This is a genomic window from Rhodobacter capsulatus (assembly GCF_052363175.1).
GTDB lineage: Bacteria > Pseudomonadota > Alphaproteobacteria > Rhodobacterales > Rhodobacteraceae > Rhodobacter > Rhodobacter capsulatus_D.
The window spans coordinates 3334382-3390562 of the sequence record NZ_CP198946.1; the positions used below are offsets into that span (position 1 = coordinate 3334382).

Annotated in this window: 53 protein-coding genes and 2 pseudogenes (1 of these 55 running past the window's edge); 16 read left to right on the top strand and 39 right to left on the bottom strand. The window is 64.9% G+C overall.

Translation table 11 applies throughout. The features are described from left to right. From pheS to pyk, 5 genes are all read right to left on the bottom strand, one after another. Nucleotides 1-456, bottom strand: partial view of a phenylalanine--tRNA ligase subunit alpha gene (gene pheS, locus ACTTAI_RS17295; protein WP_444452742.1) — the beginning only. It extends 627 nt beyond the left edge of the window; only the first 456 of its 1083 coding nucleotides appear in the window; the start codon lies at nt 454-456; its stop codon lies beyond the left edge, outside the window. A 124-nt stretch (nt 457-580) separates the two neighbouring features. After that, a complete protein-coding gene (gene rplT / locus ACTTAI_RS17300) occupies nt 581-946 on the bottom strand; it encodes a 50S ribosomal protein L20 (protein WP_444452743.1) in 366 nt (121 codons plus the stop codon). Nucleotides 947-962: 16 nt separating this feature from the next. Further along, nucleotides 963-1163, bottom strand: a complete 201-nt coding sequence (gene rpmI, locus ACTTAI_RS17305) for a 50S ribosomal protein L35 (RefSeq protein ID WP_444452744.1) — start codon at nt 1161-1163, stop codon at nt 963-965. Nucleotides 1164-1278: 115 nt separating this feature from the next. Next, nucleotides 1279-1509 carry a hypothetical protein gene (locus ACTTAI_RS17310; protein ID WP_110806101.1) on the bottom strand — a complete coding sequence of 77 codons (231 nt, stop codon included), beginning with the start codon at nt 1507-1509 and terminating at the stop codon, nt 1279-1281. A 30-nt stretch (nt 1510-1539) separates the two neighbouring features. Then, nucleotides 1540-2985 carry a pyruvate kinase gene (gene pyk, locus ACTTAI_RS17315; RefSeq protein WP_444452745.1) on the bottom strand — a complete coding sequence of 482 codons (1446 nt, stop codon included), beginning with the start codon at nt 2983-2985 and terminating at the stop codon, nt 1540-1542. 133 nt (nt 2986-3118) lie between these two features. Between pyk and ACTTAI_RS17320 the strand changes: the two genes are divergently transcribed. The 3 genes from ACTTAI_RS17320 (at nt 3119) to ACTTAI_RS17330 (ending at nt 6708) form a co-directional block, all read left to right on the top strand. Continuing rightward, complete coding sequence (locus ACTTAI_RS17320) at nt 3119-3868, top strand: N-formylglutamate amidohydrolase (RefSeq protein WP_444452746.1); 750 nt, start codon at nt 3119-3121, stop codon at nt 3866-3868. A gap of 110 nt (nt 3869-3978) precedes the next feature. After that, nucleotides 3979-6042 (top strand): calcium-binding protein, encoded by a 2064-nt coding sequence (locus tag ACTTAI_RS17325; RefSeq protein WP_444452747.1) that lies wholly within the window; start codon nt 3979-3981, stop codon nt 6040-6042. 198 nt (nt 6043-6240) lie between these two features. Then, nucleotides 6241-6708, top strand: a complete 468-nt coding sequence (locus tag ACTTAI_RS17330; protein ID WP_444452748.1) for a hypothetical protein — start codon at nt 6241-6243, stop codon at nt 6706-6708. Nucleotides 6709-6780: 72 nt separating this feature from the next. Here the strand turns inward: ACTTAI_RS17330 and ACTTAI_RS17335 are convergent, their stop codons facing one another. The 3 genes from ACTTAI_RS17335 to dgcN all read right to left on the bottom strand — a co-directional run bounded on the left by ACTTAI_RS17335 (nt 6781) and on the right by dgcN (nt 9688). After that, nucleotides 6781-7641: a D-amino-acid transaminase gene (locus ACTTAI_RS17335; RefSeq protein WP_444452749.1), complete on the bottom strand. Its 861-nt coding sequence runs from the start codon at nt 7639-7641 to the stop codon at nt 6781-6783. A gap of 12 nt (nt 7642-7653) precedes the next feature. After that, complete coding sequence (gene dgcA, locus ACTTAI_RS17340; RefSeq protein WP_444452750.1) at nt 7654-8619, bottom strand: N-acetyl-D-Glu racemase DgcA; 966 nt, start codon at nt 8617-8619, stop codon at nt 7654-7656. A gap of 67 nt (nt 8620-8686) precedes the next feature. Then, nucleotides 8687-9688 carry an N-acetyltransferase DgcN gene (gene dgcN / locus ACTTAI_RS17345; RefSeq protein WP_444455795.1) on the bottom strand — a complete coding sequence of 334 codons (1002 nt, stop codon included), beginning with the start codon at nt 9686-9688 and terminating at the stop codon, nt 8687-8689. 278 nt (nt 9689-9966) lie between these two features. Between dgcN and ACTTAI_RS17350 the strand changes: the two genes are divergently transcribed. Both ACTTAI_RS17350 and ACTTAI_RS17355 read left to right on the top strand, forming a co-directional pair. Further along, complete coding sequence (locus ACTTAI_RS17350) at nt 9967-10923, top strand: L-malyl-CoA/beta-methylmalyl-CoA lyase (RefSeq protein WP_444452751.1); 957 nt, start codon at nt 9967-9969, stop codon at nt 10921-10923. A gap of 222 nt (nt 10924-11145) precedes the next feature. Continuing rightward, nucleotides 11146-12109 (top strand): annotated as a pseudogene (locus ACTTAI_RS17355) (acetyl-CoA carboxylase carboxyltransferase subunit alpha). A gap of 71 nt (nt 12110-12180) precedes the next feature. Here the strand turns inward: ACTTAI_RS17355 and ACTTAI_RS17360 are convergent. Genes ACTTAI_RS17360 through ACTTAI_RS17370 form a run of 3 tightly spaced genes read right to left on the bottom strand, consistent with a single transcriptional unit; the run spans nt 12181 to nt 14473 of the window. Beyond that, complete coding sequence (locus ACTTAI_RS17360) at nt 12181-12912, bottom strand: lysophospholipid acyltransferase family protein (RefSeq protein ID WP_444452752.1); 732 nt, start codon at nt 12910-12912, stop codon at nt 12181-12183. After that, on the bottom strand, nt 12912-13802 hold the full coding sequence (locus tag ACTTAI_RS17365) for a cell division protein FtsX (RefSeq protein WP_444452753.1): 891 nt from the start codon (nt 13800-13802) through the stop codon (nt 12912-12914). Before ACTTAI_RS17365 ends, ACTTAI_RS17360 begins: the two co-directional genes overlap by 1 nt. After that, a complete protein-coding gene (locus tag ACTTAI_RS17370; protein ID WP_444452754.1) occupies nt 13802-14473 on the bottom strand; it encodes a cell division ATP-binding protein FtsE in 672 nt (223 codons plus the stop codon). The genes ACTTAI_RS17365 and ACTTAI_RS17370 overlap by 1 nt, the downstream gene beginning before the upstream one ends. 180 nt (nt 14474-14653) lie before the next feature. Here ACTTAI_RS17370 and ACTTAI_RS17375 point away from each other — a divergent pair, with 180 nt between their 5' ends. After that, nucleotides 14654-15940 carry a hypothetical protein gene (locus ACTTAI_RS17375; protein WP_444452755.1) on the top strand — a complete coding sequence of 429 codons (1287 nt, stop codon included), beginning with the start codon at nt 14654-14656 and terminating at the stop codon, nt 15938-15940. Between the two features lie 8 nt (nt 15941-15948). On the opposite strand, the gene ACTTAI_RS17380 is transcribed toward ACTTAI_RS17375, so the two are convergent. From ACTTAI_RS17380 to argH, 5 genes are read right to left on the bottom strand one after another with little or no spacing between them, the layout of a single operon-like run. Beyond that, nucleotides 15949-18528 carry a DUF4175 domain-containing protein gene (locus ACTTAI_RS17380; RefSeq protein ID WP_444452756.1) on the bottom strand — a complete coding sequence of 860 codons (2580 nt, stop codon included), beginning with the start codon at nt 18526-18528 and terminating at the stop codon, nt 15949-15951. 27 nt (nt 18529-18555) lie between these two features. Continuing rightward, nucleotides 18556-19824, bottom strand: a complete 1269-nt coding sequence (gene lysA, locus ACTTAI_RS17385; protein ID WP_444452757.1) for a diaminopimelate decarboxylase — start codon at nt 19822-19824, stop codon at nt 18556-18558. 58 nt (nt 19825-19882) lie between these two features. Then, nucleotides 19883-20071 (bottom strand): hypothetical protein, encoded by a 189-nt coding sequence (locus ACTTAI_RS17390; RefSeq protein WP_444452758.1) that lies wholly within the window; start codon nt 20069-20071, stop codon nt 19883-19885. An 8-nt stretch (nt 20072-20079) separates the two neighbouring features. Beyond that, nucleotides 20080-20223 (bottom strand): hypothetical protein, encoded by a 144-nt coding sequence (locus ACTTAI_RS17395; RefSeq protein ID WP_444452759.1) that lies wholly within the window; start codon nt 20221-20223, stop codon nt 20080-20082. Nucleotides 20224-20236: 13 nt separating this feature from the next. After that, nucleotides 20237-21634 carry an argininosuccinate lyase gene (gene argH / locus ACTTAI_RS17400; RefSeq protein ID WP_444452760.1) on the bottom strand — a complete coding sequence of 466 codons (1398 nt, stop codon included), beginning with the start codon at nt 21632-21634 and terminating at the stop codon, nt 20237-20239. A 25-nt stretch (nt 21635-21659) separates the two neighbouring features. On the opposite strand from argH, the gene ACTTAI_RS17405 reads away from it, so the two are divergent. Then, nucleotides 21660-22205, top strand: a complete 546-nt coding sequence (locus tag ACTTAI_RS17405) for a TlpA family protein disulfide reductase (protein ID WP_444452761.1) — start codon at nt 21660-21662, stop codon at nt 22203-22205. Here ACTTAI_RS17405 and ACTTAI_RS17410 read toward each other — a convergent pair whose 3' ends face one another. Beyond that, the gene (locus ACTTAI_RS17410) at nt 22206-23441 is read right to left on the bottom strand and encodes a PAS domain-containing protein (RefSeq protein ID WP_444452762.1); all 1236 of its coding nucleotides are present in this window, start codon (nt 23439-23441) and stop codon (nt 22206-22208) included. Nucleotides 23442-23624: 183 nt separating this feature from the next. Here ACTTAI_RS17410 and ACTTAI_RS17415 point away from each other — a divergent pair, with 183 nt between their 5' ends. From ACTTAI_RS17415 to yddG, 4 genes are all read left to right on the top strand, one after another. Next, entirely contained in the window at nt 23625-24467 is an 843-nt protein-coding gene (locus ACTTAI_RS17415) for an EAL domain-containing protein (protein WP_444452763.1), read from the top strand. A 153-nt stretch (nt 24468-24620) separates the two neighbouring features. Further along, on the top strand, nt 24621-25796 hold the full coding sequence (locus tag ACTTAI_RS17420; RefSeq protein ID WP_444452764.1) for an acetyl-CoA C-acetyltransferase: 1176 nt from the start codon (nt 24621-24623) through the stop codon (nt 25794-25796). A 116-nt stretch (nt 25797-25912) separates the two neighbouring features. Next, nucleotides 25913-26635, top strand: coding sequence for an acetoacetyl-CoA reductase (phbB, locus tag ACTTAI_RS17425; RefSeq protein WP_444452765.1), 723 nt, complete (start codon nt 25913-25915; stop codon nt 26633-26635). 64 nt (nt 26636-26699) lie between these two features. Beyond that, a complete protein-coding gene (gene yddG, locus ACTTAI_RS17430; protein ID WP_444452766.1) occupies nt 26700-27563 on the top strand; it encodes an aromatic amino acid exporter YddG in 864 nt (287 codons plus the stop codon). Between the two features lie 30 nt (nt 27564-27593). On the opposite strand, the gene ACTTAI_RS17435 is transcribed toward yddG, so the two are convergent. The 3 genes from ACTTAI_RS17435 to ACTTAI_RS17445 all read right to left on the bottom strand — a co-directional run bounded on the left by ACTTAI_RS17435 (nt 27594) and on the right by ACTTAI_RS17445 (nt 28865). Next, nucleotides 27594-27767 carry a YdcH family protein gene (locus tag ACTTAI_RS17435; RefSeq protein WP_444452767.1) on the bottom strand — a complete coding sequence of 58 codons (174 nt, stop codon included), beginning with the start codon at nt 27765-27767 and terminating at the stop codon, nt 27594-27596. Nucleotides 27768-27891: 124 nt separating this feature from the next. Further along, nucleotides 27892-28653 (bottom strand): tRNA1(Val) (adenine(37)-N6)-methyltransferase, encoded by a 762-nt coding sequence (locus ACTTAI_RS17440; protein ID WP_444452768.1) that lies wholly within the window; start codon nt 28651-28653, stop codon nt 27892-27894. Continuing rightward, entirely contained in the window at nt 28653-28865 is a 213-nt protein-coding gene (locus tag ACTTAI_RS17445) for a putative signal transducing protein (RefSeq protein ID WP_013068880.1), read from the bottom strand. Before ACTTAI_RS17445 ends, ACTTAI_RS17440 begins: the two co-directional genes overlap by 1 nt. A gap of 72 nt (nt 28866-28937) precedes the next feature. Here ACTTAI_RS17445 and ACTTAI_RS17450 point away from each other — a divergent pair, with 72 nt between their 5' ends. After that, a complete protein-coding gene (locus tag ACTTAI_RS17450; RefSeq protein ID WP_444452769.1) occupies nt 28938-29939 on the top strand; it encodes a polyprenyl synthetase family protein in 1002 nt (333 codons plus the stop codon). 196 nt (nt 29940-30135) lie between these two features. Here ACTTAI_RS17450 and ACTTAI_RS17455 read toward each other — a convergent pair whose 3' ends face one another. Then, entirely contained in the window at nt 30136-31785 is a 1650-nt protein-coding gene (locus tag ACTTAI_RS17455; protein ID WP_444452770.1) for a hypothetical protein, read from the bottom strand. A gap of 105 nt (nt 31786-31890) precedes the next feature. Between ACTTAI_RS17455 and ACTTAI_RS17460 the strand changes: the two genes are divergently transcribed. Then, a complete protein-coding gene (locus ACTTAI_RS17460) occupies nt 31891-33201 on the top strand; it encodes an ATPase (RefSeq protein ID WP_444452771.1) in 1311 nt (436 codons plus the stop codon). A gap of 12 nt (nt 33202-33213) precedes the next feature. Here the strand turns inward: ACTTAI_RS17460 and ACTTAI_RS17465 are convergent, their stop codons facing one another. The 4 genes from ACTTAI_RS17465 to ACTTAI_RS17480 all read right to left on the bottom strand — a co-directional run bounded on the left by ACTTAI_RS17465 (nt 33214) and on the right by ACTTAI_RS17480 (nt 37145). After that, nucleotides 33214-34035, bottom strand: coding sequence for a LytTR family DNA-binding domain-containing protein (locus ACTTAI_RS17465; protein ID WP_444452772.1), 822 nt, complete (start codon nt 34033-34035; stop codon nt 33214-33216). 179 nt (nt 34036-34214) lie between these two features. Then, complete coding sequence (folD, locus tag ACTTAI_RS17470) at nt 34215-35105, bottom strand: bifunctional methylenetetrahydrofolate dehydrogenase/methenyltetrahydrofolate cyclohydrolase FolD (protein ID WP_110806127.1); 891 nt, start codon at nt 35103-35105, stop codon at nt 34215-34217. Beyond that, nucleotides 35102-35407, bottom strand: a complete 306-nt coding sequence (locus tag ACTTAI_RS17475) for a chorismate mutase (RefSeq protein ID WP_444452773.1) — start codon at nt 35405-35407, stop codon at nt 35102-35104. The genes folD and ACTTAI_RS17475 overlap by 4 nt, the downstream gene beginning before the upstream one ends. A gap of 64 nt (nt 35408-35471) precedes the next feature. Beyond that, nucleotides 35472-37145: a formate--tetrahydrofolate ligase gene (locus ACTTAI_RS17480; protein WP_444452774.1), complete on the bottom strand. Its 1674-nt coding sequence runs from the start codon at nt 37143-37145 to the stop codon at nt 35472-35474. Between the two features lie 237 nt (nt 37146-37382). On the opposite strand from ACTTAI_RS17480, the gene ACTTAI_RS17485 reads away from it, so the two are divergent. Next, nucleotides 37383-38732, top strand: coding sequence for a calcium-binding protein (locus ACTTAI_RS17485; RefSeq protein ID WP_444452775.1), 1350 nt, complete (start codon nt 37383-37385; stop codon nt 38730-38732). 78 nt (nt 38733-38810) lie between these two features. On the opposite strand, the gene ftsH is transcribed toward ACTTAI_RS17485, so the two are convergent. The 10 genes from ftsH to ACTTAI_RS17535 all read right to left on the bottom strand — a co-directional run bounded on the left by ftsH (nt 38811) and on the right by ACTTAI_RS17535 (nt 48598). Then, a complete protein-coding gene (gene ftsH / locus ACTTAI_RS17490) occupies nt 38811-40706 on the bottom strand; it encodes an ATP-dependent zinc metalloprotease FtsH (RefSeq protein ID WP_444452776.1) in 1896 nt (631 codons plus the stop codon). Between the two features lie 79 nt (nt 40707-40785). Next, entirely contained in the window at nt 40786-42078 is a 1293-nt protein-coding gene (tilS, locus tag ACTTAI_RS17495; protein WP_444452777.1) for a tRNA lysidine(34) synthetase TilS, read from the bottom strand. Between the two features lie 5 nt (nt 42079-42083). Beyond that, nucleotides 42084-42911: a tol-pal system protein YbgF gene (gene ybgF, locus ACTTAI_RS17500; protein ID WP_444455797.1), complete on the bottom strand. Its 828-nt coding sequence runs from the start codon at nt 42909-42911 to the stop codon at nt 42084-42086. A gap of 5 nt (nt 42912-42916) precedes the next feature. After that, entirely contained in the window at nt 42917-43438 is a 522-nt protein-coding gene (pal, locus tag ACTTAI_RS17505) for a peptidoglycan-associated lipoprotein Pal (protein WP_444452778.1), read from the bottom strand. 80 nt (nt 43439-43518) lie between these two features. Continuing rightward, complete coding sequence (gene tolB, locus ACTTAI_RS17510) at nt 43519-44832, bottom strand: Tol-Pal system beta propeller repeat protein TolB (RefSeq protein ID WP_444452779.1); 1314 nt, start codon at nt 44830-44832, stop codon at nt 43519-43521. A gap of 90 nt (nt 44833-44922) precedes the next feature. Then, nucleotides 44923-46215, bottom strand: a complete 1293-nt coding sequence (locus ACTTAI_RS17515; RefSeq protein ID WP_444452780.1) for a hypothetical protein — start codon at nt 46213-46215, stop codon at nt 44923-44925. A gap of 8 nt (nt 46216-46223) precedes the next feature. Continuing rightward, the gene (locus ACTTAI_RS17520) at nt 46224-46730 is read right to left on the bottom strand and encodes an ExbD/TolR family protein (protein WP_444452781.1); all 507 of its coding nucleotides are present in this window, start codon (nt 46728-46730) and stop codon (nt 46224-46226) included. A 3-nt stretch (nt 46731-46733) separates the two neighbouring features. Further along, nucleotides 46734-47429 (bottom strand): protein TolQ, encoded by a 696-nt coding sequence (gene tolQ / locus ACTTAI_RS17525; RefSeq protein ID WP_444452782.1) that lies wholly within the window; start codon nt 47427-47429, stop codon nt 46734-46736. A 123-nt stretch (nt 47430-47552) separates the two neighbouring features. Then, nucleotides 47553-47954: a tol-pal system-associated acyl-CoA thioesterase gene (ybgC, locus tag ACTTAI_RS17530; RefSeq protein WP_444452783.1), complete on the bottom strand. Its 402-nt coding sequence runs from the start codon at nt 47952-47954 to the stop codon at nt 47553-47555. Then, nucleotides 47951-48598 (bottom strand): hypothetical protein, encoded by a 648-nt coding sequence (locus ACTTAI_RS17535; protein WP_444452784.1) that lies wholly within the window; start codon nt 48596-48598, stop codon nt 47951-47953. The genes ybgC and ACTTAI_RS17535 overlap by 4 nt, the downstream gene beginning before the upstream one ends. Nucleotides 48599-48874: 276 nt before the next feature. Here ACTTAI_RS17535 and ileS point away from each other — a divergent pair, with 276 nt between their 5' ends. Further along, nucleotides 48875-51844 carry an isoleucine--tRNA ligase gene (gene ileS / locus ACTTAI_RS17540; RefSeq protein ID WP_444452785.1) on the top strand — a complete coding sequence of 990 codons (2970 nt, stop codon included), beginning with the start codon at nt 48875-48877 and terminating at the stop codon, nt 51842-51844. A gap of 214 nt (nt 51845-52058) precedes the next feature. Continuing rightward, nucleotides 52059-52898: an EamA family transporter gene (locus ACTTAI_RS17545; protein ID WP_444452786.1), complete on the top strand. Its 840-nt coding sequence runs from the start codon at nt 52059-52061 to the stop codon at nt 52896-52898. Here the strand turns inward: ACTTAI_RS17545 and ACTTAI_RS17550 are convergent. The 4 genes and pseudogenes from ACTTAI_RS17550 to ACTTAI_RS17565 all read right to left on the bottom strand — a co-directional run bounded on the left by ACTTAI_RS17550 (nt 52895) and on the right by ACTTAI_RS17565 (nt 56084). Continuing rightward, nucleotides 52895-53593: a CDP-alcohol phosphatidyltransferase family protein gene (locus tag ACTTAI_RS17550; protein WP_444452787.1), complete on the bottom strand. Its 699-nt coding sequence runs from the start codon at nt 53591-53593 to the stop codon at nt 52895-52897. The genes ACTTAI_RS17545 and ACTTAI_RS17550 overlap by 4 nt on opposite strands. Nucleotides 53594-53676: 83 nt before the next feature. Then, complete coding sequence (locus ACTTAI_RS17555) at nt 53677-54318, bottom strand: hypothetical protein (RefSeq protein ID WP_444452788.1); 642 nt, start codon at nt 54316-54318, stop codon at nt 53677-53679. A 137-nt stretch (nt 54319-54455) separates the two neighbouring features. Next, on the bottom strand, nt 54456-55379 hold the full coding sequence (locus ACTTAI_RS17560; protein ID WP_444452789.1) for a tyrosine recombinase XerC: 924 nt from the start codon (nt 55377-55379) through the stop codon (nt 54456-54458). Then, nucleotides 55379-56084 (bottom strand): annotated as a pseudogene (locus ACTTAI_RS17565) (DUF484 family protein). Before ACTTAI_RS17565 ends, ACTTAI_RS17560 begins: the two are co-directional and overlap by 1 nt. Between the last annotated feature and the right edge of the window lie 97 nt (nt 56085-56181).

Genomic DNA, 56181 nt, shown 5'->3' on the forward strand with positions numbered 1-56181 from the left:
CCGCGCGGGGTGTTCAGGCGCGATGTTGAGCGCGTCGAAATTGTACCAGTCGGATTCCACCTGCGGGCCTTCGGCGACGGCAAAACCCATGTCGGCGAAGATCGCGGTGACTTCGTCCATCACCTGGGAAACCGGGTGGATCGTGCCAGCCCGGCGCGGACGGCCGGGCAGCGTGACGTCGAGCCATTCCGACTTCAGCCGCGCATCAAGGGCGGCATCGGCCAGCGCCTCTTTCTTGGCACGCAGGGCGGCGTCGATCTCGTCCTTCAGACGGTTCAGCGCCGCGCCGGTGGTGGTGCGTTCCTCGGGCGTCATCTGACCGAGTTCGCGCATCTTCAGCGAAATCTCGCCCTTCTTGCCAAGGGCGGCCAGACGGATCTCCTCAAGGCTCGCCTCATCCGCGGCTGCCGCGATGCCTTCGAGATATTTCGCCTTGAGCACATCGAGCGTGGTCATGAGGTCTCTCCTGCAAGTGGGTGCGTCTTGCTAGCCGCCCCCCGGGGTGATTTCAAGCGCCCGAACGCAAAACCCCCGCGACGGCGGCTGCCGCGCGGGGGTTGTGTTTCCCGATTGGGGGAAATTACGCAGCCACGGCGGCCTTGGCCTGAGCGACGATCGCCGCAAAGGCTTCGGGTTCGTGGATGGCGAGATCGGCCAGAACCTTGCGGTCCACTTCGATCCCGGCCAGAGCCAGACCGTTGATGAAGCGCGAGTAGGTCATTTCCAGATCAATCGCGCGCACGGCGGCGTTGATACGCTGGATCCACAGCGCGCGGAAGTTGCGCTTGCGCTGCTGGCGGTCGCGCGTGGCGTATTGCATCGCCTTGTCGACAGCCTGGGTGGCGGTGCGGAAGTTGCGCGAACGGGCCGAGTAGTAGCCTTTCGCCTTCTTCAGGACTTTCTTGTGCGAGGCGTGAGTGACCTTGCCGGATTTGACGCGGGACATTGTTCAGGCCTCCAGATCAGCGGTTGTAGGGCATGTATTTTTTGACGATCTTCGCGTCCGAGTCGGACAGGATCATCGTGCCCGCGCTGTCGCGGATGAACTTGGTCGAGCGCTTGATCATGCCGTGGCGCTTGCCGGCCGGACCCGCGATGACCTTGCCGGTCGCGGTGAATTTGAACCGCTTTTTCGCAGCGGATTTGGTCTTCATCTTGGGCATTTTCATCTCCTTTTCGAGAGTGAACGCACGACTCGGCATGCCACTGTTGGCCGGCCGTGCGGGATAGATGCGGGCAGATAGACGCGCAGGCCGGGAATGGCAAGCGAAAACAGGCCTATCGGTTGAGGAATCGCGCGATGATGCGGGCGAAGACCTCGGGGATCTGGCCGGGCGTGTAACCGCCCGGTTTCGTATACATCGCCAAAAGGATCAGACCGCCCCCCACCAGCACCGCCATCGTCGCGGCGCGCGGCGGGCGGCTGTCGGCAAAGGCCGAGAGCACCCCGGGGATTGCAAAGGCCGAAACGAGGATACCAAGCACGAGGAACAGATCGCTGTCGAGCATGGCACCCTCCGGCCCTGTGTGCCGGGAAGGTTACTCCGGGTCGGTGCGATAGATCAATCTTTCGTCGCAGGGCGCCACGCGCAGGATGTTCGTCGTCCCCTGCACGTTGAAGGGCACGCCAGCGATGACGATGATCTGATGGCTTTCATCGGCGAAACCGTAATCGCGCGCCGAGCGGGCGGCGTTGACGACGGCTTCCTTGAAGCGGCTCACTTCCTCGCAGCGGACGGCATGCACGCCCCAGTTCAGGCACAGCTTGCGCTGCGTCTGGGTGATCGGCGAGAGCGCGATGATCGGCACCCGCGGCCGTTCGCGGCACACAAGCGCCACGGTCTTTCCCGACTGCGTGTAGCAGCAGATCGCGGAGACATCGGTGGTTTCCGCAATCTCGCGCGCCGCGGCGACGATGCCATCGGCGACGGTCTGGCGCTTGGCCGAGCGCGAGGCCTCGATGATGTCGCGATAGGTCGGATCGCTTTCGACCGAGCGGGCAACGTTGTTCATCGTCTCGACCGCCTCGACCGGATAGCGCCCGGCGGCGGATTCGGCCGAGAGCATGATCGCATCGGCGCCCTCGTAGATCGCCGTCGCCACGTCCGAGATTTCGGCGCGCGTCGGCATCGGGCTTTCGATCATGCTTTCCAGCATCTGCGTCGCCACGATCACCGGCTTGGCGGCGGCCCGGCATTTGCGCACCAGCCGCTTCTGGATCGGCGGCACGGATTCGACCGGGAGTTCCACCCCCAGATCGCCGCGGGCGACCATGATCCCGTCCGAGACCTTGAGGATCTCGTCGAAAGCGCGTTCGGCCGAGGGTTTCTCGATCTTCGAGAGCACCTGCGCGCGACCGCGGGCCAGCGCCTTCGCCTCGATCACGTCCTCGGCGCGCTGCACGAAAGAGAGCGCGAGCCAGTCGGCCCCCAGTTCGCAGGCGAATTCCAGATCGGCGCGGTCCTTGTCGGACAGCGCGGCGAGCGGCAGCACCACATCGGGCACGTTCACGCCCTTGCGGTTGGAGATCGTGCCGCCGACGGTCACGACGCAATCGGCGAAATCCGGGCCGCAGGCGGTGACGCGCAGGCGGATCTTGCCGTCGTTCACCAGCAGTCGGGCGCCGACTTCGAGCGCGGCGAAAATTTCCGGATGCGGCAGGCAGACCCGGTGGCCATCGCCCTCGGTCGGGTCGAGATCGAAGCGGAAGGGTTCGCCTTCCTCCAGATCGGCGGCACCGAAGGCAAAGGTGCCGACGCGGAGTTTCGGGCCCTGCAGATCGGCCAGCACCGCGACCGGACGGCCGGTGTCGGCCTCGATCTGGCGGATGATGTCGTAGCGGACCTTGTGTTCGGCATGGGTGCCGTGGCTCATGTTCAGGCGGAACACGTCGGCACCGGCCTCGAACAAGGCGCGGATGGTATTGTAATCGGAAGATGCGGGGCCAAGCGTAGCCACGATCTTGACATTGCGAAGGCGTCTCATGCGTCCTCGGGCGTTGGTGTTGCAGTCATTTCGTGGGCCGATCCCAGCTATGGCGCAAATTGTCGCGCAGGGCAACTGGAACACCGGCTCCGAGTGACGTAAATCTGTTGTGAGCGACAAAGGCAAAGAAAGCATGACTGATCACGCCTTCCACATCCTTGGCGAAGACCGCCCCGGCCGCTGGCTGATCACCGTCGATCACGCGACGAACCGGGTGCCCGACTGGGTGGGCGGCGGCGATCTGGGCATCGCCCCCGAGGATATGGCGCGTCACATCGCCTATGACATCGGCGCGCTGGAAGTGGCCCGGCATCTGGCCGAAGCGCTCGACAGCCCGCTGATCTGGTCGGATTTCTCGCGACTTGTCATCGACCCCAACCGCGGCGAGGACGACCCGACGCTGGTGATGCAGCTTTATGACGGCACGATCATTCCGGCCAACCGCCACATCTCGGCCCCCGCGATCGAGGAACGTCTGGCCCGGTTGCACCGGCCCTATCACGACGCGCTGGCACGGCTGGCGGCCCGGCGGACGGATACGGTGATCTGTGCGATCCATTCCTTCACCCCCTGTCTGCGCGGACGCAGCCCGCGGCCCTGGCAGGTGGGGGTGCTGCATTCGCATCTGGATGGTCGGCTGGCCCTGCCCTTGATCGCAGGCTTGCGGGCGGCGGGGCTGTGTGTGGGCGACAACGAGCCCTATTCGGGCCATCTGCGCGGCGACAGCATCGACCGCCACGCGCTCGACACCGGGCGGCAGAACGTGCTGATCGAGCTGCGCAACGACCTGATCGAGCACGAATCGGGACAGGCGCATTGGGCCGAAGTGCTTGCCCCGATATTGCGCGACTCCCTGCGCATTTGCGAAACGATGATCGCCTGACCGCGGCATTGTTTCGCAAGATCGCTAAAAATCCTCCGCAGGTTTAACGCCGCGTTGCCCATGGTTGAGGGCACTGTTACTTTTTTCCAATCAATTTTCAGGAGTGAACTATGGAAGGTCTCATTTTGATGTCGCTTTTCCCGGCCCTTCTTGTGGGACTGGCGGTCCATGCCTCCAATGATGACGACGGTTCGGACGGCAAGAATGGTGATACGACCTACGGCACCGACAACGCCGACACGATCACCGGGACGGACAGCGACAATTACATCGACGCACGTTTTTCCAATGACACTGTAGATGGCGGCGCGGGCGACGACACTTTGCGCGGCAACCTTGGCGCCGATGTCCTGACCGATTCCGAAGGCGCGAACGAACTTTACGGCGGCTATGGCTACGATCACCTGACGGCGCTCGATGCCGATGGCGGCGATGCGGACCTGCTGAACGGCGGTGGCAACGATGATGTGTTGCTCGGCGACAGCGGCGATACGCTGCTGGGCGATATCGGCACCGACACATTCGCGGCGCAATGGACAAGCGGCAGCGCCGCCCTGACACTGAGCGACTTCGACCCGGCCTCGGGCGAGACCTTCACCATCGAGACCGACAGCGAGATCACCGACGCGACCGACTTCCATCTCGAAGAGACCGACGGCGGGGTGAACCTGATGCTGGACGGCGAGACGCTCGCCTGGTTCGAAGGCGGCGACCTCCACGCCCTTGCAGCCAATGTGACGCTTTACGGCACGAACGGCGACACCGGCATCAACCCGATCATCCCCGCCGAGACGATGACCGGCACATCGGGCGATGACGATCTTGAGGGTTCCTCCGCGTCCGAGGTCTTCACGGGGTTGGCCGGGGATGACCGGATCGCCGGTCTGGGCGGCGATGACACGATCTCGGGCGGCACAGGCGATGACTTGGCCTATGCAGGCGAGGGCAATGACATTGTGCACGGCGATGACGGCGATGATTCCCTTTCCGGCAACGATGGGGCCGATACGATCGAGGGCGATGCCGGGAACGACATTCTCGCCGGGGGGGCGGACCAGGACAGCCTGTCTGGTGGCGAGGGCAATGACAGCCTTGACGGCAATCCCGGGGTCGACACCGGCGATGCGGACACGCTTGACGGTGGCGCGGGCGATGACACGATCGAGGCCGCTTCGGGCGATCTGATCACCGGCGGCGCGGGCGATGACAGCTATCAGATCACCTGGGCCCCGGGCGATGATGCGGTGACCCTCACCGATTACGGCAACACCACGGGCGCCAATGATGGCGCGACCGAATCCGTCGTGATCGTCGATGACACCTACACCGCGGACATGGAATTCCGGCTCGACACCGTCGAGGGCGGCGTGGTCGCGATCGTCGGAAGCGACACCGTGGCGCTGTTCGAAGGCGCCGACATCGCCGATCTGCAGGCGAGCCTGACGCTTCTGGGGGCGGACGGCACCAGCTACAGCCTTGGTCAGGACATTGCCGGCACCGATGCGGACGACAGCCTTGCGGGCACTGCGGGCGATGACTCCATCAGCGCCCGTCTGGGCGACGACACGATCGATGCCGGAAGCGGTGACGATCAGGTCACGGGCGGCTATGGCGCCGACACGATTGCGGGGGGCGCGGGCGATGACACGCTCGACGGCGGGGCGCAGAACGACACGATCGACGGCGGCACCGGCTCGGATGAGGAGCTTGGTCAGGACGGCAACGACGTGCTGCGCGATACCGCGGGCTTCGATACGCTGGTGGGCGGCAACGGCAATGACTCGCTTTATGCCAACGATGGTCTGGCGGCGCAGATGCAGGGCAACGAATCCGACCTTCTTGAGGGCGGCGCCGGAAAGGACACGCTTGTCGGCGATTTCAGCGACACGATGACGGGCGGGGACGGGGCGGATGAATTTGCGACGCAGGTTCTGGTCGATCCTGACGCGCCAGAGACCACCTACAGTCAGAATGTCGTCGTCACCGATTTCGACATCACGACCGATACGCTGCGGCTTGACGAGGTGCCCCCGGACGCGGTGATCACGATCGTCGATGTCAGCGGCGCAGCCGCGGTGCAGGTGAATGGCGACACGCTGCTGATCCTGCAGGGCGTTTCCGCGAATGACGTCACCCTCGACATGATCACGGTCAATCACGCGACGGCCGCCTGATCCGGCCTTGCCATAGGACCCGAAGGGCCCCGCCTGTGCGGGGCCTTTTCGTCTCCTGATGCCAACGCGAAACCAATGCCCGCGCAGGCGAGACATGGTTATCAAAGCGTTGACAATCGCGCCTTCATCGTGACGCGAATCCCTTGCCCGACCCGCGCCCCCTCGGCATGCTTTTCTTGAAACACTGGGGGTTTTCCGATGCTTGCGCTTTTCATTGCGGTTTCTTGCGCGCTGGCTCTGGTTCTTTGGGCCGAATGGCGTGGCCAGCCCGTCCTGGCCGCGCAGGCCACCCCCGCAACCGCCGCATCTGCGGCGGTGGCTCCCACCTCCCCGGCTGACGATCCGCATGATGTGATCCTGACACGGCTTGCGCAGATGCTGGCCGAGCCCGAGGTCGTGGCCAAGCCGGTCGCGCCTCAGGCCCCCGGCCCCGTCGCGACGCCCGTCGCCGAGGACCTGCCCCGGATCAGCGGCTTCCGCCCCGGCGACGTGATCGAGCTGGAAATCGAAGGCCCCCTGCCCCGGCCCGAAGACCTGCGCTTCGAACAGGTCGGGCGCGATGCGCGGATGATCCTCGAAGGCCTGCCCACGCTGATCTTCGAAGGTGTTCCGGCCCGCCATCTGCGCCCGTCGCACATCCGTTTCCGCAGTCCGCAAGCGGCCTGATAGGCCGCACGGACGAAAAAGCCCCGGGCAGGGCTGGCCCGGGGCTTTTTATTTTACCAGCGTGCAGGCGGATCAGATCGCCGCCTTGCGCCCTTCTTCCAGATAGATCTCGCGCAGGCGCGTCGCCACCGGACCGACCTTGCCGCCGTTCAGCGCCACGCCGTCCACTTCGACAACCGGCATCACGAAGGCCGAAGCCGAGGTGAAGAACGCCTCGTCGGCGGCTTGCGCCTCGGCGATGGTGAAGGGGCGTTCCTCGATCTCCATCTGCGCCTCGGCGGCATATTTCAGCAGCGAGGCGCGGGTGATGCCGTGCAGGATGTCGTTCGACAGCTGCCGGGTGATGATCTTGCCACCCTTGACGATATAGGTGTTGTTCGACGAACCCTCGGTCACGAAACCGTCCTCGACGAACCAGGCGTCATGCTTGCCCGCGGCTTCGGCGGCCATCTTCGCCATCGACGGGTAAAGCAGCTGCACCGTCTTGATGTCGCGGCGATGCCAGCGCAGATCCGGGATCGACACCACCTTGATGCCGGTCTTCGCCTTCGGATCATCGGCCAGACCCGGCTTCGACTGGGTGTAAAGCACGATCGTCGGCGGCGTGCCCGCGGGCGGGAAGTGGAAATCGCGGTCGCCCGCATTGCCGCGGCTGACCTGCAGATAGATCATGCCATCAACCAGATTGTTGCGCGCGATCAGCTGGCGGTGGATCTCCAGCCACTCTTCGCGGCTCAGGTTGCCGGTCATCTGCAGCTCCGCCATCGAGCGGGCCAGACGGACCATGTGGCCTTCGAATTCCAGGATCTTGCCCTCAAGAACCGAGGTCACTTCGTAAACGGCATCGCCCATCACGAAGCCACGGTCAAAGATCGAGACCTTGGCCTCTTCCTCGGGCAGATAGTCGCCATTCAGGTAAACGGTGCGGCTCATGCGCGTTCCTCCTCAGCCCCAGAGCCCCGGCTCGGGGGGATAAACCATTCCGTCCGCATACTGCAGCGGGCTTTCGCGGTCTTGGGCCAGAAGCAGCGGCCCGTCAAGATCGACATAGGCCACACCCTGCGCCACAAGGGTCGCGGGCGCCATCGCAAGCGACGATCCGACCATGCAGCCGACCATCACGCCATAGCCTTCGGCCAGTGCCGCTTGCCGCAGCGCCAAGGCCTCGGTCAGACCGCCGGTCTTGTCGAGCTTGATGTTCACAAGATCGTATTTGCCCTTCAGATGCGCCAGCGACTTGCGGTCATGGCAGCTTTCATCGGCACAGACCGGCACCGGCCGGGCCATGCCGATCAGCGCCTCGTCGGCAATCGCCGGCAGGGGCTGCTCGACCATCGCCACGCCCAGACGGACCAGATGCGGGGCGAGATCGGCATAGACCTCGGCCGACCAGCCTTCGTTCGCATCGACGACGATCACCGATTTCGGCGCCCCCGCCCGCACGGCCTCAAGCCGCGGCATGTCATCGGGCGTTCCAAGCTTGATCTTCAGGATCGGCCGATGCGCATTCTTCGCGGCCGAGGCCCGCATCTGCTCAGGCTCGGCCAAGGACAGCGTGTAACAGGTGACTTCCGGCCCGGGCGCGGCCAGCCCGGCCAGCTCCCAAACCCGCTTGCCCGCGGCTTTCGCCTCCAGATCCCAGAGCGCGCAATCGACGGCATTGCGCGCAGCACCCGGCGGCAGGGCATCATAAAGCGAGGCGCGGGTGATCCCCTCGGGCAGGCCCTCGATCTGCGCCGTCACGCTTTCCAGACTTTCGCCATAGCGCGCATAGGGCACGCATTCGCCCCAGCCGGTCAGCCCGCCGCGGCTGATCCGCACCGTCAGCACCTTCGCCTCGGTCCGCGAGCCGCGCGAGATGGTGAAAACCTCGGCCAAGCGAAACACATCCGCTGTCACGGAAATCATCATCCACCCCTTTATCTTGCTTCAAATATCCCCGCCGGAGGCTCCGCCCCCGGCAGGTTGCGCCAAGCTCTCAGATCGCGGCGAGCGCGTCCACCAGCTTCTCGGCCCCGAAGCGGAAGGGATCGGTGGTGGGCAGACCCATCTCGGCCTCGACCGCGGCGATATAGGCGCGGGCCTCGGCTTCGGGCATGTTCTGGGTGTTGATCGAGATCCCAACCACCTTGCAATCGGGGTTCGCCACCTTGGCGACCTGCAGCGCCAGATCGCGCAGGGCGTCGAGCGCGGGCAGCTTGTAGCCCGGCAGGCCGCGCATATGGGCACGGGTGGGCTCGTGGCACAGAACCAGCGCATCGGGCTGACCGCCATGCACCAGCGCCATCGTCACGCCCGAGTAGCTGACGTGGAACAGGCTGCCCTGCCCTTCGATCAGATCCCAGTGATCGGCGTCATTGTCCGGCGTCAGCCATTCGACGGCGCCCGCCATGAAGTCAGCGATCACCGCATCGAGCGGCACGCCGTCGCCGGTGATCAGGATCCCGGTCTGGCCGGTGGCGCGGAACGAGGCCTTCAGCCCGCGCGCGCGCATCTCTTTTTCCATGCAGAGCGCGGTATACATCTTGCCGACCGAGCAATCGGTGCCCACGGCCAGCATCCGCTTGCCACTGCGCTTCACGCCGTTCGCGATCGGGTATTCCACCGTCGGCACGCGCACGTCATGCAGCTGACGCCCGCAGGCCTTGGCCACGGCGACCAGATCTTCCTCGTCGCGCAGCAGGTTGTGCAGCCCCGAGGCCAGATCGAAGCCCTCTTCCAGCGCCATGATCAGCACTTTCTTCCAGGCTTGCGAAATCACGCCGCCGCGGTTCGCAACACCGATCACCAGCGTCTTGCAGCCCGCGGCCTTGGCGGTGGCGAGGTTCATGTCCGGCAGACCCAGATCGGCGTTGCAGCCCTCCATCCGGTATTGGCCGACCGCATATTCCGGGCGCCAATCCTTGATGCCCTGCGCCACTTTCGCGGCCAGCTGGTCGGGCGCATCGCCAAGGAACAGCAGATAGGGGGTTTCGATCAGCGACATGGGAACCTCGGCAAGTTGGAAAGGGTTTCGCAAGGTATGACGCGGGCAGCGTCGGATTTTCTTGGAAAGTTGCGGCGAAAGCAAAGTTACTCGACACTTTTCTTGCGCATTATTGCGATTTTATCGAAGCTTCTTCCAAGTTTTCTGCACGCTGCAAAATTCATCACCGTTTTTCGCCCGAATGCTGCATCCGCAGAAACTCCTTGCGCGCCGCAGCGCAACAATATATCGCAAATGCAACACATCCCGTAACTTCCTTGCCGAGAGACAAGATGAGCTTCCGCACCCAGCCGCCCGCCCCCGCCCGTCTGAACCGCTGCCAATTGTTCGGCCCGGGCTCGCGCCCCGCGATCTTTGAAAAGATGGCGCAATCGGCGGCCGATGTGATCAACCTCGACCTCGAGGATTCGGTCGCCCCCGATGACAAGCCGCAGGCGCGGCGCAACATCATCGAGGCCAGCCATAACGTCGACTGGGGCAACAAATACCTCTCGGTGCGGATCAACGGCCTTGATACGCCGTTCTGGTATCGCGACGTGGTCGAACTGCTCGAAGAGGGTTCGGAGCGCATCGACCAGATCATGATCCCGAAAGTGGGCTGCGCCGCCGACGTCTATGCCGTCGATGCGCTGGTCACCGCGATCGAAGCCGCCAAGGGCCGCAAGAAACGCATCTCGCTGGAAGTCATCATCGAATCGGCCGCGGGCATCGCCCATGTCGAGGAAATCGCGGCCTCCAGCCCCCGGCTGCAGGCGATGAGCCTTGGCGCGGCGGATTTCGCCGCCTCGATGGGCATGGCGACGACCGGCATCGGCGGCACGCAGGAAAACTACTACATGCTGCATGCGGGCGTGAAACACTGGTCGGACCCGTGGCACTGGGCGCAGGCCGCCATCGTTGCCGCCTGCCGCACCCACGGCATCCTGCCGGTCGACGGCCCGTTCGGCGACTTCTCGGATGACGAGGGCTTCCGCGCCCAGGCGCTGCGCTCGGCCACTTTGGGCATGGTCGGCAAATGGGCGATCCACCCGAAACAGGTCGCTCTGGCCAACGAAGTCTTCACGCCCTCTGACGCTGCGGTTGCAGAAGCGCGCGAGATTCTGGCCGCGATGGAAAAGGCCAAAGCCGAGGGCGCGGGCGCCACTGTCTACAAAGGGCGGCTCGTCGATATTGCCTCCATTCGGCAGGCAGAAGTGATTGTCAGACAGGCGGAAATGGCTAAGGTCTAAGCACTCTGTAAACGATTCGTGACCGAATCGATTCGGATCCCGGAGCGGTGGGGAGGGGAGGCCCGGCTGCATGAGGGAACAGGGACGCCCCGGACCTGCGCCGGGGCGTTTCCGTTTTGGATGGCCTCCTGCCCCGCGGCACTCTGCCCGCTTCCCCCTGCGTCAGTTGCAAATCCGGTGCCGCGCGGTCATATAGGCCACGACTGCGTTACGGAGGCTTCGATGACGACCTATCTCGAGTTCGAAAAGCCGCTCGCCGAGATCGAGGGCAAGGCTGAGGAACTGCGGGCGCTTGCGCGCGCGAATTCGGGGATGGATGTCGAAAAGGAAGCGGCCGCGCTCGACAAGAAAGCGGCGCAACTGCTGACGGATCTTTACAAGGATCTGACGCCCTGGCGGAAATGCCAGGTGGCGCGGCATCCCGACCGGCCGCATTGCCGCGATTACATCAACGAGCTTTTCACTGAATACACGCCGCTCGCGGGCGATCGCAACTTTGCCGACGATCATGCGGTGATGGGCGGCCTTGCGCGGTTCGACGATCAGCCGGTCGTGGTGATCGGCCATGAAAAGGGCCACGACACCGCGTCGCGGATCATCCACAATTTCGGCATGGCCCGCCCCGAGGGCTACCGCAAGGCGATCCGGCTGATGGACATGGCCGACCGCTTCGGCCTTCCGGTGGTGACGCTGGTCGACACGCCCGGCGCCTATCCGGGCAAGGGCGCCGAGGAACGCGGTCAGGCCGAGGCCATCGCGCGCTCGACCGAGAAATGCCTCTGCCTTGGCGTGCCGCTGATTTCGGTGATCATCGGCGAAGGCGGCTCGGGCGGGGCCGTGGCCTTTGCCACCGCCGACCGCATCGCGATGCTGGAGCATTCGGTCTATTCGGTGATCTCGCCCGAGGGCTGCGCCTCGATCCTGTGGAAGGATGCCGAGAAGATGCGCGAAGCCGCCGAGGCGCTGCGGCTGACGGCGCAAGACCTGAAGAAACTGGGCGTCATCGACCGGATCATCGCCGAACCGCTGGGCGGGGCGCAGCGCGACCGGGCGAAGACGATTGCGAGCGTCGGAGTCGAGATCGGCAAGATGCTGGCGGATCTGAAGGGCAAAAAAACGCGCCGACATCCTGGCCGCGCGGCGCAAGAAATTCATCGACATGGGCTCGAAGGGTCTGGCGGCGTAAGTCGCGGAGCTTTACCCAAGAAAAAAGGGCGGCTTCGGCCGCCCTTTCGCATTCCCTAACGTGCCCGATCCTCAGTCGAGTTTCAGCCCGGCCTCGGCCATCAGCTTGTCCGAGGCGGCCTCGATCTGCGTCTCGATCACCTTCATGTAATCGCCCATCGGCATGCCCGGCGCGATCGGCGGCAGGAATTCCACCACCGCCAGACCCGGCTTGCGCAGGATCGCATGACGCGGCCAGAACACGCCCACATTCGTCGCCGCAGGCACGCAGGGCAGGCCGAGTTCCGCATAAAGCGCCCCGGCGCCGATCTTGTAGGGCTTCTTCGCCCCCGCCGCGACGCGGGTACCCTGCGCGAAGATCACCAGCTGACCGCCCGCGAAACGCACATCCTTGGCCTGTTCCAGCATCCCCTTGATCGCAGCGCCGCGCTTGCCGCGATCAACCGGCACACAGCCGATCATATAGGCATACCAACCGACGAAGGGGGTCCAGACCAGTTCCTTTTTCATGATGAACTTGCCGCGCGGGATGGCCGCATAGATCATCAGAATGTCGAAGAAGCTCTGATGCTTGGCAGCAATCAGCACATCGCCCGTCGGGATCTCGCCGCGATATTCGGTCTTGATGCCGACCATCCAGCCCGCTGTCCAGCACACCCATTTGCAATAGCCGCGACAGACCTGGATCGCCGCCGAGCGCCCGCCAATCAACGCATAGGGAAGGCCCACGACGGCGTAAACCGCCAGCATCACATACATCTGTGCGATGAACAGAACCGAGCGAATATATTGCAGAACGATCATCAGCGAATTCCCCTGAGCATGCGCAGCGCCGCGGCGCGGGTGGCGCCGTAGGCCACTACCGCAGCCAGCATCGGCAATGCAAGCGGCCAAAGCCAGCCCCAGCCGGTGAAGCCAAGCCCGGTCAGGAAGCCGCCCGCCGCATCGGCCGCGGGCAGCGCCGCCACCGCCGCCATCCCGAGCGCCGTGCCGATCCCCGCGCCCGCCAGACCGCGCTTGGTGAAGCGCCGCACGAAGGCGCCCGCGATGAAGGCATCCTGCGCGCCCACAAGGCGCAGCGTGCGGATCACCTGCCCGTTCGCCGCCAAAGCCGCCTGCGCGGCCAGCGTGATCATCCCCGCCATCGCGCCCCCGATCAGCACCAGCGAGAGCCAGCCCAGAAGCCGCAACCGACTGGCCGCGGCGATCAGCGGCTTGCGCCAGCGGGTGTGATCGTCGAGCACCGCGCCGGGCGCCTCGGCCGCCAGCCGCAGCCGCAGCCCCTCGGCATCGATGCCCTGATCGGTCTCGGTCAGCTCCACGAGCTTCGGCAGCGGCAGCGTGTCGACCGGCAGATCGGGGCCGAACCACGGGTCGAGCAAATTGCGCATCTCGTCCTCTTCCATCGGGCGATAGCTCGCCACGCCGGGCGTCGTCGCCAGCGCATCCAGCACCGCGCGCAGCTGCGTTTCCATCTGATCGGCAGGCGCCGAAATCCGGATCGTGGCCGAGCGCGCCAGCGCCTCGGACCAGCGATCCGCAAGCCGCCCCGAGGCCATCGACAAGGCCAGTGCGAAAACCGCAAGAAAGGCCATCGCAGCAGAGGTCAACACGGTCAAATTTGCCGTGAAGCCGGTGGGCGGGACCACCCGGTCGACGGTCGACAGCTCGGAGCCGAAAGGATTGAACCGCATCACAGATCCGCCCCCGCCAGTTGCAGCCGCCGGTTCGCGATCCGCAGCACCCGCGCCGAGACCTGCGCCTTGGCCTGTCGGATCAGGTTCAGATCATGCGTCGCAATCAGCACCGTCTTGCCCAGCCTGTTCAATTCCACCAGCAGCGACAACAGGCGCAGCGACATTTCCCAGTCGAGGTTGCCGGTGGGTTCATCGGCCAGAATCACCTCGGGCGAGGTGATGATCGCCCGCGCCAGGGCAGCCCTTTGCCGCTCGCCGCCCGAGAGCTGCGGCGGCAACGCATTCATCTGCGCCTTCAGCCCGACCCAGGCCAAAAGCTCTGCCAGTTCCACCCCGTCGATCGGCCGCCCGGAGACCGTCAGCGGCAGCGCAACGTTTTCCGCCACCGACAGATGGTCGAGGAACTGGCAATCCTGATGCACGACACCGATGCGCTGGCGCATCCGGGCAATGTCGTCGCGCCCCATCGTGCGCGCATCCTGACCGTAAAGCCCCATGAACCCCGACGAGGGCAGAAGCTCTGCATAGCACAGCTTCAGAAACGTCGTCTTGCCCGCCCCCGAAGGCCCGGTCAGGAAGTGAAACGACCCCGGCACAAGCTTCAGCGTCATCTCGGCCAGAAGCTCGGTCCCGCCATAGCCCACGGCGACATCCTGCAACTCGATCACTGCGCGGCCCCTCCCCTGCTGCCCGTTTTTTCAGGCGGCACCTGCGACATACTCAAACTATTGGAGTTTGTTTCTTTGCTTGCTACAACAAGCTTGTAGAAAAGGCCAGAATGGCGAGTGAGGGGCGAGGCTGGGAACCGGATGCGGCTGATCTGCCCGAGATGCGGTGCGCAATATGAGGTGGATGACTCGGTCATCCCGACCTCCGGACGTGATGTTCAATGCTCTGGCTGCGGCCAGACCTGGTTCCAACCCAGTCGTCAGATGCTCGACGCGGCGCAGGAACAGGCCCGCGAGGCGGAGGATGGCCTCGATCAGTGGGATGTCGCGCCGGAGGTGGGGGCAACCGCAGCACCGGCGCCGGACACCCCCCTTCCCGAAACTGTGGAACAAGACGGCGCGGCAGAAGCCACCGGGGCCCTTGCCGAGGTGGAGGACTGGCCCGAACCCGCGCCGGAAGACTGGCCGGAGTTTGACGCAGAACCCGAGCCTGAGCCGGAACCGACCCCTGCACCAGTCGCCGAGACGGCCCCGGAACCGCCCGAAACCGCTTCTCCCGCGCCGGAGGATGAGGAGGTTCTGGACTGGGCGATACCGCCGTCACTGGGAGCCGCCGAACCCGAACCGGCCGATCTGGAAACCGATGTCTCGCATGCTATCGCCGAGCTGATGCGGGTGCATCCGGTGGCGCCCCCGGCCGAGCCCGCCGCCCCAGTGGCCGCAGCCCCCGAGCCGGAACCGCCCGCCGCGACACCCGACCCGGCAGAGGTCGGCCCTGCCCCGCGTGCGGGTGCGATCCCGCGTCGGCCGCTTGACGAAAACCTGATGGCGATCCTGCGCGAAGAGGCCGAGCGCGAAGCCGCCGCCCGCCGGGCCGAGGGCACCGGGATCGAAACGCAGGAAGAAATGAACCTCGACCGGGTGCTGACCAGCCCGCCGATACCCGCGGTTGCACCGCCCCCTGTAACGCCGGTCGCTCCGGTTCACCCGCAGCGCCTCGTCTCCACCTTGCGCGCAGATCCGCCACGCCGCATGCCAGATTTCAGCGACCTCAATTCCGAGGAGGAAGAGGACCGTCACGCCGATCTGACCGAAGGCCCGGAACCGGAAGAGGCCGAAAGCGAGGGTCGGTTCCTGCGGCGGCGGCGCTTGCCCGACATCGACGAGATCAATTCGAGCTTGCGCGCCAGCGCCGACCGGGATGGCGATGTCGCGGCGATGGGCATGTTTCCGGGGCGGCAGGAAGATCGTTCGGGCTTCCGGTTCGGATTTTCCTCGGTGCTGCTGCTCGCGGCAATTGCGGCGCTGATCTACGCTTATGCGCCGCATCTGGCCCAGTTGGTGCCGGGGGCGGAGCCGCTCCTCGACAGCTATGTCGCGGCGGTGGATGCGGCGCGGATCTGGCTGGATGCACAACTGCGCGCCGTGATCGCCCAGGTTCAGGCGGGCGCGCAGCCGCAAAGCTGATCCGGCGGTTATTGCCCGGCAAAACGATCCAACAGACGGCGCAGATAATCGCGTTCGGCTTCGGGGCGCTGCCGGTCGGCGGTGCGGCGGCGGATTTCATCCAGCAGATCCCGGGCGCGGCGATACACGTCGTCGCCTTTCAGCAAATCGGACTCGGTGCCGATCCGGCTGCCATCGCCGGTCGCCCGGCCCAGCGGATCGCGCGGCAATTCACGCGCGCCATGGCCGCCCATCGCATCGCCGCGGCGCTCCATGCCTTGCGCGCCCTGACCGCTCTGGCCCTGCCCGTTTTCCTCGGCCATCGCCTCGCCCAGCTTGCGCATGCCCTCGCGCAGGGCTTCGATCGCATCGGCCTGCTTGTCGATGGCACCGCCCAGATCGCCGTCCTTCAACGCCTGTTCGGCCCCGTCCATCGCCTTGCCTGCGCCTTCAAGTGACCGCTCGGCCTCCTTGGCGGCGTCCCCGCCGAGCCGCGGCATCAATCCACGCTGGCGTTCCAGCTCGCGGCGCAGGGCGCGCTGACGCTCGGCAAGGCTCTTGCCCTGATCTTCCGCCGTGCCGTCCCCGGCTTGCGGCTGCCCGTCGGGTTGCGCTTGCGGCGCGCCCGGCCCCGGCTGTTCCAGCCCCGGATCGACGCCCTCTGGATCTGGGCTGCGCTGCATCTGCCGGAAGGAATCATCCGACAACTTCTGCTGATCGCGCAACGTCTGGCCCAGATCCTTCATCGCCTTGCCGCCGGGCATGTCGCCGTCGCCGCCCTCGCCCTGCGTGACCTTCATGTTCCGCATCAGCCGCGACAGCTGATCGAGCAGCTCCTGCGCCTCGGCCATCTTGCCTTCCTCCATCAGACGCTGGATTTCCTCCATCATCTTCTGGATCTGATCGCCAGTGATGCGCTGGCTTTCCTGTTTCTGCCCGAACTGCGGCCCCTGCTCTTCCTCGGTCGCGCGCTCGGCCAGCATCTGCAGATAGCGGTCGGTGGCCTCCTTGAGTTCCGCCATCAGCTTGTCGATCTCGTCCTTCGAGGCGCCATTGCGGATCGCCTCGCTCAGCCGCTCCTGCGCCTGCTGCATCGCTGCCAGCGCATCCGCCAGACCGCCATCTTCCAGCAGTTTCGCCATGTCCCACAGGACTTTGGCCACCTCGTCGCGGGCCTCGGGCGACAGCGGCCCGCCCTCGAGCCGCTCGATCTGCGCATGCAGCGCCTCGGCCATCTGCGGTGCGGGAAAGACGCCTTCGGGCCGGTTCAGGATCGCCCGCAAAAGCTCGGCCGTGCGGGGGGCATTCTCGCGCGACCACAGCAGATCGCGGCGCATCTCGATCAACGCCGCCGCCCGCGGATCAAAGAACCGCCGCCCGGGCAGATCGAATGTCTGCTCGCCGCTGGTGCCGGTCTGGCCCAGACCATCCTCGACCGAAAGCGAGAGCTTGACCGGCAGGTTCGCCCAAGGATGCTCGGACATGTCCTCGGTCAGCATTTCGGTGAAATCGGCGCGCGAGCCGGTGATCGGCAGCGGCAGATCGAAGACCAGATCCGGGCGCGGCTCAGGGTCGATCGCGAGCCCATAACGGCGGTCGATCGCCGCAAGATCAAGGCTGACATGCGCCTGCCCCTTGGTGACGCCATAATCGTCGGTGGCGTGGAAGGGTTGCGCGAGCTTGCCATCGGCGCGCCGTTCCGCCAGCCGGGGCAACTCAACCGCGGGGGCGGCGTCCGAAAGCATCGTGACCTTGAAACTGCGCCCCATGCGCCCGCCGATCTCGACCACGCCGGAACGCCGGGCGATCAGATCAAGGCTTTGCACCTCGGCACCGTCGGCCTTTTCGGGCGTGGCCGCGGGGCTCGACACGGTTTCGGTGAAGGGAACGGAGCCGGGCGGGCCGTAGAACCGGAAGCTGAGTTTCGTGCCCTCGGGGAGCGACAGCGTATCGCCTTCGAACCCGTTCAGATACAGACCGGGCTTGCCGGTGTAACGCGGCGGCTCGGCCCAGCCTTCCCAGGCGGGGCCCATCGCGGCCTCGGCAGCACCGGAGGGCTGCGGATGTTCGGGCGGGGTGAAGATCGCGAGCGGCGCACCGAAGATCAGCGCCACGGTGACGCCGGTCAGCGCGGAAATCCGCAGGCCATAGGGGTCGCGCGGCGCCAGATCGGGCGCGGGCAAGGGCGCTCGGGCGGCGGCGGCGCGCTCGGCCATGCGACCGCGGTGCAAAGCCCAAAGGGCGCGCGTCGCCGGATCGGTATCGCCCAGCGCCAGACTGTCGGTCAGCGCGGCGAGCGGTCGGCCGGGCAACGTGGCGTCGAGCCGCGCAATTGCCTCGGCCCGGCTCGGAATACGGAAGCGCCGGAACCCCGGCGCGGCCAGAAGGACGGCAAGGAACCCAAGTCCTCCGGCCAGCACCGGCCATTGGTGCCCGGTCAGATGATCGGGCAGGCGAAAGGCCAGAAGCGTGAAGGTGATGGCCGCCAGGGTCAGCAGCGGCCAGAAGGCACGCAGCAGCCGCTCGGCCGTCATCGCCGCCCGCGTCAGCGCGATCGGTCGGGCCAGCGGGGCGAGCGGGTCGCCCGGAAGGGGCGGCGGCGGCGGCATCGGTCCTTTCCGGCCCGGACTACGGGATCAGAGCCATTCCGGAATGCTATCGCGGGCCAGCATTTCCTCAAAGCTCGGTCTTTGCCGGATGACGGCGAAGTGATCCCCGGAAACCAGCACTTCGGGGATCAGCGGGCGGGAGTTGTATTCCGAGGCCATCACCGCGCCATAGGCGCCCGCCGAGCGGAAGGCGACCAGATCGCCTTCGGCCATCGGCACGAGTTCCCGGCCCTTGGCGAAAGTGTCGCCGGTCTCGCAGACCGGGCCGACCACATCGAAGGCCTGCGCTTCGGTGCCGGGCGCAGGCTCGATCACCGGAACGATGTCGTGATGCGCGGAATACATCGCAGGCCGCACCAGATCGTTCATCGCCGCATCGACGATGAGGAATTTCCGCCCCTCGCCTTCCTTCAGATAAATGACCGAGGTCACCATCAGCCCGGCATTGCCGGAAATCAGCCGCCCCGGCTCGATCTCGATCTCGCAGCCGAGATCGCCCAGAACCCGCTGGATCATCGCGCCGTAATCGGTGGGCAGCGGCGGCGCCTCGTTCGAGCGCTGGTGATAGGGAATGCCCAAGCCGCCGCCCAGATCCAGACGGCGGATGTTGTGACCATCGTCGCGGAGCGCCAGCGTCAACTCGCGGACCTTGGTGAAGGCCGCCTCGAAGGGGGCCAGATCGGTCAGCTGGCTGCCGATATGCACATCGACGCCGATAACGTCGAGGCCGGGCTGTTTCGCGGCCTCGGCATAGACCGCGCGGGCCTTGGCGATCGGAATGCCGAACTTGTTTTCCGATTTGCCAGTGGCGATCTTTTCGTGGGTCTTGGCATCAACGTCGGGGTTCACCCGCAGCGCGATCGGCGCAGTGACGCCAAGGCCGGTCGCAATCTCGGAAATCGCCCGCAGCTCGGGTTCGCTTTCGACGTTGAACTGCCGGATGCCGCCCGTGAGCGCGAGCGTGATTTCCTCGCGCGTTTTGCCGACGCCGGAAAAGACGATCCGCTCACCGGGCACGCCCGCGGCTTTCGCGCGGCGGTATTCGCCGCCCGAGACCACATCCATCCCCGCGCCGAGATCGCCGAGCAGCTTCAGCACCGCAAGGTTCGAGTTTGACTTGATCGCAAAGCAGACCAGATGATCCGTGCCCGCCAGCGCCGCATCGAACAGCTGGAAATGCCGGGTCAGGGTCGCGGCGGAGTAGACATAGAACGGCGTGCCGACACTGGCCGCGATCTCGGTCAGGGCCACGTCTTCGGCATGCAGCACGCCATTGCGGTAAAGAAAGTGATCCATCGCGGCCTCCGGTTGCTGAGACGTTCTTAGCCGGTCGGACCCGTCAAGAAAAGCGGCCTCAGAAGCCCGCGCCCAGATGCAGCCAGCCAAGATGCGTGCCGACCGTGGCGCGGCCATTGCTGTTCACGCCAAGCCGCATCGGGCCGACGCCGGTCGAGACACCGGTCGTCAGCTGACCGGAGGGGCTTGCGCCCACATTCGCGCGCGGCCCGTCACAGGCCGCGAGCAGGAGCAGGAGCAGGGGCAAGGCGATCCTCACAGCGACCCCGTGACGCCCATGCGGGCTTCGCCGGTGATCGAAACGCCGGGGGCGGTGGTCGCTTTCGGCGGTTGCGGCGGTCCATCGACACCGCAGGCCGCCGCAAAGGTCAGAAGCGAGAAAGCAAGAAGGAGACGCATGAAAACTCCCGTGTCAGACGAGAAGCCCCTTCCAGCGCGCGACCTGGGCGCGGACCTGATCGGGGGCGGTACCGCCGTAAGACTGGCGCGAGGCGACCGAATTGTGAACCCCAAGCACGGAATAGACCGCCTCGGTCAGCGCCGGATGGGCGGATTTCAGCTCTTCAAGGCTCAGATCGGGCAGATCGCAGCCCTTCTTTTCCGCCAGCGCGACGAGCGAGCCGGTGACATGGTGGGCGTCGCGGAAGGGCAGACCGGCCTCGCGCACGAGCCAGTCGGCCAGATCGGTCGCGGTCGAGAACCCCGAAGAGGCCGCGGCTTCCAGTTTCGCCGTGTTCACCGTCAGATCCGACATCATCCCGGTCATCGCCGCAAGCGCCAGCATCAACGTATCGGCCGCGTCGAAGACCTGTTCCTTGTCTTCCTGCATGTCTTTCGAATAGGCGAGCGGCAGGCCCTTCATCACGGTGAACAGCGCGACGGCCGCGCCCAGCACCCGGCCGATTTTCGCGCGGATGAGTTCCGCCGCATCGGGATTGCGCTTTTGCGGCATGATGCTCGACCCGGTCGACCATTTGTCCGACATCGCCACGAAGCGGAACTGCGCCGAGGACCAGATCACCAGCTCTTCCGCCAGACGGCTGAGGTGCACCGCGCAGATCGCCGCCGAGGACAGGAATTCCAGCGCGAAATCGCGGTCGGACACGCCATCAAGGCTATTCGCCATCGGCCGGTCGAAGCCCAGCGCCGTGGCGGTCATGTGCCGGTCGATCGGGAAACCGGTCCCCGCAAGCGCCGCCGAGCCCAGCGGGCATTCGTTCATCCGCTTGCGCGCATCTTCAAAGCGCGAGCGATCGCGGGCGAACATCTCGACATAGGCCATCATGTGATGACCCCAAGTCACCGGCTGCGCGGTCTGCAGATGGGTGAAGCCCGGCATCACCCAATCGGCGCCCTTTTCGGCCTGCGCGACCAGCACCTGCATCAGAGCCGTCAGCGAGGTGATCGCGGCATCAGCCTGATCGCGGACCCAGAGCCGGAAATCGGTCGCCACCTGATCGTTGCGGCTCCGCGCCGTGTGCAGCCGCCCGGCCGGTTCGCCGATCAGCGCCTTCAACCGCGCCTCGACGTTCATGTGAATGTCCTCGAGCGCGGTCGAAAACGGGAAATCGCCTGCCTCGATCTCTGACAAGACCGTGAGCAACCCTTCCCCGATCGCCTCGGCATCGCTATTCGTGAGGATACCCGTCGCGGCCAGCATCGCCGCATGGGCCCGGCTGCCGCGGATATCCTGTGCGTAAAGCCGCTTGTCGAACGAGATCGAGGCGTTGATCGCCTCCATGATCGCGTCCGGACCGGCGGCGAAGCGCCCGCCCCACATGGCGTTCGAGGATTTCGTGTCGTCGGTCATCGTCAGGCCCTTCGTCGGAGGCATCATGCTGCGGTTGTTCGTCCTTTATACGGCCCTTGCCCTTAGCGCAAATGCCGCCACAGCCGCCGACCTGTCGGCGCTGAAGACAGGCGAGATGAAGAAACTCGCCGTCTTCTCCGAACCGCTGCCGCTGCCGGACATTCCCTTTGTCGATGAAACCGGGGCAAGCCATACGCTGGCCGACTATCGCGGCAAGGTGGTGCTGTTGAACCTCTGGGCGACCTGGTGTGCACCCTGCCGCAAGGAAATGCCCGATATCGAGGCGCTTCAGGCCGAAATCGGCGGCGCGGATTTCACCGTGCTGACCGTGGCCTCCAGCAATCGCGACACCCAGGTGAAGGTGGCGGCGTTTTTCGAAAAGCAAGGCATCACCCACTTGCCGCGGATGATCGATGCCACCGAACGGCTGCCGCGCGCCTTTGGCCTGCCCGGCCTGCCCGCCTCGATCCTGATCGACCGCAAGGGGCAGATCGTGGCGCAACTCCTGGGCCCGGCCGATTGGTCGAGCCCGGAAGCCAAGGCGGTCATCGCCGCCCTGCGCGCGGAGTGATCAGCGCGATTCGCTGCGCAGGAACTGGTTCATCGACGAGCCGATCTCTTCCGAGAGCCGCATGATCGATTCGAGCCGGTTCTTGATGTCGGCGTGGAAGATGTCGAGTTGATCGATCGTCGCCGAAAGCCCGCCGCTGCTGTCGCGCATCCGACCGCATTCGACGCGGCCCAGAACCCGGATCGTGTCAAGACCGAGCATCAGGCGGCGGATTTCGGCGCTTGACCGGCTCAATTCCTCGGCATGGCCGACGGCCCGCTCCATCGCCTGACGGGTGTCATGCCGCGACCGTTCCTCAAGCTCGCGCAAAAGCTTCCGTTCGTGCGTCCAGTCAATGCCTTCGACTTTCACCGCATCGCGGAAATTGGAGTTCATCTCTTTCAGAACACGGTTCGACCCGAGCAGGAACAGCGCCCGCGCCGCCTGTCGCGACACGCGTTCGCACAGATTGTCCCGCCCGGCCACGAAGCTGCGCAGCCGTTCGGAAATCACCATCGACGACGCTTTGTAGTTTTCCGAAATCGCCGAAACCGGGCCGCCCGAGGGCTCCAGCCGCGAGGCGACAATGCGCATGTTGTTCGGAATCGACTGTAGCGCCTCGAAGCTGCGCAACAACTTCATCTGTTCTTGCGTGACCTTTTCGAGCGAGGTGTTCATCTCGATCAGGCGCAGGGTACGCGGATCGGCTGGCCGCCCCAGCTTGGCGTCACGGGCGGCCAGTTCTTTACCAAGCGCGAAAGCCATATAACTCGTATAGGTTGAGTAACCTTCCGCCGCGGCCATCGCCCGCAACTCGCCTGCGCTGACCTCCGGATCGAGCCGCTCGGCCCGCTCCCGCGCACTCAACTTCACGTAGTCTTCGCGGATACGGTCGGAAAGTGGTGTCGAGGGCTTGAGCCGCACCGAAAGATATCCATCATCCGTGGGCATCAGAACCGCGAAGACCCAATAGACATCGCCATTCTTGGCGCGGTTCTTGACGTAGGCCCCCATGGGATGCCCCGCACCAAGCGCATGCCAGAGGATGCGGAACACACCGCGCGGCGTGTCGGGATGGCGCACCACTTTGTGCGGAGCACCAAGAATGTCCTTCCATTCGAACCCGGAGACGCGGTGGAAAACATCATTCCCGGCCAGGATGACGCCGCGTTTGTCAGTGCGCGAATAAAAGAGTTCATCGAAACCGAAGTAGGCTTCGCCTTCCGTGGATTTGGAGAGATCGGTGGGTGCAGTCATGAGGGAGGTGTCTCGTCACTCGGAACATTAAATCAAGTCTAAGTTGTGTTTCTTACCGAGGCATTTATGGATTCAGGTTTATCGAAAATTGTCAGCATTAACCACGCGCCGGAGAAATTGTCCCTCTTTACCAGTTGTTAGCCGAAATCGCGGATTCTGATACGGAACCTGATGGAGGGGCCGATGTCGAAAATTCCGCTATCGCTGCGCGAGCCGCTCGATCCCGCCGACGCCAATCCGCTCAACTTCGCCCTTGCGCAGCGTGACCGCGATACTCTGGCGATGGTGACTCGCGCCGTGGAACGGCGCGATGTGGTTCTGGCCTTCCAGCCCATCGTGCAAACCCTGCGCCCCGACCGGCCGGCTTTCTACGAAGGGCTGATCCGGGTGCTTGATGACACCGGCCGGGTGATTCCCGCGCAGGATTTCATCGGCGCAGCCGAAACCACCGAAGTCGGTCGCAAGCTCGACTGTCTGGCGCTGGAAATGGGTCTGCTTTCGCTTGCCGAAGATCGCGAATTGCGGCTCTCGGTGAACATGTCCGCACGCTCGATCGGTTATCCGGAGTGGATGCGCATTCTGAACCGCGGTCTGGCGATGGACGAAAGCGTGGGCGAGCGGCTCATTCTCGAAATCACCGAATCCTCGGCGATGGTGATGCCGGAACTCGTGTCGGTCTTCATGCAGGACATGCAGATGAAGGGCATCGCCTTTGCGCTCGACGATTTCGGCGCGGGCTACACCTCGTTCCGCTATCTGCGCGAATTCTACTTCGATATCCTGAAGATCGACGGCCAGTTCATCACCGGAATCGCGCGCAATCCCGACAACCAGATCCTCACACAGGCGCTGATGTCGATCGCCAGGCATTTCGAGATGTTCACCGTTGCCGAAGCGGTCGAAACCGCGGAGGATGCGGCTTGGCTGACGCGTGCGGGGATCGACTGCATGCAGGGCTATTATTTCGGCGCGCCGACGATCATGCCGCCGTGGAAAGCGCCCACGACCCACAAGGCCGGGAACTGACGCCCGGGCCCAAGGGTTGAATTTTCCGCGCAACAAAATTGCGCGGATTGTGGCAAATATTGCCAAATCTGCTTGACCTCCTTCATCCTTTGGGCATGCTGCACAGCGGCAATGGGCGCCTCTGCGCCCGAAATCCTGTGAGGAGGGAAATTCATGACCAATGTCGTCATCGTCTCGGCGGCCCGTACCGCCGTGGGCAGCTTCAACGGCGCTTTCGCCAACACGCCCGCGCATGATCTGGGCGCCGCGGTGATCGAGGCGGTTGTCGCGCGGGCGGGCATCGACAAGGCGGAGGTCTCGGAAACCATCCTCGGTCAGGTGCTGACCGCTGGTCAGGGCCAGAACCCGGCGCGTCAGGCGCATATCAAAGCCGGTCTGCCGATCGAATCGGCCGCTTGGGGCATCAACCAGGTTTGCGGCTCGGGCCTGCGCACCGTCGCGCTTGGCGCCCAGCACATCCAGCTCGGCGATGCGGCGATCATCGTTGCTGGGGGTCAGGAAAGCATGTCGCTCTCGACCCATGTCGCGCATCTGCGCGCGGGCACCAAGATGGGCGACATGAAGATGATCGATTCGATGATCAAGGACGGTCTGTGGGACGCCTTCAACGGCTACCACATGGGCCAGACCGCCGAAAACGTCGCGAGCCAATGGGGCATTACCCGCGAAATGCAGGATGAATTCGCCCTCGCCTCGCAGAACAAGGCCGAAGCCGCGCAAAAGGCGGGCAAGTTCGTCGATGAAATCATCCCCTTCACGATCAAGACCCGCAAGGGCGACATCGTGGTCGATGCCGACGAATACATCCGTCACGGTGCGACGCTCGAATCGATGCAGAAGCTGAAACCGGCCTTTACCAAGGACGGCACGGTGACCGCGGGCAACGCCTCGGGCATCAACGATGGCGCCGCGGTCGTGCTCTTGATGACCGAGGAAGAAGCGGCCAAGCGCGGTCTGACGCCGCTCGCCCGCATCGCGTCTTACGCCACCGCCGGGCTTGACCCGTCGATCATGGGCTGCGGCCCGATCCCGGCTTCGCGCATGGCGCTGGAAAAGGCGGGCTGGAAAGCCGCCGATCTGGACCGGATCGAAGCGAACGAAGCGTTCGCAGCGCAGGCCTGTGCGGTGAACAAGGACATGGGCTGGGATGTGTCGAAGGTGAACGTCAATGGCGGCGCCATCGCCATCGGCCACCCGATCGGCGCTTCGGGCTGCCGGATCCTGAACACGCTCGTCTTCGAAATGAAACGTTCGGGCGCGAAAAAGGGCCTCGCGACGCTCTGCATCGGCGGCGGCATGGGCGTGGCCATGTGCCTCGAAGGGCTCTGATCTCAGCCCTCACGCAGATTTTTTCTGCAAATGCGAAAAACAGGCGCGCAATAATATTGCGTGCCTTCCTTATTTTAGGTAACAGCATTTCAACAAGGATGATCTGAGGAGGAATCATGTCCAGAGTTGCACTCGTCACCGGTGGGTCGCGCGGCATTGGCGCCGCGATCTCGATGGCGCTGAAGGACGCGGGTTACACCGTCGCCGCGAACTATGCCGGCAATGACGAAGCCGCCGCGAAATTCACCACCGAGACCGGGATCAAGACCTACAAGTGGTCGGTCGCGGATTACGACGCCTGCGCCGCGGGCATCGCGCAGGTCGAGGCCGAACTCGGCCCGGTCGACGTTCTGGTGAACAACGCGGGCATCACCCGCGACGCGCCCTTCCACAAGATGACCCGCGAGCAGTGGGATCAGGTGATCGGCACCAACCTGAACGGCATCTTCAACATGACGCATCCGCTTTGGAACGGCATGCGCGACCGCAAGTTCGGCCGGATCATCAACATCTCGTCGATCAACGGCCAGAAGGGTCAATTCGCCCAGGCGAACTACTCGGCCGCGAAGGCGGGCGACATCGGCTTCACCAAGGCGCTGGCGCAAGAAGGCGCGCGCGCGGGCATCACCGTGAACGCGATCTGCCCGGGCTACATCGCCACCGAGATGGTGATGGCGGTGCCGGAAAAGGTGCGCGAGTCGATCATCGCGACGATCCCGGTCGGCCGTCTGGGCGACGTGACCGACATCGCCCGCTGCGTGGTCTTCCTGGCCGCGGATACCGCGGGTTTCATCACCGGCGCGACGATCACCGCGAACGGCGGCCAGTACATGACCTGATTTGCCTCTTGGCAAATGGTGACGGGGCCCGCATCTTGCGGGCCTCTTTGCTTTCGGGGGGCAGATGTCGCGCAATCAGGCAACCTTGATCGGCTTTTCCGCCGTCGCACTTTGGGCGCTGCTCGCGCTCTTTACCGTCGCCTCGGCGCCGGTGCCGCCCCTGCAACTGAACGCGCTCTGCTTTGCGATCGGCGGCAGCATCGGGCTGATCTGGGTCGCAGCGACGGAGGGCTTCGCCGTGCTGCGGCAGGTGTCGTGGAAAGTCTACGCTTTCGGCACCGCAGCCTTGTTCGGCTACCACCTGATCTATTTTTCCGCCCTGCGCCTTGCCCCTCCGGCCGAGGCGAGTCTGATCGCCTATCTCTGGCCGCTCTTGATCGTCGTCTTTTCCGGCCTGCTGCCGGGCGAGCGGCTGAATCGGCTGCATATTTTCGGGGCAATCCTCGCCTTTGCCGGGGCCGCCCTGATCGTCGCGCGGGGAGGTATCTCGGCCAGCGCCGAATCGCTGCCGGGCTACGGTCTGGCCTTTCTTTGCGCGCTGACCTGGTCGGGCTATTCGCTGCTCTCGCGTCGCATGGGGCAGGTGCCGACCGCCGCCGTCGCGATCTATTGCATGGCCACCGCGGTCTTGTCCGCTCTGGCACATCTGGCGCTGGAAGAGACGCTGTGGCCCACCAGCACGACCGGCTGGGGCGCGGTCATCGCCCTTGGCATTGGCCCGGTGGGGCTGGCGTTTTACACATGGGATGTGGGGGTGAAGCGGGGCGACATCCAGATGTTGGGGACGGCGTCCTATGCGGCCCCGCTACTCTCGACGCTTGCGCTGATCGGGGCGGGGATCGCGGCAGCGTCACCGGTTCTGGTGCTGGCCGCCGCGATGATTGCTGCAGGTGCCTTTCTGGCCGCCTTGGGCAGTCGGCAAGGCTAGGGACCGGCCGTCACGCGGCCGGGCCGGAAATCAGAGCGCCACGCCTTCCAGCCGCGCGATTTCTTCCTTGAGCCGCAGTTTCTGTTTCTTCATCTCCGCGATTTGCAGGTCATCGAAGCTGGGCGTACGAAGCGCCACTTCGACTTCCGCGGACAGAGCCTGATGTTTCTTGCGAAGTTCAGCGATATGCGAACTCACGGACATGGCAGTCTCCTTCTTTCCTTGTTCGGTAAGTCGATTGCAGCACGTTTTCGAACGCTTGTCACGCGCTTGTCGTATTGCTGCGCAAAAATATGAAGGAGTTTTACAAAATAATATTGCCACGGAATTAAGGCGTTAGCGGCAAGGTTTCGCCGCAGCGCAGCACTGCCTGCGCAGCATGGGTGAGGTCTTCGGCATCCCCCTGATGCGCAGGCAGGGCATGCAGCACGAAGGGCGCGAGCAACCGCAACGGGGCCTTGCCCCCCTTGCGCGCAGCGACGATCACCCGCCCCGCCGCCCGGCCCTGCCGCGCCGCGATCGGCAGCACCGAGACCGAGCCCCCCTGCCCCGCCAGCGCCAAAAGGATATCGCCCAGCCGGTCGGCATTCTGGATCATCGTCAACCAGCCGCCCGGCTGCAGCCGCCGCATCCCCGCGCGGACCCAGTCGACCAGCGGCGTCGCCTCGCGCTGCGCCCGCTCGCGGCCCGCATCAGCCGCCGCCGTACCGCCCGCGGCGGCGAAATAGGGCGGATTGGCGATCACATGATCGTAATTGCGCGCACGCAAAGCCGCGGGCATCCGCGCCAGATCGCCCTCGAACACCTCAAATCCGATGCCATTCGCCGCCGCATTGCGCCGCGCCAGATCGGCATAGTCGGGCTGCAATTCGAGCCCGGCCTGCACCAGCCCCTGCACCCGCCAGCCAAGGCACAGGCTCGCCACCCCGGCCCCGCAGCCCAGTTCCAGCACCGATTGCCCCGGTTTTGCCCCGCAAGCGGCGGCGAGAAGCACCGGATCCATCGCCGCGCGGTAGCCTTGGCGCGGTTGCGCCACGGTCAGACGGCCATCCAGAAACCGATCAAACGTGCAGTCTTCGGGCGGAAACATCACTCTTCCCAAAGCCCGTTGTCGCGCAAGATCGCCTGCGCCAGAAACCAATCCGCATCGGCCACAGCCAATCTGCGCGGCAAAATGCCGAGGCTGCCGTCAAGAATGCTCATGTGGACGTCCCACTCAAAGGCCGTTATACCCTCGCCCTCAAGAAGGGCCATCGCCATGGCGATCCGAACCGGGTCGGTGGTGCGCAGAAGCTCTTTCATCGCTCGACTTAAGGGCAGCTCTGCCGCGGTGTCGAGACGGAAATTGGGCCGGGAAACTGGGAAGGAAGACCGATGAGCCTCGACGACAAGGCGACGAAACCGCACGACCGTCTGGCGCAGGCGCTGGCCGAGGACATGGCGGCGGTCAATGCGCTGATCCGCGAGCGGATGAGCTCGGAACATGCGCCCCGCATCCCCGAGGTCACGGCGCATCTGATCGAGGCGGGCGGCAAGCGGCTGCGGCCGATGCTGACGCTCGCCGCGGCGCGGCTGGTGGGCTATGGCGGCCCGTTCCATGTGCATCTGGCCGCGACGGTCGAGTTCATCCACACCGCGACGCTTCTGCATGATGATGTGGTTGACGAAAGCCGTCAGCGTCGCGGCCGTCCGACGGCGAACCTGCTGTGGGACAACAAATCCTCGGTTCTGGTGGGCGATTATCTTTTCGCGCGCTCGTTCCAGCTGATGACCGACACCGGCAACATGCGGGTGATGGAGATCCTCGCCAACGCTTCGGCCGTCATCGCCGAGGGCGAGGTGCTGCAGCTGACGGCGGCGCAGAATCTGGCGACGACCGAAGACATCTATCTGCGCGTGATCCGCGGCAAGACGGCGGCGCTGTTCTCGGCCGCGACCGAGGTGGGCGGCATCATCGGCGGCGCCCCCGAGGATCAGATCGAGGCGCTGTACGATTACGGTGACGCACTCGGGATCGCGTTCCAGATCGTCGATGACCTTCTGGATTACGGCGGCAAGTCGGCCGAGATCGGCAAGAACACCGGCGACGATTTCCGCGAACGCAAGCTGACGATGCCGGTGATCAAGGCCATCGCGCTGGCCAATGACGAGGAGCGCGCCTTCTGGAAGCGCGTGATCGAAAAGGGCGACCAGCAAGAGGGAGACCTCGAGCATGCGATGGCGCTGATGACCAAGCACGGCACGCTGGAAGCGACGCGGCTGGAAGCGATCGGCTGGACCGACACCGCCCGCAAGGCGCTGGCGAAGCTGCCCGAGCATCCGCTGCGGCAGATGCTGGACGATCTGGCCGATTACGTCGTCGAACGGGTGCGCTGAAGGCACCCGGTCTGGCCAAGGCCATCGCCTTGGCCCGCGCTCCATTATCCCCATGCCCCCCGAGTGCCCAAAGCACTCGGGCAGAGCCCGCCATGGGCGGGGCGGGCGCTGGCCGGAGGCCTTGAGGCCCCGGCCACAGCAGCTGCACATGGTCCGCATGGCCGCGTCAACGGCCGCGGCCAAATCCGGCGCTGAGCTACGGCCGCTCGGGCCGCAGAAGGATGTAGGTCGTCGTCCGGCGTTCCTCGATCAGCCGCCAACCCGCATCCGCAATCGCCTTCACGATCTCGTCGCGCCGGCTTTCCCCGGTCGGGCAGAGCGGCACCAGCACATGATCGGCCGCGTCGATCCCGGGCGTGCCGCCATAATACCACGGCGCCGCGCCCTTGACCGGCTCAAACGGCCCGAAGAGCCACAAGGCCGAGAACAGATCCGCCACCAGCACCCGTGAATGGGCATAGCCCGCCTGCACCAGATCCGCGGCGGCGGTCTCGAACCAGGCATCATAGCCCATCGTCATTTCGCACTCTGGCAGCGTCTCGCCATTCAGCGCCGCAGGCTTGCGCGGTTTCTCGGCGCTCTCGCCCTTGGTCGCGTAAGCCGCATAGGGCTGCCCCGGCGCATCCCCCGCCACCTGTTGCAGCACCCGGTAAACCCGGGGTGCCTCGACCAGCAGATCGGCATCCTGCGTCCGCGCCGAGAGGAACGGCACCATGTCATCGGTCTTGGCGAAAGCATGGCGCAGGGGGCTCCAGACAAGGTTCGCCGCAGGCCCCGCAGCCAGCGCCAAAGCCACCACGCCGGTCACCAGCAGCGCCTCGCGCAAGCGCCAGCCCAGCCCGTTCGAGATCAGGCTGTCAGGGCGCAGGGTCAGCGCGAAAAGACCGACCAGCACCAACCATTGCGGATCGTTGCCATAGTTCTGATAGGTCACATAGGCAAAAGCGGGCACGAGGAGCAGCAGCACCAGCCCCTCGGACATCCGCTCGGCTTGCCGCAGGAAGATCACCGTCATCAACAGAGCCAGCGTCCCGGCGAGGTTCTTCGGTGCGGCCATCACCCCGCCGAGGGTGTCGCCCGGCGCCGCGCGGCTGGCCGATCCCGCAACGGCCAGCAGATCGCGCAGATAGGCGATCCAGAAGCCAACCCCCAGCACCGCCGTCACCGCAGCCAGAACCGCGACCCCGGCCAGCACGGCCACGCCCAGAGTGCGAAAATCGCGGCGCACCAGCAGCGCCACCAGCACCGCGGGGGCAAAGGCCACGACATAGGTGACCTTGACCAGCGCCAGCCCCGCCATCATCGCGCCGATCAGCACGCCATCGATCCGCGGACGCCGGACCCCGAGCGGCTCCAGCACGGCCAGCGGCAGCGCCACATAGGCCATCGCCCAGGCCCAGCGGTTGTAATGCATCGACACCGAACTGGCCGGGTTCGTCTCGCCATGCACCAGCGCCAAAACCATGCCCAGCGCATAGATGCCGAACACCCACGCCAGCCCGCCCGGAAAGCGCGACTGCGCCACCCGCAGGATCGGCAGGAACAGCACCGCCGCCACCATCGCCTGCGCGGCCAGAAAGGCATGGCCAAAGCCAAACCCCAGCTTCGAAAACAGCGCAATCGGCCAGAGCCCGGCGATGCCCAAGGGCGTCATGAAATCGCGGTGCGGCATCTGGCCCTTTTCGGCCATGCGCAACACCAGATCGGCCAGATGCAGCGTGTCGCCCTCATGCTGAGTGACGTAAAGCCCCCCCGCCAGAAACGGCGCTGCCGCCAAAATCACGGCGAAAATCGCCAGCCCGCCTGCCAGCGGCAAAGCCGCCGCTGCCCTTGACCTGCCCGTCATCCCGGCCTCTCCGCATCTTTTCCCATTTTTGGCCACAATAGCCCGGCAGGATGCGCCTGTGAATCCCGAAGCAACACGTTAAAAAGACGAGCCGGAGCAGGACAGATGAACATGGTCGCCCCCAACGTGATCGCGCCCACCCCGCCCCGAACGCTCGCCGAAACTGGCCTGAACATGGTGCTGATGCGGGACATCCTGCTCAAGACCATGTTTCGGACCAATATGGACACGGTCAGCGGCCTTGCAAAGCTGGTCTGCCTGCCGATCGCGCTGACACAGGAGCTGGTGGATCTGGGCCGCAACCAGAAGCTGATCGAGGCGATGGGCACGCTGCATGCCAATTCGGGCGGCGAGATGGGGTATCAGCTGACCGATGGTGGCAAGGCCCGTGCGCTCGATGCGCTGACGCAGTCGGAATATTACGGCGCGATGCCGGTGCCGCTGGCCGATTATTCGGTGCAGATGAAGAAACAGTCGATCCGCAACATCCAGCTGACCCGGCCGCAGCTGATGACAGCGATGGGGCATCTGGTGCTGCCGCCGACGCTGATCGACCAGTTGGGACCGGCGGTGTCCTCGGGGCGGTCGATCTTGATGTATGGCCCGCCCGGCAACGGGAAATCCTCGATCTCGAACGGCATCCGCGATGCGATCGGCGATCGAATCTATGTGCCGCGCGCAGTCGAATATGCCGGTCAGGTGATCGTCGTCTATGACCCGATCGTGCATACTGCGGCAAGCGAGGAAGCCGATGACCCGACCGCCCTGCGCAAATCGGGCAACCGCTTCGACAGCCGCTATGTCTATTGCGACCGGCCGACGGTGATCACCGGGGGCGAATTGTCGCTCGACATGCTCGATCTGACCTACAACCCGACCGCGCGGACCTATACGGCGCCGTTGCAGATGAAATCTTCGGGCGGGGTCTTCATCGTCGACGACCTTGGCCGTCAAGCCGAACCGCCGCAGAAACTGGTCAACCGCTGGATCGTGCCGCTCGAGGAGAGCCGCGACATCCTAGCCCTGCAATCGGGCGAAAAGTTCGAGGTGCCCTTCGACACGCTGGTGATCTTTTCGACCAACTTCCACCCGAACCAGATCTTCGACAAGGCGGCGCTGCGGCGGATCTTCTTCAAGATCAAGATCGATGGGCCTGGCCAATCGGATTACCTCAAGATCTTCTCGCTGGTTGCGAAAAAACGCGGCATGCCGCTGTCGGAAGCCGCACTCGTCCATCTTCTGAAGGTCAAATACCCGACGATCAACAACGTCTATGCGAATTATCAGCCGGTCTTCCTGATCGACCAGATGATCGCGATCTGCGAATTCGAAGGCATTCCCTATCAGATGAGCCCGGAACTGATCGACCGCGCCTGGTCGAACATGTTCGTGCGCGAGGAAGAGATCCAGCACTGAGCCCGGCAGGGCCTATTGCGCGGCAACAGCCTGCGGAGCGTCGCTGCCGTTGTCGGCCTGTGGCAATATCTCGGCCAGACCAAGCGCCAGAACCGCGGGCGCATTGCCCCGCGACACCGGAACCTGCGTGCCGTCCTTCAGCACCAAGCTGACCTTGCCCTGCGCCCGGCTCACGCCCCGGATCGCCTGCCGCGCCACCCAATGCGAGCGGTGCACCTGCAACCCTTCGACCCCCTCGGCGGCGCAGATCGCATCCGCCATGCGCAAAAGCACAGTTTCCGAGCCCGCCTCGGTAAAGACTTCGACATAGTGGTCGCGCATCTGCAGCCGCACCAGCGGCGCCCGAAGGTTCGGCGACAGCCGGGACATCAACCGCGCAGCCGGTTCACGGTCAGGCGTGACGAACGCGGCAAGGGGCGGTTCGGCCACCGGCAGCAGTCCGCTCCCCGTCCCCCCGGGCCAGGTTGCTGCCACCGCATGGCGCAGCGTCGAGGTGATGATCGACATGATGAAGATGTAGCTCATCATCGCCGGGATCGAGGGCACATGCTGCTCCGGTCCGGCCACGGCCTCGGCCAGCGCCATGAAAAGCGGCGTCAACCCCAGCGTGGCCAGAACGGCAATCAGCGGCGCCTCGGGCCAGAAGCTGCGATAGCCCAGGTAATCGCGCACGATCACCCGCAACAACCCGGCCGCAACCACCCCAAGGCCGATGATGATCGGCCAGAAGGCGATGCGGCCGGTCAGGGGAAAGAGTTGAGTGCCGAAAGGACCGGCGACGATCCCGAAAATCGAGGTTGCAAGCCAGACCACCGGAACGACCGGATGCAGCATGGCCCGCTGGTATTTTCGCCCAAATCGTCTTGCCTTCTCAAAGAAGGGCATGGCCCTTTCGCCCCATTCCAAAAATCAAAACCATGCAGATGTGCTAGCCGCAGTCACAAGGGCTTGCAACCGTGATTGTGGTCACAGCAGGGTCTCATCCGGAAGATGTAAGGGCCATGCCAACAGGCTCAGGCGGTCAGGCCCTCGGGCTCCGCCAGACCATGGGCGCGACAGCAGGCGGTCAGCGTATTGGCCAGCAGACAGGCGATGGTCATCGGACCGACGCCGCCCGGAACCGGGGTGATCGCGCCCGCCACGGCCACGGCACTTTCGAAATGGACGTCGCCCACCAGCTTGCCCTTGCCGTCTCGCTCGATGCGGTTGATGCCGACGTCGATCACGGTGGCACCCGGTTTCACCCAGTCGCCCGGGATCATTTCGGGGCGGCCAACGGCAGCCACCAGAATATCGGCACGGCGGCAGACCTCGGCCAGATCCTTGGTGCGCGAATGCGCGATTGTGACAGTGCAGCTGTCGCCCAGCAGCAACTGCGCCATCGGCTTGCCGACGATGTTGGACCGGCCCACGACCACCGCATTCAGCCCCGAGAGCGAGCCCAGGTGGTCGCGCAGCATCATCAGACAGCCAAGCGGCGTGCAGGGCACCATCGCCTTCTGCCCGGTGCCCAGAAGCCCGACGTTCGAGATGTGGAACCCGTCCACGTCCTTCGCCGGATCGATCGAATTGATCACCAGATCAGAATCGAGATGTTTCGGCAGCGGCAGCTGCACCAGAATCCCGTGCACCGCGGGATCGGCGTTCAGCTTCGCGATCAGCGCCAGCAGATCGGCTTCCGAGGTCTCGGCCGACAGCTTGTGCTCATAGGAATTCATCCCGACTTCGCGGGTCTGGATGCCCTTGTTCTTGACATAGACCTGGCTTGCCGGGTCTTCGCCCACCAGCACCACGGCCAGACCCGGGGTCAGACCGTTCACCTCTTTCAGTCGCGCCACATGGGCCGCGACCTGCGCCCGCACATTGGCCGCGAAAGCCTTGCCGTCGATGATCTTCGCGCTCAAATTCCGTCTCCCTTGCCCAGGACCCGCTCTTCGCGGGCAATCGACCATTCCACCATCATCCGCCACATCGCCTCGATCAGCTCGGGGTCCATCCCCCGCGCCTCGGCGGCGTTGCGCGCATTGTTCACCACTTCCTCGACCCGCGCCTTGATGCGCGCGGGCATGCCCTCGGCGGGCTTGAGTTCGGCGGCACGGTCGATGAACCGCGCCCGATCGGCCAGCAGCGCCACGATGCGCAGATCCAGCGCATCGATCTCGGCCCGCAGTTCGGCCATCGAGGTGATTTCGGAGGGCTCTTTCATTCGGCAAGTTCCGCTTTTATGCCCCGCTCCTATCGCACCTTGTCGCCCGCTTCTCAACCCCGCCTCAAAACAACCCCTCAATCTCGCCCGCGGCATCAAGCCGGATCATCTCCGCCGCCGGATGTCGGGGCAGGCCCGGCATCGTCATGATCTCGCCGCAGATCGCCACCACGAAGCCCGCCCCCGCCGAAAGCCTCACCTCGCGCAGCGGAATGGAATGCCCCGTGGGCGCCCCGCGCAACTCGGGATCGGCGGAAAAGGAATATTGCGTCTTCGCCATGCAGATCGGCAGCTGCCCATGCCCCGCCGCCTCCCATGCGGCCAGTTGCGCCAGAACCGCCTTGTCCGCAATCACGCCCTCAGCATGATAGATGCGCTTCGCGATCGTCTCGATCTTCTCCAAAAGGCCCATCTCGTCGGGATAAAGCGGGGCAAAGCGGGTCTCGGCGTCACAAAGCGCAACGACCTTCTGCGCCAGATCGGCGGCGCCCGGCCCACCCTCGGCCCAGTGCCGACAGGGAACGGCCGTGACGCCCAGACTGGCGGCATGCTCGGCAATCGCCGCGATCTCGGCCGGGGTGTCGGCGTCAAAGGTGTTGATCGCCACCACCACCGGCACGCCGAAGCCACGGGTATTGGCGATGTGACGTCCGAGGTTCGCGCAGCCGCGCCGCACCGCCCCCACATCCTCGCGGCCCAGATCCTCGCGCGCGACGCCGCCATGCATCTTCATCGCCCGCACCGTGGCGACGATCACCGCCACCGCAGGCCGTAGCCCGGCCTTGCGACACTTGATGTCGAAGAACTTTTCGGCCCCCAGATCGGCGCCAAAACCCGCCTCGGTCACGACGTAATCGGCCAGCCGCAGCGCGGTCTTCGTCGCCACGACCGAGTTGCAGCCATGCGCGATATTGGCAAACGGCCCGCCATGCACGAAGGCGGGCGTATGCGCGATCGTCTGCACGAGGTTCGGTTGCAGCGCGTCTTTCAACAGCACCACCATCGCGCCGTCGGCCCCGATATCACGGCAGGTCACCGCCGTCTTGTCGCGCCGATAGGCGACGACGATCCGGCCCAGCCGCTCCCGCAGATCGGCCAGATCCTCTGCCAGACACAGACAGGCCATGACCTCCGAGGCGACAGTGATATCAAACCCCGTCTCGCGCGCAAAACCGTTCGAAGCGCCGCCGAGGCCCACCACGACCTCGCGCAAAGCCCGGTCGTTCATGTCCATCACGCGGCGCCAGACCACCCGGCGCGCGTCGATGCCAAGCGCATTGCCCCAGTAAAGATGGTTGTCGATCATCGCCGACAGCAGGTTGTGCGCCGCGGTGATGGCGTGGAAATCGCCGGTGAAATGCAGGTTGATGTCTTCCATCGGCAGCACCTGCGACAGGCCCCCGCCCGCCGCGCCACCCTTCATGCCGAAGTTGGGGCCAAGCGAGGCCTCGCGCAGACAGATCACGGTCGTCTTGCCGATATGGGCGAGCGCATCGCCAAGGCCGACCGTGGTCGTCGTCTTGCCCTCGCCCGCAGGCGTCGGGCTGACGGCGGTGACAAGAATGAGTTTGCCCATCGGCCGGTCGGTCAGCGACGCCAAGAAAGTGGCATCGACCTTGGCCTTGTCGCGGCCATAGGGGATCAGCGCGGTCTCGGGGATGCCAAGCCCGGCACCGATCCGGGCGATGGGCCATTTCTCGGCCGCGCGGGCAATCTCGATATCGGTTCTGACGGCCATGCGATCCTCTCCTCCGTGGCTTCGCACGCGGCGTCCTGCCCTTTCGGCAAGCTAGCCGCATCTTCCCCGGGCGCCGTCCGCATTTGCGACCCCGCAAAGGCCGAATCCGCCCCCTCCGGCGCCAGATTGCACCGAATTCCTTTGGCGACAAATGGCCGCGCCGTTGCCCCTTGTCCGACAAGCGCCGACTGACGTGTCTGGCGCGATATTCATTGAAGTGTCAGGCAGAGGGCCGAAATGACGGACAACATTTATTACGTCGACGATCTGGTGGACGACGGCAACACCCGCATCCTGAGCGACGATGGCACCGGCACCGATTGGCTGGTCCTGCGCCGCTCTCACGACAGCAACGCGATCAGCCTGTGCTGGTGGTCGGTGCACGGTGTCAGCACGGAAGGCGAATCGATCTTCTTTGACGACGATGTCGCCTCGCGTCTGATCGTGCGCGGGCTGATCGAGAACGCCCGCGGCGCAAACGGCGACGACTGGATCCGCGGCAATGAAATCGGCAACATCCTTTACGGAGACATGACGGCTTTGGACACCCTCGTCGGCGGCGACGATACACTGGACGGGGCCGAGGGGAACGACACGATCTATGGCGGCTATGGCGCGGACGAGATCGATGGCGGGACAGGCGATGATCTGCTCTTTGGCAATCAGGGCTTGGACACGATCCGTGGGGGCCTTGGCCGCGATACGATCGACGGGGGTGCTGGAGCCGATGTCCTGTCGGGAGGCGCGGACGCCGGAGATCTGCTGAGCTACGCGCAATCTTCCGCGGCGGTGCATGTTTCCCTGACCTTTGGCGCAGCCACTTTCGCCAGCGGCGGCGATGCCGAGGGTGATCAGCTTGACGGTTTTTTCAACATCACAGGCAGCGCCTATAACGACGTGCTGACCGATACCATTTCGACCACTCTTGCGCTGAACGCAAACGCGAACTGGTTCGATGGCGGCACGGGCAATGATGTGCTGTCGATGGGCGGCGGCAACGACACGGCATTGGGTGGCAGGGGCAACGACACGATCTATGGCGGCGACGGCAATGACAGCCTCAATGCAGGGATCGGTCGCGACGTCGTCCTCGGTGGCAACGGCAGTGACACGTTGATCGGCGGCCTTGGCACCGACTTGCTGAGCGGCGGAAATGGCAGTGACCGGATCGATGGCGGCGACGGGAATGATACGCTTTCGGGGGACGCCGGAAGTGATGTGCTGATTTCCTTCCTTGGCACCGACCGGATGACCGGCGGCGCGGGCGCCGATCGCTTCGTCTTCGTCAATGTCTACGACAGCAGCGCGGGCGCAGGCTTCGACACGATCACCGACTTCAAGCATTCCGAAGGCGACAGGATCGATCTCTCCGGAATCGACGCGAATTATGACGCCACAGGCGATGCCGCCTTCACCTTCCTTGGCACGGCGGCCTTCACCGGCGCGGGCGCGGAACTGCGCGTCGAATCCACGGCAACCGGCTGGAGCGTTCAGGGCGATCTGGATGGCGACGGCACGGCAGATTTCATCCTGACCTTGATCGGCACGACGCTGCCGGCCCCCGTTGCGGGCGACTTTGTGCTCTGACCCGAGCCTGAAAGCAAACCGAAAACGCGCGCCGGGGCTCCGGCGCGCGTTTTAATTTGATATCGGTGTGATCGCAGATCAGACGTTCGGCTCGGGCGCGATGCCCGGTTTCGGCGCGGGCTTCGTGCGCGGCAGCGAGGTCACGGTGGGCATGTTGCCCGAGGGCCGGTCGTCATCGCCCCCCAGCGCCTCGCCCGCCATCACTTTGCGGATCTCGTCGCCGGTCAGGGTCTCGTATTCCAGAAGCCCCTGCGCCAGACGCTCCCATTCCTCGCGGTTTTCCTCGAGGATGCGACGCGCTTCGACGTAGCCGTTCTCGATCAGGTCACGCACTTCTTCCTCGATCAGCTCCTTGGTCTTGGTCGAGACCGAGAAGCCTGCGGTGTTGCCCTGATAGCCTTCATGCGCTTCGGAATAGTCGATGTTGCCGACCTTGTCCGACATGCCCCAGCGCATCACCATCGCCCGCGCAATCGCCGAGGCCTGCATGATGTCGCCCGCGGGACCGTTCGAAACAGCCTCTTCGCCCCACTTAAGGATCTCGGCCGCCTTGCCCGCCATGGTCATGGCGATCTTCTGCTTGGCCTCGTCCTTGTGGTAGTTCAGCCGGTCCATCTCGGGCAGGCTGACCACCATCCCCAGCGCCTGACCGCGCGGAATGATCGTCGCCTTGTAGACCGGATCGCATTTCGGCAACTTCAGACCGACGACGGCGTGACCGGCCTCGTGATAGGCGGTCATTTCCTTCTGCTCGGGGGTCAGCACCATCGAGCGCCGCTCGACCCCCATCATCACCTTGTCCTTGGCCTGTTCGAAATCTTCCATCGTCACGAAGCGACGGCCGACGCGTGCCGCCATCAGCGCGGCCTCGTTCACGAGGTTCGCGAGATCGGCCCCCGAAAAGCCGGGGGTGCCGCGGGCAATCGTGCGCAGATCGACATCCGGCCCGCGCGGGATCTTGTTGGCGTGCACCGACAGGATCTTTTCGCGGCCCTTGATGTCCGGGTTCGGCACATGGATCTGACGGTCGAAGCGGCCGGGACGCAGAAGGGCCGGGTCCAGCACGTCTTTGCGGTTCGTCGCCGCAACGATGATGATCCCCTCATTCGCTTCGAACCCGTCCATCTCGACGAGAAGCTGGTTCAGGGTCTGCTCGCGCTCGTCGTTGCCACCGCCGATGCCAACGCCCCGGGCGCGGCCCACGGCGTCGATCTCGTCGATGAAGACGATGCAGGGCGCGTTCTTCTTCGCCTGATCGAACATGTCGCGCACGCGCGAGGCGCCGACGCCGACGAACATCTCGACGAAGTCAGAACCCGAGATGGTGAAGAAGGGCACGCCCGCCTCGCCCGCAATCGCACGCGCCAGCAGGGTTTTCCCGGTGCCGGGCGGGCCAACAAGCAGCGCGCCTTTCGGGATCTTGCCGCCAAGACGGCTGAATTTCTGCGGGTTGCGCAGGAATTCGACGATCTCTTCCAGCTCTTCCTTGGCCTCGTCGATGCCCGCGACATCGTCAAAGGTCACGCGGCCATGCTTTTCGGTCAAAAGCTTGGCCTTCGACTTGCCAAAGCCCATCGCCCCGCCTTTGCCGCCGCCTTGCATCCGGTTCATGAAGAAGACCCACAGGCCGATCATGACAAGGAAGGGCAGCCAAACGCCCAGAATCGACATCAGCCCCGATTGCTGCTGCTTGACCACGTTCACCGCGACGCCCTTGTCGATCAGCTTTTCCGCGATCTCGTCAGATTGGGGTTTGACGGTCGAATAATTGTCACCCTTGCTGTCCTGATAGCGCACATCCTCGCCATCAAGTTGCACCTGCTTCACGTCGCCCTTGTCCACGGCGGCGATGAAGTCGGAATAAGACACTTGCCGGGCATTGAGCGGCCCCTGCCCGCTGCCGAGCAGGTTGAACAGCACCAGGATGAGCACGAACAGCAGGGCCCAGAAGGCGATGTTGCGCAGATTGCCCAAGAGAAACCTCCGAAGAATGAGAGGGCCCCGCATGGGGTGCAGAGCCTTTGGTGTGAAAATAGGGATTAAGTGCGCAGGTTCAACGTCTGATTAATGCGACTGTGAAGCTTGGCCGCACCAAACGGGCCTCGTAGCCATTTTTCCACCCGGCCAGCGGCGCCGCAATCAGCGTGCCATCCTGCCAAAGCGCGGGCGAGGCCAGCAGTGTCGCCCGCGGCAACGGGCTGGATCGGCGCGCACCCAGCTGCCTCCATCCCTCGGAGCCGAGCGCCGCCACGATCCGCCCCGGTGCCTCCGGCCCCTCGATCTGCCAGCCATCCCAGACCTGACCGAGCGGAACGCGCAGATCGGCGATGGCGCGGATCTCGCGGGTGATGCGGATCGCATCGTCGCTGACGCTGATCCGGCAGCCATGCAGCGTGCGGTCGCGCCGGACGCGCCAGGTCGTCAGAACGTCGATCACCTGCGCCGCGCGCGGCGGATAATAGGCTCCCGAGACCCAGACAAGCGCCGCATTCAGCAGCCGACGCCCGGTCTCAGGATCGAAGGCATCGCGAAACCCGTGTGCGTCGATCACCACATCGCCCGCCTCGAAGCGCACATGCGCCTGAACCAGATGCTCAAGCGACCAGAGCACCGATTGCTCGGCCATCGCCAGATGGCCCACCACTGTCGACAACGTGCCCGCGGTGATGCCCAAAGGCGCCAGCGCCGCCAGCGCCTTGCGTGCCTTCACCCGGTCGAAGCGATCATTCTCGTTCGACGGATCCTCGATCCAGCCGATCCCTTGCCGCTCCAGATAGCCCCGCAACTCGGCCCGGGTCTGGCTCAGGAAAGGCCGAAACCACAGCACCCCCTCGCTTTCAAAGCTTTCGCGCATGCCCGACAGCCCTTCGAGCCCGGCTTCGCGTGCCAGCCGCATCAGGAAAGTCTCGGCCTGATCGTCGCCAGTATGCCCCAGCGCCACCGCCCCCACGCCGCGCGCGACCGCCCAGTCCCCGATCAGGCGCAGCCGCGCCCGGCGGGCGGCATCCATCAGATTGCCTTTGGCCCGCTGGCCGTCCCAGCGCAGGGTGCTGTGGGGAATGCCGCGCCCGGCACAGAAGCGGGCGACAAAGGCCGCTTCTTCGGCCGCTTCCGGGCGCAGACCGTGATCCACGCTCACCGCCTCGACCGGATGCAGGGCCGCAAGAAGGACCAGCGTTGCAAGGGAATCTGAGCCGCCCGAGACCGCCACCGCCAGCCGCGGCACGGCCATCAAGGGCCGGATCGTCTGCACTGCGGCCTCTGCGGCCCAGAGCAGCATCCCGTCTTCAGACGGAACATCGCCGCGCAAAAGCGCCGCGCGCAGCGCCTCGGCGCTGCCCGCCACCTCCGTCACTGACAGGAAAGCGACGCTTGCGCCGCTGCCACCTTGCCCGCCGCCTCCGAAGAGGGGAACCGGGCCGGAACCTCAGCCAATGTCGCGCAGGCTTCGGTCTGCTGCCCCAGCGAACCAAGCGCCTTGCCGAGTTCCAACAGATCGTCGGCGGCGCGCTTGCCTTCGGGCTCGGCCGAGAAGCCATCGAGCCAGGCCCGGGCCGCGCCCGGCACGTCGCCCGCCTTCATCAGCGCTTCGCCGCGCAGATAGCCCGCATCGCCGGTCAGTGGCCCACCCGGGTAGGTTTCGGTAAAGGTCTTAAAGAGGTCCGCAGCGGCACGAAAGTCACCTTGATCGAGCACCCCCTTGGCCCGATCGAAGTCCGCTTGTTCGTTCATGGCCATGGTCCCGCCAGAAGTCGACGAAGACCCGTTCGAGGCGACCGGCGCGGCTGCCGCAGGCGCCGCACCGCCGAGCGGCTGCGCCTGCCCGACGGCAGAGGGATCGCAGCCTTCTTCCAGTTCGCAGACCCGGAATTCCAGATCGCCGACCCGGTTGGTGCCGTCCTTGACGACCTTGTCCACCCGGTCCTTGAGCTGTTCGGTCATCGCGGTGAGGCGGGTCAGCTCCGCCTCCATCGTGTCCATCCGCTCCAGCGCGGACGACCCGCCCGCGGCCTGCATCCCCTTCGCCCCCGAGGCCACCAGCTCGGTGCGCAGGTCTTGCAGCTGCGCCGACAACTGCGCGAGTTCCGCGCGGATGTCGGCCAGCGTCTGTTTGTCGGCAGCAGCGGCGGGCGCGGCCAGCGCCAGAGCCAGTGCCGTGCCCAGCATCACCCGCCGCATCTGCATCAGCTCCCGGCGCCGACCGAGATCACGGTGACCGCGCGACGGTTCTGCGCGAAGCAGCTTTCCGCGGCGCAGGTGGCGATCGGGCGTTCCTTGCCGTAGGACACGGTGCGCAGACGGTTCGCGGGCACGCCCTGCGAGATCAGGTATTGCTGCACCGAGCTGGCGCGACGGGCACCGAGCGCGAGGTTGTATTCGCGCGTGCCCTGTTCGTCGGCATGGCCTTCGATGATCGCGGCATAGTTCGCATGGCTCGACAGCCATTGCGCCTGACCCGAAAGCGTCGCGCGGGCTTCGTCGGTCAAAGTCGACTGGTCGACGACGAAGTGGACCGTGTCACCGACCTTGCCCGAGAAATACGCCGGCGAGTTCGGGTCGTTGATCGAGCCCTGCGACACGCCGCCCGCGTCGCCATAGGCACCACCCGGATCGACAACGCCATTCGCGCCGTTTTTCGAGGGGTTGTTGCAAGCCGCGAGCGCCATCAGCGCGAGGCCCAGAACCGCTTTCGTTGCAAGATGCATGATATACCGCCTTTTGTTGGTCGTGCCCGTTCGGGGCACCGTATCAGGTTTGCCTGCGTTTGTGAATCAGGCCAGATCACTCAGGGAAGCAGCGGGCCCCAGGTCGGGTCCGAAGCCCCGCCCACGCCAGCCACCGCTTTCAGGTTGCGCCCGGTGATGTCCACGGTGAACATCTTCGCCGCGCCCGCAGCGCCGGGGCTTTCACGGGTGAACATGATCACGCGGCCGTTCGGCGACCAGGTCGGGCCTTCGTCCAGATACGAGGCCGTCAGGTCGCGCTCCTCCGAGCCATCGGTGCGCATCACGCCGATGAAGAAGCGCCCGCCCGATTGCTTGGTGAAGGCGATCAGATCGCCGCGCGGCGACCAGACCGGCGTGCCGTAGCGGCCGTCGCCGTTCGAGATCCGCACCGGCTCGCCGCCGCTGGCCGACATGACATAGATCTGCTGCGAACCCGAGCGGTCGCTTTCGAACACGATCTGGCTGCCGTCCGGGCTGTAGGAGGGCGCGGTTTCGATCGCGGGCGAATTGGTCAGACGCTCGACGCCACCGCCAGAGACCGACATGCGGTAAAGGTCGGTGTTGCCGTTTTGCTCGAGCGAATAGACGATCGAGCTGCCATCAGGCGAGAACCGCGGCGAGAAGGTCATCGTGCCGGGGGTTTCCGGCAGCAGCTTGCCCGAGGCATTGCCCACCGACATCATCTTGATCCGGGGGAAGCCGGTCTCGAAGGTGGTGTAAAGGATGCGATCCCCCTGCGGCGAGAACCGCGGCGCCAGCACGATGGCCGAGCTGTCGGTGAGATAGTTCACGTTCTCGCCGTCGTAATCCATGATGGCGAGGCGCTTCTGACGTTTATCCTTCGGACCGGATTCCGAGACATAGACAACGCGGCTGTCGAAATAGCCGCTTTCACCGGTGATGCGCGAATAGATCACGTCGGCGACCTTGTGCGCCAGACGCCGCCAGCTTTGGGGGCTGGCCGCCAGTTGCTGACCATCGCCCAGCTGGGTGTTGCCGTAAACGTCGAACAGGCGGAACTTCACCACCACCTTGCCGCCCGACATGCCGACCGAGCCGACGATCAGCGCTTGCGCATTGATCGCCTGCCAGTCGGCATAGCTCACCGGCGTGTCGAAGCTGCCGAAATGCTGGATATGCGCGCCTTCCGGAATCTCGCGGAAGAGGCCGGTGCCCGAGAGGTCATCGGCGATCACCCGGGTGATCTGGCTCGCCAGACTTCCCGCGCCTTCGTCCACGAAAGTGGGCAGCGCATAGGGCAAGGGCTCGATCACCCCCTCGTCGAGTTCGATATGCAGCGGCCCCTGCTGGGCCACAGCCATCCCCGTTGTCAGCATCATCGCCGCCGCCGCGGCCAAAATCCAACGCACCATGTTCCGTCCTCGTCCGGGCCTTGCGCCCTGTTCTATCCGTGTTTTCCGGGCGCCCGTCATCACAAGCGCCTGACCACCCGCGGTTTCCCGCTATTTCATCCGCATCTTCGAAGGATTGAAGACGATCTCGATCTGCTGCCACCAGCCGAATTTCTCGGCCGGAAGCGGGAAGCCATCCGAGCCACAGCGCACGATCGCGCGCCGCGCCGCTTCGAACGCCTGTCGTGCCGCCGCATCCGACCCGCCCGTGGAATCGACCATCTTGATCGAACTGATCACCGGCTTGCCGTTTTCCTGCATGTCGACCCGCACCGTCACCGTGGTCCGAAGCGCCTCCGACGAGAGCGCACCGACATTCCAGCAGGCCTTCACATCGACAATCAGCGCCTCTTTCTCGCCCGCGGTCACCGGCGGCCCGTTCTTCGCGATGCCAAGTCCGCCCGTCCCAGTGTCGCTGCTCGCGCTGTCGCTGCTGGCATTGTCGCCGCCCAGAGCTTCGGCCAGCGCATCGTTCACCGCATCAGAGCTGACCGGTTTCGACGAGGCAGGCTTGTCCGAGGCCTTCGAGGGCTTGTCGGACTTCGGTTTGTCCGATTTCGGCGTATCGGTCTTCGGCTTGTCAGCCGGTTTGTCCGCGGCTTCGGCGGTCTGGGTCTCTTCCGGCGGCTTCACCGCGGGCTTGGCCGGTTTCTTCGGCGGCCGTGGCGAGGATTTCGGCGCCGAGGTGGTCTCTTCCTCGACGGGTTTCGTCTCCTCGGGCACGATCTCGGTCGAGGATTCCGGCGGCGCGGCCTCTTCCTTCGGCTTTTCCGGCTGCTCTTCGGGCTTCGCCGTTTCCTCGGGCTTCGTTTCCGGCTCGGCCAGATCCGACACTTTCGCATCGGGCGCGGGGGCGTCGGCCGGTTTCGGCGCGATGCGCTGCGCCGGTTTCGGCTGCGGCCGCGGCGAGAATTGCGGGGCCTCGGTGTCTTGCGGCTCTTCGACCGGCGGCATCATCGAGGGCGGAACCTCGGTCACCTCGGCGGGCGGCGTCGGCTCGGTCACGTCAGACATGTCCGGCGGCAGCTCGGGCTTCGCTTCGGGGGGCGTCGGTTGTTCGGGCTGCGGCTCCGGGGTCGGCGCCTCTTCGGCGGTCGGCTCCGCGGGCGCGGTCTCGGCCGGGGCCGTTTCGGGCTGCGCGGGCGCGGCAGAGCCCGCCTTCGGCGCCGCCGCCTGCATCGCCTCGAATTCCGCCTCGGAAATCATCCCGGCCGGTTTGATCTCGACCGGGTCGGTCGGCTCGGGCTTGAACCATGCCGTGCCGATGAGCGCCCAGAGGATCACCGCAAGGTGCAGTGCCGCCGAGACCCCCGTGCCGATCCGTTCCGCCCGATCCATGCGCATGGCGCGCCTCAGTTCCCTGTTTTCGCCGGGGCGCCCGTCTTCACCGACCCGCCGGTCAGCGTCGGCCCGCCCGGGTCGGTCACGAGGATGATGTTGGCAAAGCCACCGGCGTTCAGCGCGCCCATGACTTCGACCACACGCGAATAGGGGATGCCGCCATCGGCGCGCAGGAAGACCTTGTCACTGTCGCGCTCAGAGGAAATCGCCTTCAGCCGGTCGATCAGTTCTGCCTCGGGAACGGTCTCGTTCATCAGCGAGATCGTGCCGTCCAGCTGCAGCGACACCGCGAGCGGCTCTTCCTGCTCGGTCGGCACGGCCTTGGCCGCGGTCTTCGGCAGTTCCAGCGGCACGCCCACGGTCATCATCGGCGCGGCCACCATGAAGATGATGAGCAGCACCAGCATCACGTCGACCATCGGCGTGACGTTGATTTCGGCCATCACGGCATGTTTGCCCTTGCCGCCCCGGCGCCGACGACCACCGCCGCCCGCCTTCTTCATCACCCCCGCGCCCATCGCTTACGCGTCCAGCTGGCGCGAGAGGATGGTCGAGAATTCGTCGGCAAAAGCCTCGTAGCCCGAGGAGATCTTGTCGGCGTCGGACGACAGCTTGTTGTAAAGCACAACGGCCGGGATAGCGGCGATCAGACCGATGGCGGTGGCGACGAGCGCCTCCGAAATCCCGGGGGCGACGACGGCCAGCGAGGTGTTTTGCGAAATCGCGATCTGTTCGAAGGCGACCTTGATCCCCCAGACCGTGCCGAAAAGCCCGATGAAGGGCGCGGTCGAGCCGACGGTGGCAAGGAAGGACAGACCCGAGTTCAGCGCTTCGCTTTCCTTGGCGATCGCCACATCCATCGAGCGCTCGATCCGGGCCTGCGCCCCGGCGATCAGCTCGCCGTCATGGCGATGGCTGCGCCGCCATTCCAGCATGCCCGCCGCAAAGATGCGCTGGCTCGCCCCGTCCGGGGCCGGTCCGATCTGGTCGAAAAGCTCGTCCAGCGGCTCGCCCGACCAGAAGGCGCGGTCGAAGGCATCAGCCTCGACGCGGGCGGCGCGGAACGAGATGAACTTGCGGATGATGATCGACCACGACCAGAAACTGGCCCCGATCAGGATGATCATCACGAATTTGACGGTCAGCGAGGCGCGCAGAAAAAGCGCAAGCAAGGAGAAATCCATCTCCTGCGCCATCGCAAGGGTTTGCTGGTCCATTGGTCACTGCTCTCATACGGGCCACGTTCTCGGGCCTCTTAACAGTGATTCTACCGGATATTGAGGGGTAAAGCCATAACAACTGCGTCATTGTTGTGGCACAATTGCTGTCCTGCAGCGAAATCAATGCAGTTTCGGCGCGATCCTGGCGCGAATTTCGGCCGGAAGCCGCCCCGCAGCCCCGGTTTCGGTCAAAGAGACCAGCGTTACCGTCGCGGTAAAAAGCTTGTCATCGCCGCGCCAGACCGCCTGTTCGACGACAATCCGCGCCCCGGTTTCGGCCAGAAGCTCAGTCGTCACCCGCAACTCGTCATCGAATTTCGCCGGTTTCAGGTAATCCGCCTCGACCCGGCGCACGGCAAAGACGATGCCATGATTGCGCTTGAGCGCGACCTGATCCACGCCAAGGCTGCGCACCCATTCGGACCGGCCGCGCTCGATGAACTTCAGGTAATTGGCGTAATAGACGATCCCGGCCAGATCGGTGTCTTCGTAATAGACGCGCAGTTTCAATTCGTGGCTCATGCCGCCCCTCCCAGTCCGATCCGTGCTGCCAGCCGCAGCGCGTGACTTGCGTCCGTCGCCACCGCAGGCATCACCGGATCGTAGGCCGCGCGGATCACCGCCGCAATCTCAGGGCGGATCACCGCCACCCCCTTCGCCTCGGCCAGGGGCGGCTGGGCGGCAAAGGCGCGCTCGCCCCAGGTCAGGATCATCTGCACCGCCTGATTGAGCGCGATCGTCTCGGCGGGCACTTCATCGAGCGCGGCATCCATGCGGATGAAGCTGAAACAGGCGCGAATGGCGCCCGCATCGTCAAAGCGGAAGGTGCGGAACTGGTTCGCCCCCGCATCATCGAGCCGCGCGACGATGTCGGACAAGCCGTCGATCATCTGATCGAGGTTCGGCACCTCGAGCAGTTCCTGCCAGTCGCGGAAGAAGAAGATCATCAGATTGGCGCCGATCTCGGCGTCGGTTTCCGCCATCTTCGCATTTGCAAGCACCACCACCGCCTCGGTCGCGCCCTTGACGATGGCGAGCGTCGCCGCATCGACGCCAAACACCACCGGCACGATCGGCCGCCCCCAGCGCGCAAAGCGATAGCCCGCCGCCCCGGTGAACAGCGCCGCGATTTCCTCGGCACTCGGCATCGTGCTTGTGTCCCTCATTCCCACCCCCATTCGCTGCGTGGCAGCGTAAGGCATCACACCGGGGCTTGCCAAGGCTCTGACCGGCGCTTTTCCGGCCCGCTTCGCGCTTGCCCGCCCCCGTCGCCGCGCCTATAACGCCGCCATGACCGGGCTTTGCTTCATACATCGAATTACCGGCCCGGCGCTCTGACGCGTCAGGGTTGCCGGGAGATAGTCGCAAAGCCCCGGGCACGGAGGTGCCCAGTTCAAATGCCGGGCGCGCAGGCGCCCCCCTCAGCCAGACATGGATGCATGATGAGCGCCGACACGCCCGAAACTACCGTCGATTACCGCGACACCGTCTTTCTGCCCGAAACCGACTTTCCGATGCGCGCGAACCTTCCGGGGCGCGAACCCGATTGGCTGGCCCGCTGGGAAAAGATCGGCGTCTATGACCGGCTGCGCGAGAAATCGGGCCGGGCGCCGTTTGTCCTGCATGACGGCCCGCCCTATGCGAACGGGCATCTGCACATCGGCCATGCGCTGAACAAGATCCTGAAGGATTTCATCGTCCGCAGCCAGCAGATGATGGGCCGCGATGCGCGCTATGTGCCGGGCTGGGACTGCCACGGCCTGCCGATCGAATGGAAGATCGAGGAACAATACCGCGCCAAGGGCCTGAACAAGGACGACGTGGACACCGTCGCCTTCCGTCAGGAATGCCGCCGCTTCGCCGAGGGCTGGATCGATATCCAGCGCGAGGAATTCAAGCGGCTGGGCGTCACCGGCAAATGGGAACGCCCCTATCTGACGATGGATTACCACGCCGAAGCCGTGATCGCCGAGGAGTTCATGAAGCTTCTGATGAACGGCAGCCTGTATCAGGGGTCCAAGCCCGTGATGTGGTCGCCCGTTGAAAAGACGGCCCTCGCGGAAGCCGAGGTCGAGTATCACGACCACACCAGCCACACGATCTGGGTGCGGTTCAAGATCGTTGATGCCGGTGCAACGCTCAGTGGCTGGGCGAGTGATACGGATTACACGCAACAACAGCTTACCCAGAAACTGATGGCTGCTTCGGTTGTGATCTGGACGACGACGCCTTGGACCATCCCCCAAAACCGCGCAGTCTCGTTTAGCGAGAGCATTCGCTATGGGCTTTACGAAGTTTTGGAGGTCGCGGAGGGAAGCACCGCCAAGGTCGGCGAAACACTCATTCTCGCGGACAAACTCGCTGAAGCCGTGGGGAACGCTGCCAAGATTGTGCGTCTTGCGCGGCTCTCATCAGTCACCGCCCTTGAGCAAGTCACTCTCGCCCACCCCTACCGTGGCATCGAAAACGGCAACGGCGAATGGGATTTCGACGTCCCGATGCTGCCGGGCGATCACGTCACCGACGACGCCGGGACCGGCTTTGTCCATACCGCGCCCAGCCACGGCGATGACGACTATCAGATGGGCCTCAAATTCGGCCTGCCGATGACCTACAACGTCGAGCCCGATGGCACCTACCGGACCTCGCTGCCGATCTTTGGCGGTCAGGCGATCATCCTGCCCGATGGCAAGGAAGGCCCGGCAAACGTCTCTAACTTGAGAGCCTTGGGGCCGGTCGAAAAGGGCGGAACCGGGGCGCTCTTGGCCAAGGGCAAGCTCAAGCACTCTTACCCGCATTCGTGGCGCTCGAAGGCGCCGCTGATCTTCCGCAACACGCCGCAATGGTTCGCCGCCATCGACGTGAAGCTGAATGACGGCATGGGCACCTATGGCGACACGATCCGCGCCCGCGCGCTGACCTCGATCGACACGCTCGTGCAATGGACCCCGCCCACCGGGCGCAACCGGCTTTACTCGATGATCGAGGCGCGGCCCGACTGGGTGCTGTCGCGTCAACGCGCCTGGGGCGTGCCGCTGACCTGCTTCACCAAAAAGGGCGCGCAACCGACCGACCCGGATTTCCTGCTGCGCAACCCCGAGGTGAACGCCCGCATCTCGGCGGCCTTCGAGGCCGAGGGCGCCGATGTCTGGTATACCGAGGGCTTCAAGGAGAAGGTGCTGGCAGGCATCGTCAACCCCGAAGACTACACGCAGGTCTTCGACGTGCTCGACGTGTGGTTCGATAGCGGCTCAACCCATGCCTTCGTGCTGCGCGACCGCGAGGATGGCACGGCGGACGGCATCGCCGATCTTTACCTCGAGGGCACCGACCAGCACCGCGGCTGGTTCCATTCCTCGATGCTGCAGGCCTGCGCCACCAAGGGCCGCGCCCCTTATCGCGGCGTGCTGACCCACGGCTTCACGCTCGACGAAAAGGGCATGAAGATGTCGAAATCGCTCGGCAACACCGTGGCCCCGGCCGATGTGATCAAGGATTACGGCGCCGACATCCTGCGGCTGTGGGTGGCGCAATCGGATTACACCGTCGATCTGCGGATCGGGAAGGAAATCCTGAAAGGCACCGCCGACAGCTACCGCCGCCTGCGCAACACGCTGCGTTTCATGCTCGGCGCGCTTTCAGGCTTTGCCGAGGAAGAACGGGTCAGCCCGGCCGAAATGCCGGAGCTGGAGGCTTGGGTGCTGCACCGTCTGGCCGAACTCGATACGGTGGTGCGCGAGGGCTATGCGGCTTACGACTTCCAGGGCGTGTTCCAGACCCTTTTCACCTTCTGCACGGTGGATCTTTCCGCCTTCTGGTTCGACATCCGCAAGGACGCGCTTTACTGCGACGCCCCCACCAGCCTGCGCCGCCGCGCCGCGCGCACGGTGATGGATGAGCTCTTCCAGCGCCTGACAAAGTGGCTCGCGCCGATGCTGCCCTTCACCATGGAAGACGTCTGGCTGAGCCGCTTCCCGGGCGAGGCGAACTCGGTCCATCTGGAGGACTTCACCGCGACGCCGTCCGACTGGCTGAACCCGGATCTGGCGGAAAAGTGGGACGGCATCCGCAAGGCCCGCCGCGTGGTGACCGCGGCCTTGGAAGTGCAACGCACCGCCAAGGTGATCGGCGCCAGCCTTGAAGCCGCGCCCGTGGTGCATGTCGAGGACACGGCGCTCGAAGCCGCGCTGAAATCGGTCGACTTCGCCGATATCTGCATCACCTCGGACCTGAGCCTGACCACCGACCCTGCGCCCTCCGAGGCGTTCCGCCTGCCCGAAGTGCCGGGCATCGCCGTTCTTTTCGAGGCGGCCGAAGGCGAGAAATGCGAGCGCTGCTGGAAGATCCTGCCCGATGTGGGCAGTCACAAGCACGCCTGCACCTGCGCGCGCTGCAATTCCGTGCTGGGCTGAGCCTCGACACCACCGATCCGCAAAAAGGGGCGCCTTCGGGCGCCCTTTTCATCTCGCGCAAGGGCGTATTTGGGCCAAGAAAAAGCAGCCCCCCTTTATCTTGCCTCAAATATCTCGGGGGGAGTCCGCTTGCGGACGGGGGGCAGAGCCCCCCTTGCCCCGCCTGCGGCCCCTCGTTACCGATGGGCGGGGCGTGACAAAAGAGGGAGCCGCGATGAGCCTTTCCATTCTTCTCGCGGTGCTGGCCGCAGCCTTCCTGCATGCGCTCTGGAATGCGCTTCTGCGCTTTGGCGGCTCGAAGATCCGCGCCATGGTGATGCTGAGCTACATGGAGGCCGCCGTCGGTCTGGCAATCGCGCTCTCGCGTCCCTGGCCCGAGGTGGCAGCGTGGAAATGGGTCGCGGCGGCAAGCTGCGTGCATTTCTTCTACAAGTATTTCCTTGCCCATGCCTACGAACAGGGCGATCTGAGCCGGGTCTATCCGATCGCACGCGGCACGGCGCCGATGATGGTGGCGGTCGTCTCGGCGCTCTTCGCGCTCGATACGATCGAACCGCTCGGCTATGTGGGCATCGGCGTTCTGGGTCTTGGCATCCTCTTCATGGCGCGGGGCGTTTTCACCGATGGCGAGAGCCGCCGCCTGCTGCCCTTTGCCTTCGGCTCGGCCTGCGCCACCGCGACCTATACGCTGACCGACGGGCTGGGTGCCCGCGTTGCGGGGGATGCGGCGGGCTATGTCGGCTGGCTGATGGTGGGGGGCGGGCTGCTCTTCGGTCTGGTGATGACCTTCAGTCGGCCGAAGGGCTTCATCACCGTCGCGCCCCTGAAGGATTGGGGCATGGCGGCAGCGGGAGCGGCGGCCTCTTACGGCGCCTATGCGATCTCGATCTGGGCGATGACCAAGGCGCCGATCGCGCTGGTCGCCGCGACGCGGGAAACCGCGATCCTGTTTGCCGTGCTGATTGGATGGCTGGCCTTTGGCGAAAGGATGACGCGCTCGAAAGCCACCGCGGCTGTGCTGATCGTCGCGGGGGTCGGGCTGACCCGGCTTTAGTCGTGGTGGCGCGAGGGGATGATCTGCTGGGCGATGCCCGCGAACATCAGATAGACCGAGGTCACGACCAGCCCCCAATGCGCCCAGGAGCCTTCCTCGAAATTCACCCAAGCGGCGCGGGCCGCGAAGATCGTCCAGAGAAGCGCCATCGTCAGCGAGAGCGGCCGCCAGCGCACCGTGCGGGTCGGGTGGATGAATTTCAGCGGGAAGAACATCGCCACGGCCAGCGCCAGAACCACGCCCAAGGTCACCCAATACGACGGCCAGATCGCAAACAGCACCAGAACCACCATGTTCCAGCACGCCGGAAAGCCGGAAAACGAGCAATCTTTCGTTTTCATCCGCGTATCGGCGAAATAGATCACCGAGGTGTAGATGATCGCGATGATCGCCAGCCACCCGGTCCAGCCCGGCAACAGCCCCGACTTGAACAGCGCATAGGCCGGAATGAAGACATAGGTCAGATAGTCGACGATCAGGTCCATCAACACGCCGTCATGCGTCGGCCAGTTGTGCTTGGTGTCGAACTTCCGCGCCAGCGGCCCGTCGACGCCATCCACGATCAGCGCCACGACCAGCCACAGGAACATCAGCGCCCACTTTTCCTCGACCGCCGCGAGCATCGCCAACATCGACAACACCGCACCGGTGGCGGTCAGCAGGTGAACGGAGAGGGCCTTGAAACGAATGTCCATGCGCCCTTCCTGCCCTAATCCTGCAAGGGGTGCAAGACGGGCCGGATGCATAAACCCGGCCCGTCCCATGGTCACGATGTCGCTTACGCAACCGCCTTCAGGAGCGACATGAACTGGTTCGCCGTGTCACGGTTGATCGTCACCGTATCCGAGGAACTGCTTTCCGAGGTCATCGCCGAGAAGAGCGACTCGTAAAGCGATTGCACCGAAGAGGTCGAGCTGCTCGTGGTGGTGGTCTCATCTTCGCTCTCCGAGCTGCTTTCCGAGCCCGGCGGCGGGCCAGGGGGCGGACCGGGGGGCGGGCCAGACATGCCTTGCGTGCCCTCGGCGGAGCCGGATTGCATCGACTCTTCCGCCGCGGTCAGCTCGGTTTCGGTCAGAAGACCGTCCCCATCGGTGTCGATCGAGCTGAATTGCGACGAGAGCAGATCCGAGACCGGGCTCGCGTCGATTTCGGATTGCGACAGGGCCCCATCGCCATCGGCATCGTCATTGGCGGCCAGCGCCTCGAACAGCGATTGGCTGTCTGCCCCACCCGAGGCCGATGTCGGCGGCGGAGGGGGCCGGGGCGGCGAACCGCCCGCAGCAAAGCTCGACGCCGTCGAAGAGGTCGTCGACGTTGAGGAGCTCGTCTTCGAAGAGGAACTGCCCGACGCTTGTTGCAGCAACGCCAGCGCACTGCTGCTCGAATACGAGGACAGAGAAGTCAGGGAGGAAACGCTCATCATACGATCCTTTCTGGATGACTGCGTGGCCCGACGTTGCGCCCTGACGATGAACGAAACCTTACCTGCCCTCCGGTTCCCCCCTAAACCTTCGCTTATAACCGCTTGGATTGTAACGGTTTGGCGGGGTTTATGGCTCAGGCGCGGGGGTGTGCCGCCTGATAGACCTGCATCAGACGCGCCTGATCGACGGCGGTATAGACCTGAGTCGTCGCAAGGCTCGCATGGCCCAGCAATTCCTGGATCGCGCGCAGATCGCCGCCTTCGGCCAGAAGATGCGTGGCAAAACTGTGCCTTAGCGCATGCGGCGTCGCCGTGGCCGGCAGGCCGAGACCAAGCCGCGCCCGCTCCATCGACTTCGCGACCAGCCGCGGATTGAGCGGACCGCCGCGCGCGCCCCGGAACAGCGGCTCGTAGCGCGAGGTTGGAAACGGGCAGAGCCGCAGATAATCCTCGACAGCCTTGCGCGCCGCAGGCAGCACCGGCACCAGACGCTCCTTGTCGCCCTTGCCGCGGATCCGCAGCACCTCGGGCAAGGGCGCATCCGCGCCTTTCAGCGCCAGAGCCTCGGAAACCCGGAGCCCGCAGCCATACATCAGCGTCATCACCGCCGAGTCGCGGGCCGCGATCCAGGGCTCCTGCGCCTGCGATTCGACCTGCTCGATCACCTCGACCGCGGCCTCGACGCTGAGCGGGCGGGGCAGCTTGCGCTGATATTTCGGCGCCTTGGCCGACAGCACATGGGTGGCATCGAGACCTTCGCGCGCCGCAAGCCAGCGGATGAAGTTCTTCACCGCCGAGAGCGCCCGCGCCAGCGAGCGGCTCGACAGGCCGCGCGTGCGTTCATGCGCCATCCAGGCCCGCATGTCGGACTGGCCAAGACCGGCCAGCTGGGCGACACCGAGACTTTCGCCCCGATGCCGATGGACAAAGGCCAGAAATCCGGCCACGTCGGAACTGTAGGCCGTCAGCGTGTGACTGGCCGCCCCGTCGATCGCCCGCAAGTGACTGATCCACAGGGCCATCGCCGTCCGTGCGGCGGGCGAGACCCCCATCGACATCAGTTCAGCCAGCGCCGCATACCGCGCTCGAACACGCCTGCGAAGAAGGCCAGCAGGTCGGTGCCCTGCGAGGGCTTGAATTGATGCGGGTCTTCGGCGCCCATCACCAGCATGCCGGGCAGACGCCCCTCGCCCAGATCCAGACGCATCAGCGCTTCGGAGCGGATCCAGCTGGCGGCCTCGCCATAGATCGCCTCGGAATGCGGCAGGGTCTGGCGCAGCACCACCGGGCGCACCTGCCCGCCACGACCGGCGCGCATGTATTCCTGGATGAAGCCGGGCTCGGCCACGCAAAGCACGTCGCCCAGACGGCGCAGCGCCGGATCATTGTCGTCCTGCAGCGTTTCGAGCACCAGCTTGACGCTGTCGACGCGCAGGATTTCGGCCACTTCGGTGCCGAGGTTCTTCAGGAAGCCCTCGAAATCCACCGGATCGAGCATGCGCAGCACGGCGCGGTGGATCTGGTTCGTCCCCCGAGAGATTCTCGTAGGCCGCGGCGATCACCGAACGGTGGGTGTCTTCAAGCCGGTCCAGGCGGCGTTCCAGCCGCTCCATCGCCACACCACGCAGGTCGACGATATTGGCGCCCATGGCGCGTTCGTTCGCGGTGATCAGCGCCCGCATCAGATCGCGATCCTCAAGGATCACGTCAGGGTCGGAGATGATCTTGTCGCGCAGTTCAGGTGCAAAAGCCGTGTCGGTCATGCCAGCCTCTCGTAAGCGGGTTACACGTAAATTGACACAGATTCTGGTTAAATGCAGGTTAAATTTGTTAACAATAATAAGAGGCCCGCCAAAATCG

Bases quoted from the DNA above. Each gene is read 5' to 3' on its own strand.
- ACTTAI_RS17335 (WP_444452749.1), bottom strand. From the start codon at position 7,641: ATGAGCCGCACCGTTTACCTGAATGGCGACTATCTGCCCGAGGAAGAG.
- rplT (WP_444452743.1), bottom strand. From the start codon at position 946: ATGTCCCGCGTCAAATCCGGCAAGGTCACTCACGCCTCGCACAAGAAA.
- ACTTAI_RS17410 (WP_444452762.1), bottom strand. From the start codon at position 23,441: ATGACTGCACCCACCGATCTCTCCAAATCCACGGAAGGCGAAGCCTAC.
- ACTTAI_RS17380 (WP_444452756.1), bottom strand. From the start codon at position 18,528: ATGCCGCCGCCGCCGCCCCTTCCGGGCGACCCGCTCGCCCCGCTGGCC.
- dgcA (WP_444452750.1), bottom strand. From the start codon at position 8,619: ATGATGATTTCCGTGACAGCGGATGTGTTTCGCTTGGCCGAGGTTTTC.
- ACTTAI_RS17325 (WP_444452747.1), top strand. From the start codon at position 3,979: ATGGAAGGTCTCATTTTGATGTCGCTTTTCCCGGCCCTTCTTGTGGGA.
- lysA (WP_444452757.1), bottom strand. From the start codon at position 19,824: ATGGATCACTTTCTTTACCGCAATGGCGTGCTGCATGCCGAAGACGTG.
- argH (WP_444452760.1), bottom strand. From the start codon at position 21,634: ATGACCGACGACACGAAATCCTCGAACGCCATGTGGGGCGGGCGCTTC.
- ACTTAI_RS17465 (WP_444452772.1), bottom strand. From the start codon at position 34,035: ATGCTGCATCCGGTCGTTCCGGTGGTCTGGCTTGCAACCTCGATTTTC.
- ACTTAI_RS17455 (WP_444452770.1), bottom strand. From the start codon at position 31,785: ATGACGGGCAGGTCAAGGGCAGCGGCGGCTTTGCCGCTGGCAGGCGGG.
- ACTTAI_RS17545 (WP_444452786.1), top strand. From the start codon at position 52,059: ATGAGCCTTTCCATTCTTCTCGCGGTGCTGGCCGCAGCCTTCCTGCAT.
- ACTTAI_RS17485 (WP_444452775.1), top strand. From the start codon at position 37,383: ATGACGGACAACATTTATTACGTCGACGATCTGGTGGACGACGGCAAC.
- ACTTAI_RS17560 (WP_444452789.1), bottom strand. From the start codon at position 55,379: ATGTCGATGGGGGTCTCGCCCGCCGCACGGACGGCGATGGCCCTGTGG.
- ACTTAI_RS17520 (WP_444452781.1), bottom strand. From the start codon at position 46,730: ATGGGCGCGGGGGTGATGAAGAAGGCGGGCGGCGGTGGTCGTCGGCGC.
- ileS (WP_444452785.1), top strand. From the start codon at position 48,875: ATGAGCGCCGACACGCCCGAAACTACCGTCGATTACCGCGACACCGTC.
- yddG (WP_444452766.1), top strand. From the start codon at position 26,700: ATGTCGCGCAATCAGGCAACCTTGATCGGCTTTTCCGCCGTCGCACTT.
- ACTTAI_RS17420 (WP_444452764.1), top strand. From the start codon at position 24,621: ATGACCAATGTCGTCATCGTCTCGGCGGCCCGTACCGCCGTGGGCAGC.
- tolQ (WP_444452782.1), bottom strand. From the start codon at position 47,429: ATGGACCAGCAAACCCTTGCGATGGCGCAGGAGATGGATTTCTCCTTG.
- ACTTAI_RS17555 (WP_444452788.1), bottom strand. From the start codon at position 54,318: ATGAGCGTTTCCTCCCTGACTTCTCTGTCCTCGTATTCGAGCAGCAGT.
- ybgF (WP_444455797.1), bottom strand. From the start codon at position 42,911: ATGCGGCGGGTGATGCTGGGCACGGCACTGGCTCTGGCGCTGGCCGCG.
- ACTTAI_RS17535 (WP_444452784.1), bottom strand. From the start codon at position 48,598: ATGAGGGACACAAGCACGATGCCGAGTGCCGAGGAAATCGCGGCGCTG.
- ybgC (WP_444452783.1), bottom strand. From the start codon at position 47,954: ATGAGCCACGAATTGAAACTGCGCGTCTATTACGAAGACACCGATCTG.
- ACTTAI_RS17365 (WP_444452753.1), bottom strand. From the start codon at position 13,802: ATGCGGTTCAATCCTTTCGGCTCCGAGCTGTCGACCGTCGACCGGGTG.
- rpmI (WP_444452744.1), bottom strand. From the start codon at position 1,163: ATGCCCAAGATGAAGACCAAATCCGCTGCGAAAAAGCGGTTCAAATTC.
- pal (WP_444452778.1), bottom strand. From the start codon at position 43,438: ATGCATCTTGCAACGAAAGCGGTTCTGGGCCTCGCGCTGATGGCGCTC.
- ACTTAI_RS17350 (WP_444452751.1), top strand. From the start codon at position 9,967: ATGAGCTTCCGCACCCAGCCGCCCGCCCCCGCCCGTCTGAACCGCTGC.
- phbB (WP_444452765.1), top strand. From the start codon at position 25,913: ATGTCCAGAGTTGCACTCGTCACCGGTGGGTCGCGCGGCATTGGCGCC.
- ACTTAI_RS17475 (WP_444452773.1), bottom strand. From the start codon at position 35,407: ATGAAAGAGCCCTCCGAAATCACCTCGATGGCCGAACTGCGGGCCGAG.
- ACTTAI_RS17450 (WP_444452769.1), top strand. From the start codon at position 28,938: ATGAGCCTCGACGACAAGGCGACGAAACCGCACGACCGTCTGGCGCAG.
- ACTTAI_RS17440 (WP_444452768.1), bottom strand. From the start codon at position 28,653: ATGTTTCCGCCCGAAGACTGCACGTTTGATCGGTTTCTGGATGGCCGT.
- ACTTAI_RS17480 (WP_444452774.1), bottom strand. From the start codon at position 37,145: ATGGCCGTCAGAACCGATATCGAGATTGCCCGCGCGGCCGAGAAATGG.
- ACTTAI_RS17330 (WP_444452748.1), top strand. From the start codon at position 6,241: ATGCTTGCGCTTTTCATTGCGGTTTCTTGCGCGCTGGCTCTGGTTCTT.
- ACTTAI_RS17320 (WP_444452746.1), top strand. From the start codon at position 3,119: ATGACTGATCACGCCTTCCACATCCTTGGCGAAGACCGCCCCGGCCGC.
- ACTTAI_RS17550 (WP_444452787.1), bottom strand. From the start codon at position 53,593: ATGGACATTCGTTTCAAGGCCCTCTCCGTTCACCTGCTGACCGCCACC.
- ACTTAI_RS17415 (WP_444452763.1), top strand. From the start codon at position 23,625: ATGTCGAAAATTCCGCTATCGCTGCGCGAGCCGCTCGATCCCGCCGAC.
- ACTTAI_RS17360 (WP_444452752.1), bottom strand. From the start codon at position 12,912: ATGATCGTTCTGCAATATATTCGCTCGGTTCTGTTCATCGCACAGATG.
- ACTTAI_RS17435 (WP_444452767.1), bottom strand. From the start codon at position 27,767: ATGTCCGTGAGTTCGCATATCGCTGAACTTCGCAAGAAACATCAGGCT.
- ACTTAI_RS17395 (WP_444452759.1), bottom strand. From the start codon at position 20,223: ATGCGTCTCCTTCTTGCTTTCTCGCTTCTGACCTTTGCGGCGGCCTGC.
- ACTTAI_RS17310 (WP_110806101.1), bottom strand. From the start codon at position 1,509: ATGCTCGACAGCGATCTGTTCCTCGTGCTTGGTATCCTCGTTTCGGCC.
- pyk (WP_444452745.1), bottom strand. From the start codon at position 2,985: ATGAGACGCCTTCGCAATGTCAAGATCGTGGCTACGCTTGGCCCCGCA.
- tolB (WP_444452779.1), bottom strand. From the start codon at position 44,832: ATGGTGCGTTGGATTTTGGCCGCGGCGGCGGCGATGATGCTGACAACG.
- ACTTAI_RS17405 (WP_444452761.1), top strand. From the start codon at position 21,660: ATGCTGCGGTTGTTCGTCCTTTATACGGCCCTTGCCCTTAGCGCAAAT.
- ACTTAI_RS17460 (WP_444452771.1), top strand. From the start codon at position 31,891: ATGAACATGGTCGCCCCCAACGTGATCGCGCCCACCCCGCCCCGAACG.
- ACTTAI_RS17515 (WP_444452780.1), bottom strand. From the start codon at position 46,215: ATGCGCATGGATCGGGCGGAACGGATCGGCACGGGGGTCTCGGCGGCA.
- ACTTAI_RS17445 (WP_013068880.1), bottom strand. From the start codon at position 28,865: ATGAAAGAGCTTCTGCGCACCACCGACCCGGTTCGGATCGCCATGGCG.